Annotated in this window: 54 protein-coding genes, 1 tRNA gene and 1 riboswitch (1 of these 56 cut by a window edge); of the genes, 29 read left to right on the top strand and 26 right to left on the bottom strand. The window is 71.8% G+C overall.

What is annotated here, in order from left to right:
- Positions 1–133: 133 nt before the first annotated feature.
- On the bottom strand, positions 134–1501 hold the full coding sequence (locus ACIPSE_RS36565; RefSeq protein WP_401671543.1) for an MFS transporter: 1368 nt from the start codon (positions 1499–1501) through the stop codon (positions 134–136).
- Between the two features lie 260 nt (positions 1502–1761).
- Between ACIPSE_RS36565 and ACIPSE_RS36570 the strand changes: the two genes are divergently transcribed.
- Positions 1762–2679, top strand: coding sequence for a LysR family transcriptional regulator (locus ACIPSE_RS36570; RefSeq protein ID WP_401671546.1), 918 nt, complete (start codon positions 1762–1764; stop codon positions 2677–2679).
- 80 nt (positions 2680–2759) lie between these two features.
- Here the strand turns inward: ACIPSE_RS36570 and ACIPSE_RS36575 are convergent, their stop codons facing one another.
- Positions 2760–2915: a hypothetical protein gene (locus tag ACIPSE_RS36575; RefSeq protein WP_401671548.1), complete on the bottom strand. Its 156-nt coding sequence runs from the start codon at positions 2913–2915 to the stop codon at positions 2760–2762.
- Positions 2916–3106: 191 nt separating this feature from the next.
- Positions 3107–3796 carry a phosphate signaling complex protein PhoU gene (gene phoU, locus ACIPSE_RS36580; RefSeq protein WP_401671551.1) on the bottom strand — a complete coding sequence of 230 codons (690 nt, stop codon included), beginning with the start codon at positions 3794–3796 and terminating at the stop codon, positions 3107–3109.
- A gap of 200 nt (positions 3797–3996) precedes the next feature.
- On the opposite strand from phoU, the gene ACIPSE_RS36585 reads away from it, so the two are divergent.
- A complete protein-coding gene (locus tag ACIPSE_RS36585; RefSeq protein ID WP_401671553.1) occupies positions 3997–5265 on the top strand; it encodes a sensor histidine kinase in 1269 nt (422 codons plus the stop codon).
- Positions 5262–5942: a response regulator transcription factor gene (locus ACIPSE_RS36590; RefSeq protein WP_015659563.1), complete on the top strand. Its 681-nt coding sequence runs from the start codon at positions 5262–5264 to the stop codon at positions 5940–5942. The genes ACIPSE_RS36585 and ACIPSE_RS36590 overlap by 4 nt, the downstream gene beginning before the upstream one ends.
- Before the next feature lie 129 nt (positions 5943–6071).
- On the opposite strand, the gene ACIPSE_RS36595 is transcribed toward ACIPSE_RS36590, so the two are convergent.
- On the bottom strand, positions 6072–6737 hold the full coding sequence (locus ACIPSE_RS36595) for a DUF461 domain-containing protein (protein ID WP_401671556.1): 666 nt from the start codon (positions 6735–6737) through the stop codon (positions 6072–6074).
- A gap of 672 nt (positions 6738–7409) precedes the next feature.
- Between ACIPSE_RS36595 and ACIPSE_RS36600 the strand changes: the two genes are divergently transcribed.
- From ACIPSE_RS36600 to ACIPSE_RS36625, 6 genes are all read left to right on the top strand, one after another.
- Positions 7410–7892, top strand: a complete 483-nt coding sequence (locus ACIPSE_RS36600; protein ID WP_003953493.1) for a CarD family transcriptional regulator — start codon at positions 7410–7412, stop codon at positions 7890–7892.
- A 370-nt stretch (positions 7893–8262) separates the two neighbouring features.
- Entirely contained in the window at positions 8263–9015 is a 753-nt protein-coding gene (gene ispD / locus ACIPSE_RS36605; RefSeq protein WP_401671557.1) for a 2-C-methyl-D-erythritol 4-phosphate cytidylyltransferase, read from the top strand.
- Complete coding sequence (gene ispF, locus ACIPSE_RS36610) at positions 9005–9523, top strand: 2-C-methyl-D-erythritol 2,4-cyclodiphosphate synthase (RefSeq protein WP_401671559.1); 519 nt, start codon at positions 9005–9007, stop codon at positions 9521–9523. The genes ispD and ispF overlap by 11 nt, the downstream gene beginning before the upstream one ends.
- A gap of 54 nt (positions 9524–9577) precedes the next feature.
- Complete coding sequence (cysS, locus tag ACIPSE_RS36615) at positions 9578–10972, top strand: cysteine--tRNA ligase (protein WP_401671561.1); 1395 nt, start codon at positions 9578–9580, stop codon at positions 10970–10972.
- Positions 10973–11084: 112 nt separating this feature from the next.
- Positions 11085–12029: a 23S rRNA (guanosine(2251)-2'-O)-methyltransferase RlmB gene (rlmB, locus tag ACIPSE_RS36620; RefSeq protein ID WP_401671563.1), complete on the top strand. Its 945-nt coding sequence runs from the start codon at positions 11085–11087 to the stop codon at positions 12027–12029.
- A 117-nt stretch (positions 12030–12146) separates the two neighbouring features.
- Positions 12147–13739 carry a DoxX family membrane protein gene (locus ACIPSE_RS36625; protein WP_401671565.1) on the top strand — a complete coding sequence of 531 codons (1593 nt, stop codon included), beginning with the start codon at positions 12147–12149 and terminating at the stop codon, positions 13737–13739.
- Between the two features lie 122 nt (positions 13740–13861).
- Here ACIPSE_RS36625 and ACIPSE_RS36630 read toward each other — a convergent pair whose 3' ends face one another.
- The 3 genes from ACIPSE_RS36630 to ACIPSE_RS36640 all read right to left on the bottom strand — a co-directional run bounded on the left by ACIPSE_RS36630 (position 13862) and on the right by ACIPSE_RS36640 (position 16423).
- Complete coding sequence (locus tag ACIPSE_RS36630; protein ID WP_401671568.1) at positions 13862–14593, bottom strand: NDP-sugar synthase; 732 nt, start codon at positions 14591–14593, stop codon at positions 13862–13864.
- A gap of 61 nt (positions 14594–14654) precedes the next feature.
- Positions 14655–15107, bottom strand: a complete 453-nt coding sequence (locus ACIPSE_RS36635; RefSeq protein ID WP_401671570.1) for a hypothetical protein — start codon at positions 15105–15107, stop codon at positions 14655–14657.
- Between the two features lie 227 nt (positions 15108–15334).
- On the bottom strand, positions 15335–16423 hold the full coding sequence (locus tag ACIPSE_RS36640; RefSeq protein WP_401671572.1) for an ABC transporter ATP-binding protein: 1089 nt from the start codon (positions 16421–16423) through the stop codon (positions 15335–15337).
- Between the two features lie 209 nt (positions 16424–16632).
- Between ACIPSE_RS36640 and ACIPSE_RS36645 the strand changes: the two genes are divergently transcribed.
- Positions 16633–16709: transfer RNA gene (locus ACIPSE_RS36645), tRNA-Thr, on the top strand.
- 62 nt (positions 16710–16771) lie between these two features.
- On the opposite strand, the gene ACIPSE_RS36650 is transcribed toward ACIPSE_RS36645, so the two are convergent.
- Together ACIPSE_RS36650 and ACIPSE_RS36655 are read right to left on the bottom strand one after the other, a co-directional pair.
- Positions 16772–17257, bottom strand: coding sequence for a GNAT family N-acetyltransferase (locus tag ACIPSE_RS36650; RefSeq protein WP_401671574.1), 486 nt, complete (start codon positions 17255–17257; stop codon positions 16772–16774).
- Entirely contained in the window at positions 17254–18210 is a 957-nt protein-coding gene (locus ACIPSE_RS36655) for an aminoglycoside phosphotransferase family protein (protein ID WP_401671576.1), read from the bottom strand. The genes ACIPSE_RS36650 and ACIPSE_RS36655 overlap by 4 nt, the downstream gene beginning before the upstream one ends.
- On the opposite strand from ACIPSE_RS36655, the gene ACIPSE_RS36660 reads away from it, so the two are divergent.
- Both ACIPSE_RS36660 and ACIPSE_RS36665 read left to right on the top strand, forming a co-directional pair.
- Positions 18209–18862, top strand: a complete 654-nt coding sequence (locus ACIPSE_RS36660; protein ID WP_401671579.1) for a rhomboid-like protein — start codon at positions 18209–18211, stop codon at positions 18860–18862. The genes ACIPSE_RS36655 and ACIPSE_RS36660 overlap by 2 nt on opposite strands.
- Positions 18863–18871: 9 nt before the next feature.
- Positions 18872–20278 carry an NAD(P)/FAD-dependent oxidoreductase gene (locus ACIPSE_RS36665; protein ID WP_401671581.1) on the top strand — a complete coding sequence of 469 codons (1407 nt, stop codon included), beginning with the start codon at positions 18872–18874 and terminating at the stop codon, positions 20276–20278.
- 723 nt (positions 20279–21001) lie between these two features.
- On the opposite strand, the gene ACIPSE_RS36670 is transcribed toward ACIPSE_RS36665, so the two are convergent.
- Positions 21002–22432 (bottom strand): MFS transporter, encoded by a 1431-nt coding sequence (locus tag ACIPSE_RS36670; protein ID WP_401671973.1) that lies wholly within the window; start codon positions 22430–22432, stop codon positions 21002–21004.
- Positions 22433–22581: 149 nt separating this feature from the next.
- Positions 22582–23562 (bottom strand): zinc-binding dehydrogenase, encoded by a 981-nt coding sequence (locus tag ACIPSE_RS36675; protein WP_401671583.1) that lies wholly within the window; start codon positions 23560–23562, stop codon positions 22582–22584.
- A gap of 105 nt (positions 23563–23667) precedes the next feature.
- Between ACIPSE_RS36675 and ACIPSE_RS36680 the strand changes: the two genes are divergently transcribed.
- Positions 23668–24363: a pentapeptide repeat-containing protein gene (locus ACIPSE_RS36680; RefSeq protein WP_401671585.1), complete on the top strand. Its 696-nt coding sequence runs from the start codon at positions 23668–23670 to the stop codon at positions 24361–24363.
- Between the two features lie 40 nt (positions 24364–24403).
- Here ACIPSE_RS36680 and ACIPSE_RS36685 read toward each other — a convergent pair whose 3' ends face one another.
- Positions 24404–24904 (bottom strand): hypothetical protein, encoded by a 501-nt coding sequence (locus ACIPSE_RS36685; RefSeq protein ID WP_401671975.1) that lies wholly within the window; start codon positions 24902–24904, stop codon positions 24404–24406.
- A 79-nt stretch (positions 24905–24983) separates the two neighbouring features.
- Between ACIPSE_RS36685 and ACIPSE_RS36690 the strand changes: the two genes are divergently transcribed.
- Positions 24984–26369: a M1 family metallopeptidase gene (locus tag ACIPSE_RS36690; RefSeq protein ID WP_401671588.1), complete on the top strand. Its 1386-nt coding sequence runs from the start codon at positions 24984–24986 to the stop codon at positions 26367–26369.
- 21 nt (positions 26370–26390) lie between these two features.
- On the opposite strand, the gene ACIPSE_RS36695 is transcribed toward ACIPSE_RS36690, so the two are convergent.
- The 3 genes from ACIPSE_RS36695 to ACIPSE_RS36705 all read right to left on the bottom strand — a co-directional run bounded on the left by ACIPSE_RS36695 (position 26391) and on the right by ACIPSE_RS36705 (position 28545).
- Entirely contained in the window at positions 26391–26864 is a 474-nt protein-coding gene (locus ACIPSE_RS36695) for a hypothetical protein (RefSeq protein WP_401671590.1), read from the bottom strand.
- On the bottom strand, positions 26864–27820 hold the full coding sequence (locus tag ACIPSE_RS36700) for a GNAT family N-acetyltransferase (RefSeq protein ID WP_401671593.1): 957 nt from the start codon (positions 27818–27820) through the stop codon (positions 26864–26866). The genes ACIPSE_RS36695 and ACIPSE_RS36700 overlap by 1 nt, the downstream gene beginning before the upstream one ends.
- A gap of 149 nt (positions 27821–27969) precedes the next feature.
- Positions 27970–28545 (bottom strand): TerD family protein, encoded by a 576-nt coding sequence (locus ACIPSE_RS36705; protein ID WP_356312977.1) that lies wholly within the window; start codon positions 28543–28545, stop codon positions 27970–27972.
- A gap of 174 nt (positions 28546–28719) precedes the next feature.
- Between ACIPSE_RS36705 and arfB the strand changes: the two genes are divergently transcribed.
- Positions 28720–29160, top strand: coding sequence for an alternative ribosome rescue aminoacyl-tRNA hydrolase ArfB (gene arfB, locus ACIPSE_RS36710; RefSeq protein ID WP_401671596.1), 441 nt, complete (start codon positions 28720–28722; stop codon positions 29158–29160).
- 78 nt (positions 29161–29238) lie between these two features.
- On the opposite strand, the gene ACIPSE_RS36715 is transcribed toward arfB, so the two are convergent.
- A complete protein-coding gene (locus ACIPSE_RS36715; RefSeq protein ID WP_401671598.1) occupies positions 29239–29748 on the bottom strand; it encodes a flavin reductase family protein in 510 nt (169 codons plus the stop codon).
- A gap of 370 nt (positions 29749–30118) precedes the next feature.
- On the opposite strand from ACIPSE_RS36715, the gene cdgB reads away from it, so the two are divergent.
- Both cdgB and ACIPSE_RS36725 read left to right on the top strand, forming a co-directional pair.
- Positions 30119–31771, top strand: coding sequence for a diguanylate cyclase CdgB (gene cdgB / locus ACIPSE_RS36720; RefSeq protein ID WP_401671600.1), 1653 nt, complete (start codon positions 30119–30121; stop codon positions 31769–31771).
- Between the two features lie 142 nt (positions 31772–31913).
- Positions 31914–32861, top strand: a complete 948-nt coding sequence (locus ACIPSE_RS36725; protein ID WP_401671603.1) for a carbohydrate-binding protein — start codon at positions 31914–31916, stop codon at positions 32859–32861.
- Positions 32862–32865: 4 nt separating this feature from the next.
- Here ACIPSE_RS36725 and ACIPSE_RS36730 read toward each other — a convergent pair whose 3' ends face one another.
- From ACIPSE_RS36730 to ACIPSE_RS36740, 3 genes are all read right to left on the bottom strand, one after another.
- Positions 32866–33795, bottom strand: coding sequence for a 1-phosphofructokinase family hexose kinase (locus tag ACIPSE_RS36730; RefSeq protein ID WP_401671606.1), 930 nt, complete (start codon positions 33793–33795; stop codon positions 32866–32868).
- 114 nt (positions 33796–33909) lie between these two features.
- Positions 33910–35055, bottom strand: coding sequence for an N-acetylglucosamine-6-phosphate deacetylase (gene nagA / locus ACIPSE_RS36735; RefSeq protein ID WP_401671608.1), 1146 nt, complete (start codon positions 35053–35055; stop codon positions 33910–33912).
- Complete coding sequence (locus ACIPSE_RS36740) at positions 35055–36047, bottom strand: ROK family protein (RefSeq protein ID WP_401671610.1); 993 nt, start codon at positions 36045–36047, stop codon at positions 35055–35057. Before ACIPSE_RS36740 ends, nagA begins: the two co-directional genes overlap by 1 nt.
- Before the next feature lie 142 nt (positions 36048–36189).
- Between ACIPSE_RS36740 and ACIPSE_RS36745 the strand changes: the two genes are divergently transcribed.
- From ACIPSE_RS36745 to otsB, 3 genes are all read left to right on the top strand, one after another.
- Positions 36190–37422, top strand: coding sequence for an ABC transporter substrate-binding protein (locus ACIPSE_RS36745; protein ID WP_401671613.1), 1233 nt, complete (start codon positions 36190–36192; stop codon positions 37420–37422).
- Positions 37423–37454: 32 nt separating this feature from the next.
- Positions 37455–37682 (top strand): DUF3263 domain-containing protein, encoded by a 228-nt coding sequence (locus tag ACIPSE_RS36750; RefSeq protein ID WP_401671615.1) that lies wholly within the window; start codon positions 37455–37457, stop codon positions 37680–37682.
- A 173-nt stretch (positions 37683–37855) separates the two neighbouring features.
- Positions 37856–38695 (top strand): trehalose-phosphatase, encoded by an 840-nt coding sequence (otsB, locus tag ACIPSE_RS36755; protein WP_401671618.1) that lies wholly within the window; start codon positions 37856–37858, stop codon positions 38693–38695.
- On the opposite strand, the gene ACIPSE_RS36760 is transcribed toward otsB, so the two are convergent.
- Complete coding sequence (locus ACIPSE_RS36760) at positions 38667–40091, bottom strand: trehalose-6-phosphate synthase (protein WP_401671620.1); 1425 nt, start codon at positions 40089–40091, stop codon at positions 38667–38669. The two genes, otsB and ACIPSE_RS36760, sit on opposite strands and share 29 nt — an antisense overlap.
- An 84-nt stretch (positions 40092–40175) precedes the next feature.
- Entirely contained in the window at positions 40176–41120 is a 945-nt protein-coding gene (locus ACIPSE_RS36765) for a glucosyl-3-phosphoglycerate synthase (protein ID WP_401671622.1), read from the bottom strand.
- Positions 41121–41330: 210 nt separating this feature from the next.
- Positions 41331–41470, top strand: a riboswitch (SAM riboswitch).
- A gap of 18 nt (positions 41471–41488) precedes the next feature.
- Here ACIPSE_RS36765 and thrC point away from each other — a divergent pair.
- The 8 genes from thrC to ACIPSE_RS36805 all read left to right on the top strand — a co-directional run bounded on the left by thrC (position 41489) and on the right by ACIPSE_RS36805 (position 50862).
- Positions 41489–42772: a threonine synthase gene (thrC, locus tag ACIPSE_RS36770; RefSeq protein WP_401671625.1), complete on the top strand. Its 1284-nt coding sequence runs from the start codon at positions 41489–41491 to the stop codon at positions 42770–42772.
- 60 nt (positions 42773–42832) lie between these two features.
- The gene (locus ACIPSE_RS36775; protein WP_401671627.1) at positions 42833–43111 is read left to right on the top strand and encodes a MoaD/ThiS family protein; all 279 of its coding nucleotides are present in this window, start codon (positions 42833–42835) and stop codon (positions 43109–43111) included.
- A 415-nt stretch (positions 43112–43526) separates the two neighbouring features.
- Positions 43527–43733 carry a cold-shock protein gene (locus ACIPSE_RS36780; protein ID WP_007493268.1) on the top strand — a complete coding sequence of 69 codons (207 nt, stop codon included), beginning with the start codon at positions 43527–43529 and terminating at the stop codon, positions 43731–43733.
- A 358-nt stretch (positions 43734–44091) separates the two neighbouring features.
- Positions 44092–45714: a chaperonin GroEL gene (gene groL / locus ACIPSE_RS36785; RefSeq protein ID WP_171146194.1), complete on the top strand. Its 1623-nt coding sequence runs from the start codon at positions 44092–44094 to the stop codon at positions 45712–45714.
- A 312-nt stretch (positions 45715–46026) separates the two neighbouring features.
- The gene (locus ACIPSE_RS36790) at positions 46027–47115 is read left to right on the top strand and encodes a tyrosine-protein phosphatase (RefSeq protein WP_401671629.1); all 1089 of its coding nucleotides are present in this window, start codon (positions 46027–46029) and stop codon (positions 47113–47115) included.
- Between the two features lie 140 nt (positions 47116–47255).
- Positions 47256–48374: an NADH:flavin oxidoreductase gene (locus tag ACIPSE_RS36795; protein WP_401671632.1), complete on the top strand. Its 1119-nt coding sequence runs from the start codon at positions 47256–47258 to the stop codon at positions 48372–48374.
- A 28-nt stretch (positions 48375–48402) separates the two neighbouring features.
- The gene (locus ACIPSE_RS36800) at positions 48403–49269 is read left to right on the top strand and encodes a metallophosphoesterase (RefSeq protein ID WP_401671635.1); all 867 of its coding nucleotides are present in this window, start codon (positions 48403–48405) and stop codon (positions 49267–49269) included.
- A 111-nt stretch (positions 49270–49380) separates the two neighbouring features.
- Positions 49381–50862 (top strand): MFS transporter, encoded by a 1482-nt coding sequence (locus ACIPSE_RS36805; protein ID WP_401671637.1) that lies wholly within the window; start codon positions 49381–49383, stop codon positions 50860–50862.
- A 28-nt stretch (positions 50863–50890) separates the two neighbouring features.
- On the opposite strand, the gene ACIPSE_RS36810 is transcribed toward ACIPSE_RS36805, so the two are convergent.
- Genes ACIPSE_RS36810 through ACIPSE_RS36820 form a run of 3 tightly spaced genes read right to left on the bottom strand, consistent with a single transcriptional unit; the run spans position 50891 to position 52536 of the window.
- Positions 50891–51457 carry a hypothetical protein gene (locus ACIPSE_RS36810; RefSeq protein WP_401671639.1) on the bottom strand — a complete coding sequence of 189 codons (567 nt, stop codon included), beginning with the start codon at positions 51455–51457 and terminating at the stop codon, positions 50891–50893.
- A gap of 49 nt (positions 51458–51506) precedes the next feature.
- Entirely contained in the window at positions 51507–51713 is a 207-nt protein-coding gene (locus tag ACIPSE_RS36815; protein WP_401671641.1) for a DUF397 domain-containing protein, read from the bottom strand.
- A complete protein-coding gene (locus ACIPSE_RS36820; RefSeq protein ID WP_401671643.1) occupies positions 51697–52536 on the bottom strand; it encodes a Scr1 family TA system antitoxin-like transcriptional regulator in 840 nt (279 codons plus the stop codon). The genes ACIPSE_RS36815 and ACIPSE_RS36820 overlap by 17 nt, the downstream gene beginning before the upstream one ends.
- 115 nt (positions 52537–52651) lie before the next feature.
- On the opposite strand from ACIPSE_RS36820, the gene ACIPSE_RS36825 reads away from it, so the two are divergent.
- A complete protein-coding gene (locus ACIPSE_RS36825) occupies positions 52652–53044 on the top strand; it encodes a hypothetical protein (RefSeq protein WP_401671645.1) in 393 nt (130 codons plus the stop codon).
- Positions 53045–53090: 46 nt separating this feature from the next.
- On the opposite strand, the gene ACIPSE_RS36830 is transcribed toward ACIPSE_RS36825, so the two are convergent.
- Both ACIPSE_RS36830 and ACIPSE_RS36835 read right to left on the bottom strand, forming a co-directional pair.
- On the bottom strand, positions 53091–53474 hold the full coding sequence (locus tag ACIPSE_RS36830; protein ID WP_401671648.1) for a hypothetical protein: 384 nt from the start codon (positions 53472–53474) through the stop codon (positions 53091–53093).
- An 81-nt stretch (positions 53475–53555) separates the two neighbouring features.
- Positions 53556–54485 carry the 3' portion of a PTS transporter subunit EIIC gene (locus ACIPSE_RS36835; protein WP_401671650.1) on the bottom strand. 435 nt of this gene lie beyond the right edge of the window, so the window shows 930 of its 1365 coding nt (coding positions 436–1365); its start codon lies beyond the right edge, outside the window; its stop codon occupies positions 53556–53558.

Genomic DNA, 54485 nt, shown 5'->3' on the forward strand with positions numbered 1-54485 from the left:
GCGCGCCGGGGGGGGGGCGCGGGTGCGGGGGGGCCCGCGCGGGGGGGGGGGGGGGGGGGGGGGGCGCCCCCCCCCCCCCCCCGGGGGGGGGGCCCCCCCCCACCCCGCGGGCCAGGACGACCGGCCCCAGGCCCTAGACGGCCGTCGCCACCCCCTCCGCCGCCCGACCGGCGGAGCCCTCCGCGCCACCGGCGTCCGAGGAGCCCGCCCGGCGCCTGGCCAGGGCCAGCACGCACACCGTGGTCAGCAGCAGGAGCGTGATGTAGTAGCCGACGACCGGCCAGTGCCCGCCGCCCACACCGAGCAGCCACTGGGCGACCAGCGGGGTGGAGCCGCCGATGACGGTGCTGCACAGCTGGTAGGCGAGGGAGATGCCGGTGTAGCGGACCCGGACGGGGAACGCCTGGGCGAGGAAGCCGGCCAGCATCGCGTAGTAGCTGGCCCCGGTGATCACGCCCAGGGCGAGGCCCAGGCCGATCAGCGTGCTGTCACGCGTGGCGATCAGCAGGAACATCGGCACGGCGACGACGATGTTGGCGATCAGGGCGCCCGCCATCACCCGCACGGTTCCCACCCGCCGGGCCAGCAGCGCGGCGAGCGGCTGCCACAGGAACTGCAGGACCGCGAGGACGAGCAGGATGTCGAGCATGGTCTGCCGGTCCACGCCCAGGTCGCTCGTGGCCCAGGACAGGACGAAGGTGTTGGTGAAGTAGGCGGACGAGATGCCCATCGCGCTGGCGCCGACGCCGAGCAGGACCAGCGGCCAGGAGGTGCGCAGTAGCTCGACCACGGGGACCTTCGCGGTGGCCCGCGCGGCCGGGCCCGCCTTCTTCTCCCGTGCCCTGGCCGTCTCGAAGTCGGTGGACTCCGAGACCTTCAGCCGGATGACCAGGCCGATGACGACCAGCACGGCGGACAGCAGGAACGGCACGCGCCAGCCCCACGACAGGAACGCCTCGTCGGACAGGTGCCCCACGGCGATGAAGACCAGCGAGGCCAGTACGGCACCGGCGGGCGAGCCCTGCTGGACCCACATCCCGGCGATTCCGCGCCGTCCGCGCTCGGTGTTCTCGGTGGCCATCAGGACGGCACCGCCCCATTCGCCGCCGACCGCGATGCCCTGGACCGCGCGGAGCAGGACGAGCAGGACGGGCGCGGCGACGCCGATGTCGGCGTAGGTGGGCAGGACGCCGATGAGGGTGGTGGCGGAGCCCATCAGGACGAGGGTGGTGACGAGGACGTTCTTGCGTCCGACCCGGTCGCCGATGTGGCCGAAGACCAGTCCGCCGATCGGCCGGGCGAGGAAGCCGACCCAGAAGGTGGCGAAGGCGGCGAGGGTGCCGGTGGCGGGGTCGGCGCCGGCGAAGAACAGCTTGCCGAAGACCAGGGCGGTGGCGGTGCCGTAGATGTAGAAGTCGTACCACTCGACCGCCGTCCCGATGAAGGAGGCGACGGTGGCCCGTCTGGCCTGGCGGCCTGCGGTGGACACGGATGGGGACATGACTGACTCCGGGGATGAGCGGCGGTGCCGGCGGATTCGACCTGTGCGCGACGCGAGGCGGGAGAGGCCGCCTGGCGCTGACCGCGACGCTGCGGGTGCCCGTTCGAACGGTGTTGTCCGGTCCGCCTCAGTTTCGTGGCGTCCCGGCCATACGGTCCAGTACCTTCTGAGCTGCACAGCCATGCCTCACAGGCATGGCGGGGTCCAGGAGGGCCACCGGCGGGTGGCGGGTGGCGGGTGGCGGTACGGCGGAGGGTGCGATGGAACTGCGGGTCCTGAGGTACTTCCTGGCGGTGGTCGACAGCGGCTCGATGACGGCCGCCGCCGCGCGCGTCCATGTGGCCCAGCCGTCCGTCTCCCGGCAGCTGAGGTCCCTGGAGCGGGAGCTGGGCGCCGAACTGCTGCGGCGCACCGGCACCGGGGTCCAGCTCACGGCGGCCGGGCGCCGCTTCGTCCCCGTCGCCAGGGACCTGACGCTGCGCGCCGCCCGGGGCACGGAACTGCTCCAAGCCGTCGCCGGGCAGAGCCCGCTGCGGTTCCGGGTGGCCTGCCCGCACTCCACCATCACGCACCTCGTGGCGCCGTTCGTGGCCGAGTCCGGAGGCCCGCTCGCCGACGCCCGCGGCTGCGAACCCGATCAGGTGTACGAGCGGCTGCTGGCCGGGGACGTCGACATCGGCATCTCCACCAGCCCGCCGCCCGGCGGCATGGCCGCGCGGCGCCTCGGCGAACGCCGGATCAGCGCCCAGATGCCCGCCGGCCATCCGCTGGCCCGGGAGGGCACCGGCGACCTGGAGCTGACGCGCCTGCTCGACCACCCGGTCATCGTCAGCAGCCGGACCAGTGCCGTACGGCGGGCCCTCGACACCACCCTGTACGAGCAGGGCACCCCGCTGCGGCCCGCCTTCGAGCCGCAGTCCGAGGCCATGTCCCAGGCCCTGGCCGCCGCCGGCCACGGCGTCTGCGTCGTCCTCGACCACCCGCAGTACGACCTGTGCGCCCGCCCTCTGACCGGCCGGGACCGTCCGCTGGCCATCTCCCTGTACGCCGGCTGGGATCGCGACCACTACGCGCACGAGGAGATCGACGCGGCCGTGCGGGACCTGTCGCGGTGGCTCACCGCCAACGACGGCGGCCGGAAGCCCGGCAGCGCCCCCCGTTCCGCCCCGGGCCCCTGAGACGGGGTGCGGCGGACACGACGAGGGGCCCCGGCGTCATGCCGGGGCCCCTCGTCGTCGTGTCGCGGGCCGACGTCGCGTCAGCCGCACTGGCAGGGATTGCCCGACTGGCACCCGCAGCCGCACCCGGAGCCGCAGCCGCAGGCGGCTATGAGCGGCAGGTTCCTGACGGCGACGGGCTGCTCGGTCTCGCGTTCCCGGGTGGGGTCGGGCGTCGTGCTGGGGGATTCGGCCACGTGGTACCTCCTGGAGGGTGAGAGGCAGGCAGGCATGGGCCTGAGCGCGCTCGGCAGGCCCCTCCCCATTGCATGCCCGCCGGGCCGGTCGCATCAACGGCGCACAGAGGCTCACGCGCGCCCCGAACACACTCCGGCAAGCCCCGTCCGAGCCGGGCGCCCCGGCCGGTGTCAGGCGCCCCGGCCGGGTGTCAGGCGCCCTCGGTGCCCGTCGCCGGCTGGATGTCCGGCTGGAGCTCGTCCGCGTGCTCGCCCGTGACCAGGTACACGACCCGCTTCGCGACCGACACCGCGTGGTCGGCGAACCGCTCGTAGTAGCGGCCCAGCAGCGTGACGTCGACGGCGGTCTCGATGCCGTGCTTCCACTTGTCGTCCAGCAGGTGCTGGAAGAGCGTGCGGTGCAGGAGGTCCATCGCGTCGTCGTCCTGTTCGAGCTGGAGCGCGAGGTCGACGTCCTTGGTGATGATGACCTCCGCCGCCTTCGCCATCAGACGCTGCGCGAGCTGGCCCATCTCCAGGATGGTGGCGTGCAGGTCGTGCGGGATGGCGCGCTGCGGGAAGCGCAGCCGCGCGAGCTTGGCGACGTGCTGGGCGAGGTCGCCCGAACGCTCCAGGTCCGCCGACATGCGCAGCGACGTCACGACGATCCGCAGGTCCGTCGCCACCGGCTGCTGCCTGGCCAGCAGGGCTATGGCCCGTGCCTCCAGGTCGTGCTGGAGGTCGTCCACCTTCTGGTCGGCCTCGATGACGCTCTCGGCGAGCTTCAGATCGGAGTCCAGGATCGCCGTCGTGGCGCGCCCGATCGCCGACCCCACCAGCCGGGCCATCTCCACCAGACCGTCGCCGATCGAGTCAAGTTCCTCGTGGTACGCGTCCCGCATCAGGGATCCCTCTCTCACTCTGCTGCATCGGGCCTCGGGGCCCTGTGAACCCCACGCTCCCACGTTCGGCCCCGTACGCGTCGAATTCCGTCACCTCACATGAACCGGTACTGGCTCCAAGGTGAACTCTGGGCGACGAGTGTTCGAGGTCGCACCCGGATGGCTGTGGCCAGGGGCGATCGCGTGCCTAACCTGGACGCATGGACGTGAACGCGGCGGTCGCCGCAGCGGCGGCGATCGCCGGAGTGCTCACCGGCGTGATCGCCGTGCTGGCGTTCCGCTGGAGCGAGCGGGAGCAGAGGCGCCCCACGCGCACCTCCCTGCACACCGACCCGGTACTGCCCCCGGGCGTCGACACGGTCCTGTCCGTGCTCCGCTCCTCGGCCGTCGTCCTCGACGAGGCCGACGCGGTCGTCAAGGCCAGCTCCGCGGCGTACGCCCTGGGCCTGGTCCGCGGCGGCAAGCTGGCCGTGGAGCCGATGCTCCAGATGGCCCGGGACACCAGACGGGACGGCGAGATACGGCAGGTCGAGCTGGATCTGCCCAGGCGCGGGACCGGCAGGGGAGAAGCCCTGGCGGTCTCGGCGCGTGTGGCGCCGCTCGGCTCCCGCCTGGTGCTCCTGCTCGTCGAGGACCTCACCGAGGCCCGCCGTATAGAGGCGGTGCGCCGCGACTTCGTCGCCAACGTCAGCCATGAGCTGAAGACCCCGGTCGGCGCGCTGTCCCTCCTCTCCGAGGCCGTCATGGACGCCAGCGAGGACCCCGAGGCCGTCGAGCGCTTCGCCGGCCGGATGCAGATCGAGGCGACCCGGCTCACCAACCTGGTGCAGGAGCTGATCGACCTCTCCCGGGTCCAGAACGACGACCCGCTGGAGGACGCCGAGCCCGTCCGGGTGGACGAGCTCGTCGCCGAGGCCGTCGACCGCTGCCGCCACCAGGCGGGCACCAAGCAGATCACCATGGCCGCCGGCGGCACCGCCGAGCTCAGGATCTGGGGCAACCGCGGCCAGCTCGCCGCCGCCCTCGGCAACCTCGTCGAGAACGCCGTGAACTACTCCCCGGCCCGCACCCGGGTGGGCATAGCCGCCCGCCGGGTGAACGCGCCCGGCGGGGACCTCATCGAGATCGCCGTGACCGACCAGGGCATCGGCATCTCCGACAAGGACAAGGAGCGCATCTTCGAGCGCTTCTACCGCGTCGACCCGGCCCGCTCCCGTGCCACCGGTGGTACGGGCCTCGGGCTGGCGATCGTCAAGCACGTGGCCGCCTCGCACAGCGGGGAGGTCACGGTGTGGAGCTCGGAGGGTCAGGGCTCCACATTCACCCTGCGGCTGCCCGAGGCGGGGGCTGCCGCCCGCGACCGCGCGCAACAGCACCCCGACCTCGACGACGAGGCCGGCAGGCCCCATGGCTCACCCCATGACCCATCCCCGTACGAATCGCTTCCCGCCCCGGAGGTCCTTCCGTGACCCGAGTGCTTGTCGTCGAGGACGAGGAGTCCTTCTCCGACGCCCTGTCGTACATGCTCCGCAAGGAGGGCTTCGAGGTCGCCGTGGCGACCACGGGCCCCGACGGACTCGACGAGTTCGAGCGCAACGGCGCCGACCTCGTCCTCCTCGACCTGATGCTGCCCGGCCTGCCGGGCACCGAGGTCTGCCGCCAGCTGCGCGGCCGTTCCAACGTCCCCGTCATCATGGTGACGGCCAAGGACAGTGAGATCGACAAGGTCGTGGGGCTCGAAATAGGAGCCGACGACTACGTCACCAAGCCCTTCTCCTCGCGTGAGCTGGTGGCGCGCATCCGCGCGGTCCTGCGCCGCCGGGGCGAGCCGGAGGAGGTCACCCCGGCCGCCCTGGAGGCGGGTCCGGTCCGCATGGACGTCGACCGCCACGTCGTCACCGTCAGCGGCTCCAAGGTCGACCTCCCGCTCAAGGAGTTCGACCTCCTGGAGATGCTCCTGCGCAACGCGGGCCGTGTCCTGACCCGTATGCAGCTCATCGACCGGGTCTGGGGCGCCGACTACGTCGGCGACACCAAGACCCTCGACGTCCACGTCAAGCGTCTGCGCGCCAAGATCGAGCCCGACCCCGGCGCCCCCCGCTACCTGGTGACGGTCCGCGGCCTCGGCTACAAGTTCGAGCCGTAGACCGGCCCGTAGGCCACGCCGTGGACAGCGGTACGTAGACGAAAGGGCGGGACCTCCTCGGAGGTCCCGCCCTTTCGTATACGACGGCGGCGGTACGGCGGCTCGTCACCGCCCGTGCCGGACGGCCCGTTACTGCGCCGCGGACTCGCTGGCCGAGGCCGCGTCGGTCGGCGTGGTGCCGTCCGACGGGGTCGCACCGTCCGCGGCGGACTCCGACTCGGACGGGGAGGCCGAGGACGAGGCGGACTCCGACGCGGAGGCACTGGCCTCCGGCGTCTCGGCCGCCGCGCTCGGGCCCCACTGCTCGTAGTAGCTCTCGGCCGGGACGACGAAGGCCTTCATCGTCACGTCACCGGTCTTGCTGAAGGTGAAGGTGACCTTCTGGGCGTCGCCGTCCTTCAGGGACTCACCGCTGCTCGGCAGGACGGCGGAGGCGTTGTTCTCGCCGCCGAGGACCAGGGAGCCGCCGGCCGGGATGGTGAGGCTGCCGCCCTTGGCGGCGCTGAGCTCCACGGAGCCGCCCGAGCCGTCCACGGCGACGGTCTGGAGCTTCTGGGCGCTGGTGCCCATGTTGAAGAGCGTCGCGGAGACCACGGCCGGACCGGTGGACTCCGCCGAGGGCTGGGTGATGACCACGGCGTTCTGGATCTTGATGTCGCCGACGGTGATGGCCGCGTTGTCCGGCTTGACCTCCAGCGTCTGGGCGTTGTTGCCGGCGCCGCACGCGGCGAGCGAGGCGATCGAGAACGCGATGGCGGCGGCGGCGAGTGCGCCGCGTCGAAGGCTGCTGCTCACGGCGGCGGCAACTCCTTGACTCGAACGGGCGGGGACTGCATAAAGCCGCCCTAAGTGTCTGTCAGCGGCCTTAGGTTACCGAGCCGTTCCCGCGTCACCGCACCCGACCCTCCCCAACGGCGCGGCTTCCCTCGTGCAGAGGTGGTGACGGGGGCGGGAATCCACCCTCTGTCACTCGCCGCACAAGTGACTCACGAGTCACATTGCACTCGTACTCGTCCGCCATTCACATAAGAGGCGGGAGACTCCGAGAGACGTCAAGAGACCGTCCCCGCAACCGCTCGCAAAACTTCCGTGAAGGAATCCGCGTTCGCCCGCGGAATTGATCACGGGCTGATCCGCTGAGGCTCCGCATGATGGCCGGTGATCAATTCCGGATTCGGCGCGGAAGCGACCGGGGGTACCGAACGGAGTAGCGGAAGTCGCACACCTGGAACCAGACATATGCGGACGTTCATCCTCTTGGGGAGGGCTCCGGATGTGTGTAACGTACGCGTTTCACCTCCCCCGAAGAGCCGCTCCGACCTGCGAATACCTTCTTCCGCTAGGCCTCCGCAGCACGTTCCTGTTGCTGTTGTCAAGCCCCGAGATATGCCCTGACCTGCGAAAACGCCATTCAGAACACGCAGTTTCCGTGTTACCCTGGATAGCCACGGAAGGGGTACCTGTCACATGACGTTCAAGGTTGGCGACACCGTGGTCTATCCCCATCACGGGGCCGCGCTGATCGAGGCTATCGAAACTCGCCAGATCAAAGGCGTGGACAAGACCTACTTGGTGCTGAAGGTCGCCCAGGGTGACCTGACGGTACGTGTGCCAGCGGACAATGCGGAGTTCGTCGGCGTGCGTGATGTGGTCGGTCAGGACGGGCTGGACCGGGTCTTCGAGGTGCTGCGCGCGCCGTACGCCGAGGAGCCCACGAACTGGTCCCGTCGCTACAAGGCAAATCTGGAGAAGCTCGCCTCCGGCGATGTCATCAAGGTCGCGGAAGTCGTGCGTGACCTGTGGCGTCGTGAGCGCGAGCGCGGACTGTCCGCCGGTGAGAAGCGCATGCTCGCCAAGGCTCGCCAGATCCTGGTGAGCGAACTCGCCCTCGCGGAGAACACCAACGAGGACAAGGCCGAGGCCCTGCTCGACGAGGTTCTCGCGTCCTGAAGCGCGCCGACTGACAAACGGCCCGGCTCAGCACACTGATAATGCCGCGGTGCCCGATGACGACGTAGGAGCTGTCGCCGGGCGCTGCGGCATGTTCATGCCCGGAAGTTGATTCCCGGATGGCCATGCTGATGTCTGCGGTGCTGATGTCTGCGGTGATGTCTGCTGATGTCGATGTTCATTGCTGACGTTCATGCCGGGGTGCCGTCGAAAAGCCCACCCCGTTCGGGGGAGTCCCCCGATACTTGGCGTGCCGGGCCCGGGCAGCTGACTCGACCGGCACGTCACGGAAGGGTCCGGTCAAGGCGTCGCGCCCGGCACGCTGAGGCCATACCCACGCCAGGCCAGCACACAAACCTGACAGGAACCGATGTCTGACGATTCGCGTCCCCCGCGTGCCGAAGCGCGTACGGCCGTCGTGATCCCGGCCGCCGGACGGGGCGTACGCCTCGGTCCGGGCGCCCCCAAAGCGCTCCGCGCGCTGAACGGGACCCCGATGCTGATCCATGCCGTCCGCGCGATGGCGGCCTCCCGCGCGGTCTCCCTGGTTGTCGTCGTGGCCCCGCCCGACGGCGCCGGCGAGGTCAAGAGCCTCCTCGACGCGCACGCCCTGCCCGAGCGCACCGACTTCGTCGTCGTCCCCGGCGGCGCCGAGCGCCAGGACTCCGTACGGCTCGGCCTCCAGGCGCTGCCGCCCGAGTACGACATCGTCCTCGTCCATGACGCCGCCCGGCCGCTGGTCCCGGTGGACACCGTCGACGCCGTCATCGAGGCCGTCCGCGACGGCGCGCCCGCCGTGGTGCCCGCGCTGCCGCTGGCCGACACCGTCAAGGAGGTCGAGCCCGCGGCCGTCACCGGCGCGCCCGAGCCCGTCGTCGCCACCCCGGAGCGCGCCCGGCTGCGCGCCGTCCAGACCCCGCAGGGCTTCGACCGCGCGACCCTGGTCCGCGCCCACGAGACGGTCACCGAGGACGTCACCGACGACGCGAGCATGGTCGAGCGGCTCGGCCCGACCGTCGTGGTCGTGCCCGGCCACGAGGAGGCCTTCAAGGTCACCCGGCCCCTCGACCTCGTCCTCGCCGAAGCGGTCCTCGCCCGTAGGAGGCTCAACGATGGCTTCTGAGACGCCCACGACACCGGTGCCGCCCGTCCTGCTGCCCCAGGTCGGCATCGGCACCGACATCCACGCCTTCGAGGACGGCCGCGACCTGTGGTGCGCCGGCCTGAAGTGGGAGGGCGAGGGACCGGGCCTGGCCGGGCACTCCGACGCCGACGTCGTCGCCCACGCGGCCTGCAACGCGCTCTTCTCCGCCGCCGGACTCGGCGACCTGGGACAGCACTTCGGCACCGGACGCCCCGAGTGGTCCGGCGCCCCCGGCGTCGTCCTGCTCGCGGAGGCCGCGCGGATCGTGCGCGAGGCCGGATTCGTCATCGGCAACGTCGCCGTCCAGGTCGTCGGCCCCCGGCCGAAGATCGGCAAGCGGCGCGAGGAGGCGCAGAAGGTGCTGACGGAGGCCGTCGGAGCGCCCGTGTCGGTGTCCGGGGCGACCACCGACGGACTGGGGTTCCCCGGCCGGGACGAAGGGCTGATGGCGGTGGCGACCGCCCTGGTGGCCCGGACCGCGGGCTGACTGTTGTCCACAACCCGTTCTGGGCACCGGGCAACGCCCACTACCCTTGGACCCGTGACTATTCGCCTGTACGACACCAGTGCCCGGCAGATCCGTGACTTCGCCCCGCTCCAGCCGGGTTGCGTCTCGATCTACCTCTGTGGTGCCACCGTGCAGGCGGCCCCGCACATCGGGCACATCCGCTCCGGTCTGAACTTCGACATCATGCGCCGCTGGTTCGAGTACCGCGGCTACGACGTCACGTTCGTGCGCAACGTCACCGACATCGACGACAAGATCATCGCCAAGGCGGCCGAGCAGGGCCGCCCCTGGTGGTCCATCGGGTACGAGAACGAGCGCGCCTTCAACGACGGCTACACCGCCCTCGGTTGCCTGCCGCCCACCTACGAGCCGCGCGCCACCGGCCATGTCACCGAGATGGTCGAGATGATGCGCACGCTCATCGAGCGCGGGCACGCCTACGAGTCGGACGGCAGCGTCTACTTCGACGTGCGGTCCTGGCCGCAGTACCTGGAGCTGTCCCGGCAGGAGCTGGACGACCTGCGCCAGCCCGACGAGGGCGTCAGCGGCAAGCGCGACCCCCGCGACTTCGCCCTGTGGAAGGCGACCAAGGCGGGCGAGCCCGACTGGGAGACCCCGTGGGGCCGCGGCCGTCCCGGCTGGCACCTGGAGTGCTCGGCGATGGCCCACAAGTACCTGGGCTCCGCCTTCGACATCCACGGCGGCGGCCTCGACCTGATCTTCCCGCACCACGAGAACGAGATCGCCCAGGCCAAGGCCTACGGCGACGATTTCGCCGCGTACTGGGTGCACAATGCCTGGGTCACCATGAGCGGCGAGAAGATGTCGAAGTCGCTCGGCAACAGCGTGCTGGTGAGCGAGATGGTCAAGGCCTGGCGCCCGATCGTCCTGCGCTACTACCTGGGCACCCCGCACTACCGCTCCACCATCGAGTACAGCGAGGAGGCCCTGCGCGAGGCCGAGTCCGCGTTCGCGCGGATCGAGGGCTTCGTGCAGCGCGTCGTCGAGAAGGCCGGCGCCGTCGAGCCGTCCGCCGAGGTGCCGCCCGCGTTCGCCGAGGCGATGGACGACGACCTGGGCGTGCCGCAGGCCCTCGCCGTCATCCACACCACGGTCCGCCAGGGCAACAGCGCGCTGGCCGCCGACGACAAGGAAGCCGCCGTGGCCCGCCTCGCCGAGGTGCGCGCCATGCTCGGCGTCCTCGGCCTCGACCCGCTGGACACCCGGTGGGCGGGCGAGGGCGACCGCGGCGAGGATCTGCACGGTGTGGTCGACAGCCTCGTCCGTCTCGTCCTCGACCAGCGCGAGGCCGCGCGCGGGCGCAAGGACTGGGCGACCGCGGACGCCATCCGGGACCAGCTCAAGCAGTCCGGTCTGAGCATCGAGGACGGCCCGCAGGGGCCGCGCTGGACGCTGGGACCGCGCTAGTCACGCGCCCCGGTCCTGAAGATCGATTGTGCCGTCCGGGCCTCCGGGCGGCACACTGCATAGACGTACGTACATACATCCGTAGCGAACACCGGTAGAGAACAGGTAGGTCATGGCCGCGAACAACCGCCGCATGTCCGGCAAGAAGGGCGCGCAGGTCGGCAGTGGCGGCCAGCGGCGCCGGGGCCTGGAGGGCAAGGGCCCGACCCCGCCCGCCGAGATGCGCAAGGGACACAAGAAGAACCGCATCGCCGCGGCGCAGACCCGGCGGAGCCAGGGCCGTCCGGCGACCCCGCGCGGGCGCGGTGGCAAGGGCACGTCCGAGATGGTCGTCGGCCGCAACCCCGTCGTCGAGGCGCTGCGCGAGGGCGTGCCCGCCTCGACGCTCTACGTCCAGCAGTTCATCGACAACGACGAGCGGGTGCGCGAGGCGCTCCAGCTCGCGGCCGAGCGCGGCGGCATCAACCTCATGGAGGCCCCGCGCCCCGAGCTGGACCGCATGACCAACGGGCTCAACCACCAGGGCCTGGTCCTCCAGGTCCCGCCGTACGAGTACGCCCACCCCGAGGACCTGGCCAACGCCGCCTACGACGACGGCGAGGACCCGCTGATCGTCGCCCTCGACGGGGTGACCGACCCGCGCAACCTCGGTGCCGTCGTCCGCTCGGTGTCGGCCTTCGGCGGCCACGGTGTCGTCGTCCCCGAGCGCCGCGCCGCCGGTATGACCGCCGGTGCCTGGAAGACGTCCGCCGGTACGGCCGCCCGGACGCCGGTGGCCCGCGCCACCAACCTGACGCGCGCCCTGGAGGCGTACCAGAAGGCCGGCATCGTCGTCGTCGGCCTCGCCGCCGACGGTGAGCACGAGATCGGTGACCTGGAGGCTCTGGGCGGCCCGGTCGTCATCGTGGTCGGCAGCGAGGGCAAGGGCCTGTCCCGTCTGGTCGGCGAGACCTGCGACTTCCGTGTCCGGATCCCGATGCCGGGTGGGGCCGAGTCGCTCAACGCGGGTGTGGCGGCGGGTGTGGTGCTGTACGAGGCGGCTCGGCGACGCGCCTGAACACGCGTGCGTCGGGTCACCCGTACGGGGCAATCTGGACGCCTAGCACAAGCTTGACGCGGTCCGGACAGATCCGGCAGGTCAAAGCAGTGTCCTAAACACACGTCACTCGGTTAGATGAGTGTGGACACCAGAACACCCCGCACACCCACGGGGGACCGCTCGTCGGGCTTCAGCTCCGGATTCGGTTCCGGGCTCGACGACGCTCCCGCGCTGAGCATGGTGAAGGTGCCGAGCGATCCGGCGCAGGTCATCGTCAATCATGCGAGTTTCCGCGTGCAGTTGGGCGCGTCGTCGGCGAGACGCGCCCAGTCTCCGCTGATCGCACGGCACTTGAGCGCCGCCGAGGACACCGCGCGGATGCCCGCCGTGGGCGCGGCCCGCCGCCGCGCGGTCGTCTGGAGCGGCCGGTCCGCCCCCGACGACACCGGCGCCCACCGTCTCCTTCAAGCCGTGCGGGGCGGTGCCGTCCGCCCGGCCGAGGAGCCGGCCGCCGACGCCGGAGCCACGCAGGTCATCCCGCGCATCGACCCGGGCTACGAGCCGGGCTACGAAGACGAGTTGACCCAGACCGTCGAGACCCCGGTCGTGGGCGCCCAGCGCACCCACGAGCCCCTGCTGCCCGGCATGCGCCCGGTCGGCAGCGTGTACGACGAGGAACTCCCGTACGAGGAGCCCGAGTCGGCCGGGCCCGACGAGGGCGCGCGCTACCGCCGCCACAGCGACGACCCCGCGCGGCACGCCTACTACCCGGGCCGCCGGCTGAACCTGGGCGTCGTCCTGCTCCCGCTGCGGATCTTCCTCGGCTTCATCTCCATCTACGCCGGCATGGGCAAGCTCTGCGACCCCGTCTACTTCGACGGCGGCGAGCGCGGGTCCATGGTGAAGTGGCTGGTCACCCTGCATCCGTGGGAAGTCGCCGAGCCGCTGCGGCAGTTCGCGCTCGCGCACCCCGTCGGCGCCGGTCTCGTCATCGCCTTCCTCCAGGTCATCGTCGGCGTCCTGACGATCCTGGGCTGCTGGCAGCGGGTCGGCGCCGTGGTCGGCGCCCTGCTCTCGGCGGCGCTCCTGGTGACGGTGAGCTGGAGGAGCGTCCCCGTCTACGACGCGCCCGACATCATCTACCTGGCCGCCTGGTCGCCGCTGATCATCGCGGGCGCCCCCGTCTACTCCATCGACGGCCGGCTCGCCGGGATGGCCTGGCGCCGTCTCGGCCCCCGCTCCGACCTGTGGGACCTGCGCCGCTACGTCCTGCGCCGGGGCGCCCTGGTGACGGCGATCGTGGTCGGCCTGACCCTGCTCGTCGGCTCGCTGCTCGGCGGCGCCGTCCGCGACGCCGACCGGGTGATCGTCCCCGGTCCCGGCGAGGCCCCGCGCAACGAACTGCCGGGCTCCCCGCTGCCGTCGGACCCCGCCAAGCGCAAGAAGAGCCCCGTGGCGTCCACCGCGCCCAGCCAGAGCGCCACGGCCGGTGCCGGTCCCTCCGAGGCGGCCACCTCGCCGGGCGCGACCCGCGACACGAGCACGACCGGCACGGCCGGTACGCCGAGCCAGACGCAGGGCACCGAGCAGGCGCCGCCGCAGCAGTCCTCCCCGGCCCAGCAGGCCCCCAGCACCAGCTCCGGTCCCACCGGCAGCGCGAGCGGCGGCTCGGAGACCGGAGGCACGTCCTCCGGTGAACCGGGCCTGGTGGGCGGTCTGTTGGGGTAGATGGGCCGGTGGGCGGAATCCTCGGGCAGTAGCCGCCCACCGGCTGACCTCCGACAACGAGCGGCGGGGGCCGGGCACTTCACCAAGTGCCCGGCCCCCGCCGCCTGCTGCGCAGGGCCCCGCTAGCGCCCGAGCGCCTCCAGTTCCCGTGCCGCCTCCGTCAGGTCCTTCACGGTGTCGATGGCCCGCCAGTACGCCCCCTGCGGCAGCGAGAACCCGGCCAGCCGCCGGTCCCGCGCCAGATGCGGGAACGTCGTGCGCTCGTGGTCGCCGCGCTCCGGGAGCATCCCGGTGAACTCGGGCGAGAAGACGTACACGCCCGCGTTGATCTCGTACGTCGTCGGCGGGGCCTCGATGAAGTCCGTGATGCGGCCGAAGCCGTCCGTGCGCACCGCGCCCCACGGGATCCGGGGCCGGGCCAGTGCCAGCGTCGCGACGGCGTCGCGCTCCGCGTGGAAGTCGGCCATCTCGCGCAGGGAGAACCGCGTCCAGATGTCGCCGTTGGTCGCGTACCAGGGCCGGTCGGGATACGGCAGATGCGCCGCCGCGTACTTCAGGCCGCCGCCGCGGCCCAGCGGCTCCTTCTCGACGACGGTCCGCACCCGGACCGGGAGATCGGCCGTCTCCAGCCACTTCTGGAGCACGTCGGCGAGGTGGCCGCAGCTGACCACCACGTCCGTGACGCCTTCCTCGGCGAGCCAGACGAGCTGATGGCCGATGATCGGAGTCCCGGTGCCGGGGATCTCGACCATCGGCTTGGGCCGGTCGTCGGTGTACGGACGCAGCCGTGACCCCTGACCACCGGCCAGGATCACGGCTTGAACGGGGCGGGACGCGACATGCGGATCGGTCATGACCGAACTGTACGAGGCGTCCCGCCGGGATCGTGGACCAGGGACCCGTGGTCCCCGCGGATCAGCGCTGGGCGGCGGCCACCCCCGTGGCGAAGGACGTGTCACAGACCGGGCGGGCGTACGACTGCGCCTGCGTCGGCCCGTAGATCCGCACCGCGGCACGGCCCAGGGCGCGCGCGATGGACGCGCAGTGCTGGGCGAGCGAGGGGCGGCCGTTCACGGCCTGCTGGAGGTGGGTCAGGACGACGCCCGGGTTCTCCTCCTGGAGCTCCGTCAGGAGCTTGTCCCGCAGGACGTCGTGCGGCGCGGGTGGTTTGGCGTCGGTCCGGCCGGCCGCCGACACGTCGGAGGCGGTGAGCACCGACCCCGAGGGGTTCCCCGTCCAGTTGACCCGGGTGACCGCGAGGGTTCCCGAGAGCACCAGGAAGACGGGCAGGACAAGGGCGAGCGTGCGGCCGATACGGCGGGCGGGGCCCCTGCCGCGTCGCGTCTGGTTGGTTGTGGAGTGCTTCACGCGTGTGAGGGTAGCGCGGGGTAGTGATATGGCGACATTTAGTCACCGGTTCGGGGGATGAAGTGGTGCCTCGAATTGGGTAAGGCGTTGACGCACACGGCTCGAAATGACCGATCTGCCGGGGTATCCGGTGTGCGGGCCGCCTTCCGTACCGACGGGAAGGGCCCCGCGGAGATCCGCGGGGCCCTTCCCGTCAGTCGGTCCGGGTGATCCACCCGGTGTGCGGCTCAGTCGGAGAGACGCGCGCCCGTCGAGGTGGAGAACACGTGGGACTCGCCCGCGCGCGGGACGACGTGCAGCGTGCTGCCCTTCTCCGGGACGTCACGGCCGCTGACGCGGACGACGAGGTCCTTGGAGTCCTCGCCGACCTTCGCGGTGCCGTAGACGTACGCGTCGGCGCCCAGCTCCTCGACCACGTTGACCGTGACCGCGAGGCCCTTGTCGGAGTCGGCGCCGGCCACGTCGAAGTGCTCGGGGCGGACACCGACGGTGACCGTCTTGTCCGTGGCCGCGCTGAGCGCCTCACGGTCGACCGGGACGACCGAGTTGCCGAACTTCACGCCGCCGTCGGCGATCGGGACCTCGACGAGGTTCATCGCCGGGGAGCCGATGAAGCCGGCGACGAAGAGGTTCGCCGGGCGGTCGTACATGTTGCGCGGGGTGTCGACCTGCTGGAGCAGACCGTCCTTGAGGACCGCCACGCGGTCGCCCATCGTCATGGCCTCGACCTGGTCGTGGGTGACGTAGACGGTGGTGATGCCCAGACGGCGCTGGAGGGACGCGATCTGCGTACGCGTCGACACACGGAGCTTGGCGTCGAGGTTCGACAGCGGCTCGTCCATGAGGAAGACCTGGGGCTCACGCACGATCGCGCGGCCCATCGCCACACGCTGGCGCTGACCGCCGGAGAGGGCCTTCGGCTTGCGGTCGAGGTACTCGGTGAGGTCGAGGATCTTCGCGGCCTCTTCGACCTTCTGCCGGATCTCCGTCTTGTTCACGCCGGCGATCTTGAGCGCGAAGCCCATGTTGTCGGCGACGGACATGTGCGGGTACAGCGCGTAGTTCTGGAACACCATGGCGATGTCCCGGTCCTTGGGCGGCAGGTGGGTGACGTCGCGGTCGCCGATGCGGATCGCGCCGCCGTTGACGTCCTCCAGCCCCGCCAGCATGCGGAGCGAGGTCGACTTGCCGCAGCCGGACGGGCCGACGAGGACCAGGAACTCCCCGTCCTCGATGTGGATGTCGAGCGCGTCCACAGCGGGCTTGTCGCTGCCCGGGTAGATCCGGGTCGCCTTGTCGAACGAAACAGTGGCCATGGTGATGGGCCCCCTTCTACCGGCAGGAACGTGCCGGACGATCCGTTGTAGGAAGGTGGTGGTGTAGTCCACACAGGTGAACTGGAGTGGACGGTACCTGGCGTTTGCCGGATCTGTCAGTACCTCGGGGACTGTGAACTTCGCGGAAATTTTCGACGGGGCGGCCCCACGGCCTGGGTACACTGCACGCACGCACCCGCACCACACCCGCCTCCTTAGCTCAGATGGCCAGAGCAACGCACTTGTAATGCGTAGGTCGTCGGTTCGAATCCGACAGGGGGCTCCATGGTGAAAACCCCAGGTCAGACCGTTCTGGCCCGGGGTTTTCCCGTGTCGGGGAGAGGGCTGTCAGGGGGACCGGGTGGTGGCTGCCCGGGTGAGGGCCTCGTCGGTGAGGCGGTAGACCGTCCACTCGTCCTGCGGGCGCGCGCCGAGGGACTCGTAGAAGGCGATCGCCGGGGCGTTCCAGTCCAGGACCGACCACTCCAGGCGCTGGTAGCCGCGCTCCACGCAGATCCGGGCCAGCTCGGTGAGCAGTGCGCGGCCGTGGCCGCCGCCCCGGGCGGTCGGGCGGACGTACAGGTCCTCCAGGTGGATGCCGTGGACGCCGCGCCAGGTGGAGAAGTTGAGGAACCAGACGGCGTAGCCGACGACCTCGCCGGTGGTGTCGTCCTCGGCGATGTGGGCGTAGGCGGCGGGGTGGTCGCCGAAGAGCGCCTCGTGGAGCTGGTCCGGGGTGGCCCTCGCCTCCTCCAGGGCCTTCTCGTACTCGGCCAGTTCGCGGATGAGGGCGTGGATGACGGGGACGTCGGCGGGGGTGGCGGTGCGGATCACGGGGTGGGGGTGCCTTTCTTCCGGAGGGCGGGGAGGGGCGGGCGGGTCAGTTGCCGGGCGATCTCCAGCTGCTGTGCGTCCAGGGGACGGCCGGCCTCGATCTCCCAGAGGGAGTTCTGCAGGACGCGGGCGAGCGACCAGGCACGCGCGCGTGCGCGGTCCAGCCCCATCACGTCGGTCAGGGCGTCCAGGCGCCAGCGGACCTCGTCGGCGTCGAAGCGGTTCCACAGGGCGGGCAGGAGGTCGAAGGCGGGGTCGCCCGCGAGGGGCTTGGGGTCGATGGCGAGCCAGGCGTCCCGGTGGGCGGCCAGGACGTTGTCGTAGTGGAGGTCCCAGTGGAGCAGGCGGTCGCCGGGTTCGCCCGCGACCTCCCGCAGGGCGGACGCGCAGGCCGCGAGCAGCGTCCGGTGCTCCGGGTCGGCCACGCGGGTGAGGGCCGCGGGGGTCCGGTCCAGCAGGGCGCGGGCCAGGTCGTCCAGCCGGCGCATTCCGACGGGGGCGGGTACGGAGGTCAGCCGGGCCAGCAGGTGTGCGATGACGAGGACGGCCTCGCGGGAGTCGGGGAGGTGTGACAGCGGCCGGCCGGCGTCGAGGCGTTCCAGGAGCAGGGTGCCGGTGGCCGGGTCGTGGTCGAGGAGCTGTACGGCGCCGTCGCCGTTCCACACCCGCAGGGCGGTCGGTTCGCCCTCGCTCTCCTCGTCGAGGAGCTGGAGCTTGAGCACCGCCCCGGTGCCGTCGGGCCGGGTGACCGGCAGGACCAGGGCCGAGACGCCGTGCATCGCCGTACCGTCCGGGCGCAGCCCCCAGCGGTCGAGGAACCCGGCGGCCAGCGCGGGCAGGGCCGCGACGAACGCGCGGCCCTTCGCCCCGTGGTACCTGGCCTGGGCCGCCGCCAGTCCGTCCGGAATGTCGATCACGGGCGGGAGCCTATCGACGTGCGTGAATCGGCTCATGTCGATTTCCCGGGGCTTCCACAGGCTGTGGACGTACGTCCGCGGCGCTCCCGGCACGTATCTGTGGCTGGCGGTGCTCTTCGTCACGACCGTGGCCCTGCACCACATGTCGCCGCAGTTCGAGGACGAGTTCCTGCGGCAGCGGTCGACGAACATCCACGAGCTGTCGAACAATCCGGTGCGGGTGCTGGTCTCCAGCGCGATGTGGATCGACGGCGGACGCTGGCTGCCGTACGCGCTGCTCTTCTCCGTCTTCCACGCGCCCGCCGAGCACTGGCTGGGCACCGGCCGCTGGCTCGCGGTGTGCGCGGCGGCGCATGTGCTGGCCTCGCTGATCAGCGAGGGGGCGCTGCTGTGGGCGGTGCGGCACGGGATGGCGCCCGGGTCGTCGGTCGACACCCTGGACATCGGGGTGAGTTACGCGCTCGCCGGGGTGATCGCCGTGCTGGCGTACCGGATTCCGCGGCCGTGGCGGTACCCGTACGCGGCGGCCGTGCTGATCGTCTACGGGGTGCCGCTGGTGACCGGCCGGAGCTTCACGGACCTGGGCCACTTCACCTCCGTGCTGATCGGATTCGGGTGTTATCCGCTGGTCAGAGGGCGTGCAAGACAACGAAATCCGAAGGAGACAGCGGGCGCGGTCGAGGGTTAACGTCCGGGTATGAGCAGCTCGGCAAGCGCTGTCGTCAACGGCGGCGTCTCGTTCTGGTTCGCGGACGACGGTCTCCCGGCGGTGCGGGAACCGCTCTCCGGTGACGCCTCGGCCGATGTCGTGATCGTCGGCGGCGGGTACACGGGGCTGTGGACCGCCTACTACCTCAAGAAGGCCGACCCAGCGCTCCGGATCACCGTCCTGGAGCAGAAGTTCTGCGGGTACGGCGCCTCCGGCCGCAACGGCGGCTGGCTCTACAACGGCATCGCCGGCCGCGACCGGTACGCGGCCCTGCACGGCCACGACGCCGCCGTACGCCTCCAGCGGGCCATGAACGACACCGTCGACGAGGTGATCCGCGTCGCCGGGGAAGAGGGCCTCGACGCTGACCTCCACAAGGGCGGGGTGCTCGAAGTCGCGCGTACGCCCGCGCAGTTGGCGCGGCTGAAGGACTTCCACGCGCACGAGCTGTCGTACGGCGAGCAGGACCGTGAGCTGTACGGCGCGGGGGAGACGGCCGAGCGGATCCGGGTCGCGGACGCCGTCGGGTCGACGTGGACGCCGCACGGGGCGCGGCTGCATCCGGTGAAGCTGGTCAAGGGGCTCGCGGCGGCGGTCGAGGCGCTCGGGGTGACCGTCCACGAGCGGACCCCGGTCACCGAGATCCGGCCCCGGCACGCGGTGACGCCGTACGGGACGGTCCGCGCGCCGTACGTCCTGCGCTGCACCGAGGGGTTCACCGCGAACCTCAAGGGGCAGCGGCGGACCTGGCTGCCGATGAACTCCTCGATGCTGGTCACCGAGCCGCTCACCGACGAGCAGTGGGCGACCGTCGGCTGGGACGGGCGCGAGGCCCTCGGCGACATGGCGCACGCCTACATGTACGCGCAGCGCACCGCGGACGGGCGGATCGCGCTCGGCGGGCGCGGGGTGCCGTACCGCTTCGGTTCGCGGACCGACAACGACGGCCGCACCCAGGAGGAGACGATCGGGGCGCTGCGGGACATCCTCGTGGGCTTCTTCCCGTCGCTGGCCGGGGTGCGCGTCGAGCACGCCTGGTCCGGGGTGCTGGGCGTGCCCCGCGACTGGTGCGCCACCGTCACCCTGGACCGGGCTACGGGGATGGGCTGGGCCGGCGGGTACGTCGGGTCCGGCGTCGCCACGACGAACCTCGCGGCGCGCACGCTCAGGGACCTGGTCGTGCGGGACTCCGGCGGGGGAGGGGAGACCGACCTGACACGGTTGCCGTGGGTCGGCCACAAGGTGCGCAAGTGGGAGCCGGAACCGCTGCGCTGGCTGGGCGTCCAGGGCATGTACGCGACGTACCGCGCCGCGGACCGCCGGGAGACCGCGACCCACCGCCCGGACTCGTCCCGCCTGGCCCGCGCGGCGGACTGGGTGGCGGGCCGCCACTGACGCCTGCGGCGGGCCGGGCGGGCGGCTGGCGTTGCTCGCGCCTGCGGCCGCCCGCCACGTGCCGTCGACGGACTCCCGTCGCCGTTGACGGCGGTCGCGGGCGCCCGCCGCCTGCGGATGGCCGCCGCCGCTGCGGGGTGGCGGTGGTCGTGGCCCGCGGAGGCTCGCGGTCGCTGTTCGTGGTCCGGCTGTGCCTGTCGGCCGTCTTCGACTGACCTCGTGCTGGTTGCTCGTGGAGGCTTGGTGCGGTCGGCTGTGGGTGCGCGTCGTTGTCGCGTCGGGCCTGTCTCCGGTTGGTTGCGGAGGGCTGCCGCCGGTTGCCGCTTGCGGAGGTTTGCTGCCGCTGACGGGGTACGCCGGTTGTGGTCCGCGGGTGCCTGCCGGCCGTCATTGAGGAGGGCTTGCGTCGGTTGCTCGTGGAGGCTTGGTGCGGTCGGCTGTGGGCGCGCGCTGTTGCCGAGGCGGGCCTGCCTCGGGTGGGGTGCGGAGGGCTCGGTGCCGCCGGCTGTGGACGCGCGCCGTTGTCGCGGTCCGGCCGTCTGCTGCTCGCGGGTGTCCGCCGCAGGTGACCGCGGATGCCCGCCACGTTCCGTCGGCGGGGTGCCGTCGCCGTTGACAGGGCGGTGCCGCTCTTCGCCCGCGGCTGCCTGCGGTCGGTTGCCGTGGTCGTCCGTCGCCCGCCGCCTGCGGCTGCCTGGCGTCGGTGGTCGTGGGAACGCCGTGTCAGATCACCGGTTCCGGGACCGGGGTCGTCGTCTCCTCGTGTTGGGGAGGCTTCGCCGTGACCATCAGGCCCGCTATCAGGCCCGCCAGGAGCATGATGCCGACGGCCCACCAGATGGCGACGGTGTAGCCGTGCACGACGCCCTCGTTGACGATCTCGGCGCGCTGGGCCGGGTTGCGCAGGTGGGCGGCGACATAGGCGGTGCTGCTCGTCGTGGCGATGGTGTTGAGCAGGGCCGTGCCGATGGAACCGCCCACCTGCTGCGAGGTGTTGACGGTCGCCGACGTCACTCCGGCGTCCTGCGGGGCCACGCCCGCCGTCGCCGTGGAGAACACCGGCATGAAGGTGAGGCCCATGCCGAAGCCCATGAGGATCAGCGCGGGCAGGATCTCGGTGGCGTAGGAGCTGTGCACCGTCATCTGGGTGAGGATCAGCATGCCGCCGGCCGCGAGGATCATGCCGGGCACCATGAGCATGCGGGGCGCGACCCGGTTCATCAGGCGGGCGGAGACCTGCGTGGAGCCGATGATGATGGCCACCGTCATGGGGAGGAAGGCGAGGCCGGTCATGACCGGGGAGTACTCCAGGATCACCTGGAGGTAGTAGGTCATGAACAGGAACAGGCCGAACATCCCGATGACCGCGAGCCCCATCGTCAGGAAGCAGCCCGCGCGGTTGCGGTCCTTGATGATGTGCAGCGGCAGCAGCGGCACCGGAGCCCTGGTCTGCCACCACACGAACGCGGCGAGCAGCACCGCGCCGCCCGTGAGCAGACCGAGGACCAGCGGGTCGGCCCAGCCCCGCGGTTCCGCCTCGCTGAAGCCGTAGACGATCGCCACCAGGCCGCCGCAGCCCAGCAGCACGCCGGGGACGTCGAGCCGGGCGCCCGCGTGGCCGGGACGGTCGTGCAGCAGCGACAGCGCGCCGAAGACGGCCAGCACCGCGATCGGCACGTTGACGTACAGGCACCAGCGCCAGTCCAGGTACTCGGTGAGCAGACCGCCGACGATGAAGCCGATCGCGGACCCGGAACCGGCGAGGGCGCCGTAGATGCCGAAGGCCTTGCCGCGTTCCTTGGGGTCGGTGAAGGTCGTCGTCAGCAGGCTCAGCGCGGACGGCGCGAGGACCGCGGCGAACACGCCTTGGAGGGCGCGCGCCCCGAAGAGCATGCCGGACGACTGCGCGGCGCCGCCGAGCGCGGAGGCGGCGGCGAAACCGATCAGGCCGATGACGAAGGTGCGTTTGCGGCCGACGAGGTCGGCGACGCGTCCGCCGAGCAGCAGCAGACCGCCGAAGGCCAGGGTGTAGGCGGTGATGACCCACTGCCGGTTCCCGTCGGACATGCCCAGGTCCTCCTGCGCGGAGGGCAGGGCGATGTTCACGATCGTCGCGTCGAGGACGACCATCAGCTGGGCCAGGGCGATGACCACCAGACCCCACCAGCGGCGGGGATCGGCGCCCGCGGCCTCACCAGTTCGGGCTATGTCAGTCACCCGGACAGAAGACCATGAATCGGGAGGTGTCGCATCCGGGTGGGGCGGGAGGCGACGGCTGCCTCGGCCGGACACGCCGGGTGTGCTCATGGTTCCAGGACGACCTTTCCCGTCGTGCCGCGTGTCTCCAGCGCCCGGTGCGCGGCGGCGGCGTCGGCGAGCGGGAAGCGCTGGACGCGGGGGGTGAGGCGGCCGGACGCGGCCTCGGCCAGGGCGCGCAGTTCCAGCGTGCGCAGGGGGTCGGGGCCGCCGGTCCGCCGGAACATGGCGGGGCCGAGGACCTGTTCGGAGACGCCGTCGACGAGGTACGGCCGTCCGTCGCGGGGGCCTTCGGCGGACCAGCCGAAGACGAGGTGCCGGCCGCCCGGGGCGAGCAGGGCGACCGCCTCGCGGGCCACCTCGCCGCCGACTCCGTCGAACACGACGGTGGCCCGCGCCCCGCCCAGGTGGGCGCGGACCTTGTCCGGCCAGGACGGGTCCCGGTAGTCGACGGCGGGATCGGCGCCGTCCGCCTCGGCCAGCGCGGCCTTCGCGGGGCCGCCCGCCAGTCCCACGACGGTGGCGCCCGCGTTCTTCGCGTACTGCACGAGAAGGGAGCCGATGCCGCCCGCGGCGGCCGGGACGAGGACGACGGAATCCGGGCCGAGGTCGGTGAACTGGACGATGCCCAGGGCCGTCCGGCCGGTCCCGATCATGGCGACGGCCTGGGCGGCGTCCAGGTTCGCGGGGATCTCGTGAACGCGCTCGACGTCGGTGACGGCGAGTTCCGCGTAGCCGCCGGGGTGGAAGCCGAGGTGGGCGACCACGCGCCGGCCGAGCCAGAGGGCGGCGACGCCTTCGCCGAGGGCGTCGACGCGGCCCGCCACCTCGCGTCCCGGGACGGTCGGCAGCGGGGGGAGTGCGGGCAGCGGGCCCCGCGCGCCCTCGCGCAGGGCGGTGTCCAGGAGGTGGACCCCGGCCGCCTCCACGGCGATCCGGACCTGGCCGGGCCCGGGGCGCGGGTCCTCGACCTGTTCGTACGTCAGGTTCTCGGCGGGGCCGAAGGCGTGCAGACGGACGGCGTGCATGGCGGGCTCCCAACGGTCGTGAGGGCTCCCAGCCTCCGACCTCAAGCATGGTCGAGGTCAAGAGCCGGCCGGTCCGTTGTCAGTGGCGGGGTGCAGCATGGGGGCATGGCGAGGAGAGCGGGCGGTGCCGGAAGTGCGGAGCGGGAGCGGGGCGTACGGGGTGCGCGGCGGCCGGAGCTGAGGCTGCCGCCGCTGGAGCCGTACGAGGGCGGGGAACTGGAGCCGGACGGGGACTACGACGGGCTGGACTTCCGCGAGCTGGACCTCGTCGGGCAGGACGGCTCCGGCGCGCGGTTCATGGACTGCGCGCTGACGGGGTGCGCGCTGGACGAGACGAGGCTGCGCAACGTCCGGGTGCTGGACTCCCGCCTCAGCGGCGCGCGGGGCGTGGGGACGAACCTGTCCGAGGCGACCCTGCGGGACGTCGAGGTGCTCGACGCGCGGCTGGGCGGCACGCAGTTGCACGGCGCGGTGCTGGAACGGGTCGTGGTCCGCGGCGGCAAGATCGACTATCTGAACCTGCGCGGGGCGCGCCTGCGGGACGTCGTCTTCGAGAACGTCGTCCTCGTCGAGCCCGACTTCGGCGGGGCCACGCTGGAGCGGGTCGAGTTCCCGGGCTGTGTCCTCAAGGGCGCGGACCTCACCCACGCGACCCTCACGGACGTCGACCTGCGGGGCGCGGCCGAGGTGGGCATCGCACGCGGCGCCGACCGCCTCTCGGGCGCGGTGATCAGCCCGGTCCAGCTGATGGACCTGGCACCGGTCCTGGCGGCGGAGATGGGACTGAGGGTGGAGGACTGATCCCGGCCCGGGGCGGAGCCGCCCCGGGCGGCGGCGGACCTCAGCGCAGGCGGGGGAAGCGGGCCTGGAGGGTCCAGATCGCCGGGTTGTCCGCGAGGTCCTCGTGCAGGTCGGTGAGGTCGGCGAGCAGGTCGTGGAGGAAGTCGCGGGCCTCGCGGCGCAGTTCGGCGTGGGAGAAGGTCAGGGGGGCCTCCTCGGCGGGCATCCAGTCGGACTCGATGTCGACCCAGCCGAAGCGGCGCTCGAAGAGCATGCGGTCGGTGGACTCGGTGAAGTCCAGTTCGGCGTGCTGCGGCCGGGAGGCGCGCGAGCCCGCCGGGTCCCGGTCCAGCCGCTCCACGATGTCGCACAGCGCCCACGCGAAGTCCAGCACCGGCACCCATCCCCAGGCTGTGGACAACTCCCGGTCCGCCTTCGTGTCCGCGAGGTACACGTCGCCGCAGAACAGGTCGTGCCGCAGCGTGTACACGTCCGCGCTCCGGTAGTCCGTCTGCGGCGGATCGGGGAAGCGGTTGGAGAGGGCGTAGCCGATGTCGAGCACGTAGGTGATGGTGTCACGCCGGGCGGGGGCGGCCGTCCCGGGACCGCCGGGGCGGGCGGCGGCCCATAGGATCGCCGGCATGTCCCGATCCGTGCGGCTCGCTCGTGCCTGTGGTGCTCTGCTGCTCGGGTGCGTGCTCGCCGGGTGCGACGGCGGGGTGCGGGGGACGCCCGGCGGGGCCGGGGTGCGGGATCCGTACTTCCCGAAGGCCGGGAACGGCGGGTACGACGTCGAGCACTACGCCCTGGACCTCGACTACGTCCCGGACGGCGGCCGGCTGTCCGGCACGGCGACCGTCACCGCGCGGGCCGCGAAGGACCTGTCGGCCTTCGACCTCGATCTGTCGGGCCTGGACGTCGAGCAGGTCACCGTCGACGGCGAGAGCGCGCGCTTCAGCCGCGCAGGCCACGAACTCGTCGTCCGCCCGCGCGACGACCTCGGCGAGGGCGAGCGGTTCGAGGTGCGGGTCCGCTACTCCGGCACGCCGCGCACCCTCACCGACCCCGACGGCTCCCAGGAGGGCTGGCTGCCCACCGGCACCGGAGCGGTCGCCCTCGGAGAGCCGGTCGGCTCGATGACCTGGTTCCCCGGCAACCACCACCCCTCGGACAAGGCGTCCTACGCCATCACCGTCACCGTCCCCGAGGGTCTCCGGGCCGTCTCCAACGGGGAGTTGGCGAGCGAGCGCACCCACGACGGCCGTACGACCTTCGTCTGGCGCACCGCCGAACCCATGGCGAGCTACGTCGCCACCCTCGCGATCGGCCGGTACGGCATCACCCGCTCCACCGCCGCCGGCCTGCCGGTGTACACGGCCGTCGAGCCCGGGCAGGCGGAGGAGAGCGCCGAGGTGCTCGCGCGGCTGCCGGAGGTCATGGAGTGGGCGGCCCACACCTTCGGTCCCTACCCGTTCTCCTCCACCGGCGTGATCGTCGGGGACGAGGACGACGCCGGGTACGCGCTGGAGACCCAGAACCGTCCCTTCTTCCCGGGCGCCCCCGACACCGCGCTGCTGGTGCACGAACTCGCCCACCAGTGGTTCGGCGACTCCGTCACCCCGCGCACCTGGCGGGACATGTGGCTCAACGAGGGCTTCGCCACGTACGCGGAGTGGCTGTGGGAGGAGGACGAGGGCGGCGACAGCGCGCAGGAGACCTTCGAGGCGCTGTACGCGGGCGACGACGACGATCTGTGGGCCTTCCCGCCCGCCGAGCCGTCCGGTCCCGCGCACATCTCCGACCGGCCGGTGTACGACCGGGGCGCCATGGTCGTCCACAAGATCCGGCAGGCGGTCGGCGACGACGCCTTCCACGACCTCGTGCAGGGCTGGACGGCGGCGCACCGGCACGGCAACGCGGACACCGGCGACTTCACGGCGTACGTGGAGGAGCGGGCCCCGGACGTGGACTTCGACGGGATCTGGGCGGCCTGGCTGTACGGGGAGGGCCGGCCGGAGTCCCCCTGAACGGGAGCGGTCGGGACGCCGTCAGGGCGTCCGCCCGAGGTCCGCGCGCATCGCGGTCCGCGCCGCCGTGACCGCCCGGTTGTGGACGCGGCGGGCCTCCCGGTACTCCGGCGAGGGCACCGCGTGACCGGAGGCGAGGACCCCGCGCAGGCTGCGCAGGGTGAGGAACGCCTCGTCGATGACGCCGGTCATGGGCTCGGGCGCGCAGATCAGGGCGGTCTCGCGGGCCTCGTTGCACCCCGACTCGCGGAACGCCTCCCGTACGGCGGCGTCGACCGCGCCGGGCCGTTCGTCCGCCCGGTCCCCGCTCGCGGCGGCCCGCATCGCCTCGTGGGCCTGCCGGAACGTCGTCAGGCAGGCCACGTATATCTCGGTGCGTTCGCGCCGGGACCGCTCCGTGGCGTCGTGACGCCGGCGGACCCGGTCGGCCAGGAGCGTCGAGCCGACACCCACGAGCGCGCCCAGACCGGTGGCGGCGAGCGTCGTCCACTCCATCAGGACCCGGCGCCCTTCTCGAACGCGTCCAGCAGGGCGGCGAGTCCGGGCGGCCACACGGTCGCGTCCGGGGCGGTCAGCTCCGCGCGGGACCACCAGCGCCACTCCAGGATGCCGTCGGCGGCGTGCGCGGCGGCGAGATGAGGGCCGGTGGGCTCGCGGCGGGGACCGCGGGCGACGTAGATGTCCTCGTGCTGGCGGACCGGGGTGGTGCCGTAGGTGTAGTCGACCTCCCAGGTGTGCAGCAGCGGGCCGGGTTCCAGGTCCGTCCAGCCGGTCTCCTCGCGCAGTTCGCGCAGGGCGCCCTCGACCGGGGTCTCGCCGGGTTCCAGACCGCCGCCGGGCAGGGACCAGTGGCCGCCGGTCTCGACATCGTCGTAGCGGAAGAGGAAGACGGCGCCGTCCGGGTCGAGGACGGCCAGCCGGGCGGCGCGGCGCGGGACGCGCAGCGTCTTGCGCAGCACCGCGCAGGGGCGGCCCAGCCGGAGGTCGGGGCGGTGGCCGATCACCTCGTAGCCGAGGGAGGTCCAGAAGGCGAGCGCCTTGGGGTTGTTGTCGAGCGCGGCCAGCCGCAGCGCGGTGCGGCCCGCCGCGCGGAAGCGGTCCTCGACGAGGGCGGCGAGCCGCCTGCCGTAGCCCTGCCGGTGCCGGGTCGCGTCGACCATCAGCAGGCCGATCCAGGGGTCGGGGTCCGCGGGGTCGGGGTGCCGGGCGAGCGTGATCGCGACGCCGACGAGCCGGCCCTCGCTGCGGGCCAGCAGCATCTCCGCGCCCGGGTCGGCCAGTTCGTCGGCCAGGGCCGCCGCCACCTGTTCCGGGCGGACGTCGTCCGGGTCGGGGAAGTCGCCGCTCAGCGCGTGGAACTCGCGGTTGGAGGTGTACAGGGCGGCGAGCTCGGTCAGGACGGGGGCCGGGATGTCACGGTCGGCGGTGAGGGGCAGCGGGGTGAGGATCACGCGGGCAACTTAGCGCGGAAGGCACCGGGCGCTCCGCGGGATTCCGGGACATGCGCGGCCCCCGCCGCGGCGGCCTGATGGTCCCGGACATGCGAGGACCCCCGCCGCGGCGGGGGCCCACGCATGGTTCAGCGACGACGGGGTGTCCGTCAGACGTTCACGCCGAAGTCCTGGGCGATGCCCACGAGGCCCGAGGCGTAGCCCTGGCCGACGGCGCGGAACTTCCACTCGGCGCCGTTGCGGTAGAGCTCGCCGAAGACCATGGCCGTCTCGGTGGCCGCGTCCTCGGAGAGGTCGTAGCGGGCGATCTCGGCGCCGCCGGCCTGGTTCACGATGCGGATGTACGCGTTGCGGACCTGGCCGAAGTTCTGCGAGCGGTTCTCCGCGTCGTAGATCGAGACCGGGAAGACGATCTTGTCGATGTCGGCGGGGAGGCCCGCCAGGTTGACGTTGATCGCCTCGTCGTCGCCCGCGCCCTCGCCCGTGCGGTTGTCGCCGGTGTGGACGATCGTGCTGTCCGGGGTCTGCTTGTTGTTGAAGAAGACGAAGTGGCCGTCGGAGTAGACCTTGCCCTGCGTGTTGACCGCGATCGCGGAGGCGTCGAGGTCGAAGTCCGTGCCGGTGGTGGTGCGGACGTCCCAGCCGAGGCCCACGGTGACGGCCGTCAGGCCCGGAGCCTCCTTGGTGAGCGAGACGTTGCCACCCTTGGACAGGCTTACAGCCATGGTTGGGATTCCTTCCCTCGTGTACACAGGCAGTACGGGCTCGAAGCTACCGCTACCCGTATGAACGCCACGAGGGGTACCGAAGGTTCCCCCTCACTTTACTTTCTTTACCCGACGGCGCCGACGGCCCGGGAGCCGTTAATCGCGTGACGTGTGCCGGTCAGACAGGTCACCATGGACGACATGTCCGGTCCTTACGTCATCAGAGGCTCCGTCCCGCTTCCCGAGGCCGAGCTCCAGTGGCGTTTCTCGCGCTCGTCCGGCCCCGGTGGGCAGCACGTGAACACCAGCGACTCCCAGGTGGAGCTGCGGTTCGACGTCGCGAAGACCGAGGCGCTGCCCGAGGTGTGGAAACAGCGTGCCCTGGAGCGGCTGGCCCCGCGGCTCGTCGACGGGGTCGTCACCGTGCGCTCCTCGGAGCACCGCTCGCAGTGGCGCAACCGGGAGACCGCCGCCGTACGGCTGGCCGCGCTCCTCGCCGAGGCGACCGCGCCGCCGCCCAAGCCCCGCAAGCCGACCCGCATCCCGCGCGGCATCAACGAACGCCGGCTGCGGGAGAAGAAGCAGCGCGCCGAGACCAAGCGGGGCCGCGGCGGCGGACGCGCCTGGGACTGACGTCCTCGAGTTCACCGGCGATGCGACCGCGAATTTCTTTTTTCGTATTCCGGCGGTGACGCCCGCGCGGAATTGCGCTCAGCCCAACTGGCGGTACCGGCCGCGGAAATAGGTCAGGGGGCCGCCGTCCGTGCTCGGGACGCGGGCGGTGAGGACGCGGCCGATGACGAGGGTGTGGTCGCCGGCCGGCACACGCTGCTCGGTGCGGCACTCCAGGGTGGCGAGGGCGCCGCCGACGAGAGGCGCCCCGCTGGCCTCGCCGCGCGCGTAGGGGATGTCGTCGAAGAGCAGGCGGTCGCTGAGGCGGCCCTTCATCGCGAAGCGCCCGGCGATGTGCCGCTGGCTCTCGGCGAGGACCGAGACGGCCCACAGCGGCTGCTCGTCCAGGAGGTCGTCCATCCGGGAGCCCTCACGCAGGCTGACCAGCACCAGAGGCGGGTCGAGGGAGACCGACAGGAAGGCCGTGGCCGTCATTCCGACGTCCTCGCCCCGGGGTCCGTCGGCTGCGAGCGGGGGCTCGAAAGCGGTCACCAGGACCACGCCCGCGGCCAGCCGTGACATGGCGGCGCGGAATTCGTCGTTGCTCACCCCCTCAGCATGCCCGTATGCGGCGGAGGCGGTGATCGGAGAAGTGTTCGGCACGTCCGGAACGCTAGTCTCCGGTGCAGGTCACGCGCATCGGACCTGCGCCCTAGCCGGGTCCTAGGACCTCGGAACCAGCCCCGGTCACGGCTCCGCGCATACCCACAAAGTTTGCGTTCAGTAAACGCACAGGGAAAACGCAGAAACCCCACTCAATTGTTCATCTTTCGCTGTGACTTGAGTCACAAGGGGCATTAATTGTTGACCCTGTGTACCGAGTGGGCAGCGCGCTGTGATTCAGTGGCGGGGAAGCTGGCAGAACGATACGCCGATGAGAACCCTTGATTCGCTGCGAGGTCTCGGGGGGAGGGCGAGCATGGAGACCGAGTCGGAACCCTACGTCCAACTGGCGGCCCTGCGGCAATTGCACCAGGTCATGGCGGACCTGAACACCGCCCGGTCCCTGGCGGACACGCTGCAGCGCGTCGCCGACGGTGTCGTCAACGGCCTCGGCTACGAACTGGCCTGTGTCAACCTCGTACGCCCCGACGGCGATCTCGTCGTCGCCGCCTTCGCCGGGAACCCCGCCGCCGAGGCGCTGATCACCGGCCGGGTCGGCTCCCGCGACTCCTGGGAGCGGCGGCTGAGCATGGGTGAGCACTGGGGGGACCTGGTCTTCATCCCGCACACCGAGGGCTGGATCCTCGACGACGACGACGTCCCGCAGTGGTACACGGACGGTCCCGCGCCCCGCTTCGAGGACGAGTGGCACCCCTCCGACCGGCTGTTCGCCCCGATGTTCACGCCCGGCGTGCAGGGCGGCTCGTGCGGCGAACTGATCGGCGTGCTCTCCGTGGACCGGCCCCGCAACGGCCGGCTGCCGGGCGCGTGGGGTCGCGAAGCGCTCCAGATGTACGCCTTCCAGGCCGCCATAGCGATCAGCAACGCACGTCTACGCGCGAATATGCAGCGGGCACTGGTCAGGCTCGAACGCGAGCAGCAGGCGCTGCGCGCGAGCGAGGAGAGTTTCCGCCAGGCGTTCGAGTACGCGCCCTCCGGCATGGCCATCGCCGAGATGGGCGGCGACCAGCACGGCCGCATCCTGCGCACCAACGACGCGCTCTGCCGGCTGCTGGGCCGTCCCGCCTCCGCGATGCGCCGCTACTCGTTCTCCGACCTCGTCCACCCCGAGGACATAGGCACCCTGCTGCGCACCTCCGCGGAGGGCGGCCGGGCGGAACTGCGCCTCGGGCGCCGCGACGGCTCCTACGTCTGGGTGTCGCTGCGCAACTCCGTGGTCGCGGACGCCGCCGACGGGCCCCGCTTCCTGCTCACCCACGTCGAGGACATAGAGGACCGCAAGCGCCGCGAGCTCCAGCTCGCCCACCGGGCCTCCCACGACTCCCTCACCGGCCTGCCGAACTCCGCCGAACTGCGGGCCCGCCTCTCCTCCCGGCTCTGCCAGCGCCCCGCCCACCCCGGCGCCCTGGAGACCGTGGACGCCGCCTACGGACACCCCGCCTTCGACGTCAACGGCCACGGCTTCGACCTCGGGCCCGGCACCGATCCGTACGACGCCTTCGACCACCATGTGCACACCGCCGCCCCCGAGAGCGAGCACGACGACGGCACCAAGGGGCTCGCGGTCCTCTTCTGCGACCTCGACGGCTTCAAGTCGATCAACGACCGGTTCGGGCACAACGCGGGCGACGCGGTCCTCATCGAGGTCGCCCGGCGGCTGTCCCGCCAGGTCCGTGACGGCGACACCGTGGCCCGGCTCGGCGGCGACGAGTTCGTGATCCTCGCCGACGGCCTCGGCCGCGCGGACGCCGCCGACCTCGCCGTACGCCTGCGCAACGAGATCATCCAGCCGATCCGCGCCGAGGGCCGGGCCGTGCGTGTGGGTGCCAGTTTCGGCATCGGCTGGGCGCACTGCGGGATGACCGCCGACGAGGTGCTCAAGTCGGCGGACGAACGGATGTACGTAGAGAAACGATCTCGTCCCAAACAGCACAGACGCGCGGGATGATCCCCAGGTCAGCGGGCAAGTAGCCGGACCGATGCGGTCCGAGTCACCCGTTTGGCTCAGCGCGAGCGGGTAGGCTCGGCACATTCATCACACGCAACGCGTCCGACCCGCATGACCCGCACCTGGTGAGGAGTACCAAGGGATGACGTCCGGCAACAACGGCGCCAGCACGCCCGAGGACGACGACCCGTTCGGCTACCTCTACGCCGACGGACAGGCCAACGGAGCCCAGCCGCCCTCCGGTGGCTACGGCTACCCGAACACCGTCAACCGGGTGCGCCCCGTCGGCCAGCGTCAGTACGGCCAGCAGCCGCAGCAGCCCCAGCAGCAGACCGCGGCCTACGGCCAGGTCCCGCAGCAGCAGGGCGCCTACGGCCAGGCGAGCCCCCACTACGCGGCCCCCGAGACGTTCCCGGGCGGCGCCACCAGCCAGCAGCCCTCGCACGGCGGCGGTGGCGGCCGGGGCCGCGGCCCGAACACCAAAGGGCTGCTGATCGGCGCCATCGCGGTGGTCGCCGCGGTCATCATCGGCATCAGCGTGGCCATGCTCGGCGGCGACGACGACAAGGACGCGGGCGACACCCCGTCCACCGCGCCCACGGCCGAGCAGAGCAGCGAGCCGAGCGAGTCGGCGAGCAGCGACGAGCAGGCCGAGAGCTACGAGAAGACCATCGACGCCAAGGCCCTGTCCCTCGGGACCGGGGTGACGACCTCCTCGGACGTCGAGGGCGCCTCCGCCGACGGCGGCATCTACGTGACCGGCCTCAACCAGGAGGGTGCCGCGGTCACCTGGACCGTCGACGGCATCCCGAAGGACGGCACCTACACCCTCTTCGCCAACTACAGCGTCCCCGGCAAGGACCAGAGCATGACGCTCACGGTCAACGGCAAGACGTTCGGCAGCAAGCTCAGCATGAAGAACTACGCTGGCGCGGACGAGGGCGACTACGCCAAGGGCTGGACGACGACGTACGCGTGGCCCACGCTCACCAAGGGCACCAACACCATCAGCATCTCCTGCCAGTCCGGCGACCAGTGCGACGCCCTGCTCTCCCAGGTGTGGCTGAAGGAAGGCCAGGTCAAGAAGTAGCCGCTCAGGCCGCGGAGGTCTCCGTGACCACCGCGACCCGTCCGAGCAGCTCCTCGTAGGCCGCGCGGTCGAACTCGCCCGCCACCGGCGCCAGCACCGTCGCCGCCGACAGGGCGACCGCGCGGGCCAGCCGGTCCGGCCAGGGCAGATGGTCCACGAGCCCCGACAGCAGGCCCGCGACCGCCGAGTCGCCGGCGCCGGTCGGGTTGCCGTGGACCCGGGCGGGCGGGACGGCACGCCAGCGGCCCTCCGGCGAGGCGGCCAGCAGCCCCTCGGTGCCCAGGGAGGCGACCACCGTCCGCGCGCCGCGCCTGCGGGCGTCCTGAACGGCCCTGAGCGGCTCGTGGGAGCCGGTCAGCTCGGCCAGCTCGTCGGCGTTGGGCTTGATGAGGTCGGGCCGGGCGGCGATCCCGCGGCGCAGCGGCTCCCCGCTCGTGTCGAGCAGCACCGGCACCCCGGCCGCGCGGGCGGTCCGCACCAGCAGCGCGTACGCGCCCACCGGCACGCCCGGCGGGAGACTGCCGCACAGGGCGACCGCGGCGGCCGACGGCAGCAGGTCCTCGTACGCCTCCTGGAAGGCGATCCACTCGGCGGGGGCGATCACCGGGCCGGGCTCGTTCAGCTGGGTCGTGTCGCCGGTGCGTCCGTCGACGACGGCGACGGTGCGGCGGGTGGAGCCCGCGACGGGGACCAGCGCGTCCCGCACACCGGGGGTGGCCGTCAGATGCTCCTGGAGCTGGCCGCCGGTGGCGCCGCCGGTGAAGCCGGTGACGGTCACTTCGTGGCCGAGGGCCGCGAGCACCCGGGCCACGTTCAGGCCCTTGCCGCCGGGGCGTTCGACGACGTCGGAGACGCGGTGCGAGGCGTGCGGGGTGAGGGACCGGACGCGATAGGTGATGTCGAGAGCGGTGTTCAGCGTGACCGTGAGGATCACCGGGCCGACCTCCCCCGAAGACGTTGCTGAGCCGTTCGGCGAGGTGATCATGCCGAACGGGCGGCGGTCGGCCCAGTCTCCCAGGACAACCGCCGCCCTCAACAGATGGACACATCACCCCAGTTGCGGACCGACCACCCATTCCCCGCGGCGCATCACGCCCCGGACCGCGAACTCCGCGTCCAGCAGCACCAGGTCGGCGTACTTGCCGGGCTCCAGCGAGCCGACGCTGTCGGCCAGGCCCAGCAGCCGGGCCGGGTTGGCGGACAGGGCGGCGACGGCGTCCTCGACGGGCAGCCGGTCCACGGTCACGGCCCGCCGGAACGCGCGGTCCAGGGTCAGCGTCGAGCCGGCGATGGATCCGCCCTCCACCAGCCGGGCCACGCCCTCGCTCACCTCGACCTCCAGCGGGCCGAGCATGTACCGGCCGTCGCCGAAGCCCGCCGCGTCCATCGCGTCGGTGATGAACGCCACCCGGTCCGCGCCCGCGTGATGGAACGCCAGCTGGAGGGAGGCCGGGTGCAGATGGGTGCCGTCGTTGATCAGCTCGACGGTGATCCGCTCGTCCTCCAGCAGCGCGGCGATCGGACCGGGGGCGCGATGGCCGAGCGGGGGCATCGCGTTGAACAGGTGGGTGGCGACCGTCGCGCCCGCGTCGATGGCCTCCACGGTCTGCTCGTACGTCGCGTCCGTGTGCCCGATCGCCGCGATGACCCCGTGCTCGGCCAGCAGCCGCACCGAGTCGATGCCACCGGGCAGTTCGGTGGCGAGGGTGACCATCCGGGCCTGCCCGCGCGCCGCGTCGACCAGCTTGCGCACGTCCGCCGGGTCCGGGTCGCGCAGCAGCTCCTCGGAGTGGGCGCCCTTGCGGCACGGCGAGATGAACGGGCCCTCGAAGTGGATGCCGGCGATGTCGCCCTGCTCGGCCAGCTCGCTGAGCAGCCCGGCCCGCTGGGCGAGGAAGTCCATGTCGCCGGTGACGGTCGAGGCGACCAGGGTCGTGGTGCCGTGCTCCCGGTGGGTGCGGATGCCGTGCAGCACCTCGTCGACCGTGCCGGAGGTGAAGGAGGCTCCGCCGCCGCCGTGGTTGTGGAGGTCGACGAACCCGGGCACGAGCCAGTGCCCGGACACGTCGACGACCTGGGCGTTCTCCGGGGCCGACCCGGCGATACGGGTGCCGTCGACGATCACCCGGCCGTCCTCGACGGTCCCGGTGGGCAGGACGACGGTGGCGCCGGAGAACACCGTGGGGGTTGCCATCAGGTGGTTTCCTCCTCGTTCGGAAGGGGGCTCGGAGTGAGGCCGGGAACGGGGCCCGCGGCGGCGCCCCCGGTGGCGGTGAGCAGGTCCCGGGCCAGCAGCCCGGCGCCCAGGCATCCGGCCGTGTCGCCCAGGGCCGCCGGCACCAGTGACGGCAGCGTCTGGAAGGTGACCCGCCGCCGGACGGCGTCCCGCAGCGGTGTGAACAAGGTTTCCCCCGCCTCGGCGAGCCCGCCACCGATGATCACGATCCGGGGGTCCAGGAGGGTGAGCGCGGTGACCAGCCCGTCGGCGAGCGCGTCGACGGCGCCCTGCCACACCTCGCGGGCCCGTCGGTCGCCGGACTCGACGGCCTTGGCGCAGTCGGCGGCGTCCGCGGCGGGGTCCCCGCTCGCCGCGGCCCACGCCTCGCTGACGGCCGCCGCGGAGGCGTACCGCTCCAGACAGCCGCTCTGGCCGCAGGGACAGGGGGCCCCGGAGGGCCGGACGACGATGTGGCCGATCTCGCCCGCGAAGCCGTGCGCGCCCGCCTCCACCCGGCCGTCGATGCCGATGGCGCCCGCGATCCCGGTGCCCAGCGGCACGAACAGGAACCGGTCCGCGCCGCGCCCGGCGCCGATCCGGCCCTCGGCGAGGCCGCCGGTGCGCACGTCGTGCCCGAGGGCGACGGGGGCGCCGTGCAGCCGTTCGGTGAGCAGCGCGCGCAGGGGCACGTCCCGCCAGCCCAGGTTGGCCGCGTAGACGGCGGTCCCGGTGGCCTCGTCGACGATGCCGGGCACGGCGACGCCGGCCGCCGCCGCGGGCTCGCCGAACTCCCGCTCGCCGTGCGCGCGCAGCTCGGCGGCGAAGTCGAGGATGCCGTCGACGACCGCCTGCGGGCCGCGCTCGCGCCCGGTGGCCCGGCGGGCCCGGTGCAGCAGCTCGCCGTCCGCCCCCACGAGGGCCGCCTTCATCCCGGTGCCGCCCACGTCGAGGGCGATGACATGTCTCACGGGGGTAGTGTGGCCCGCCGACCCATGAGAGGTCTAGTCCACTCACGTGGTGTAGACCTTATGTCTGACCTTTCGAAAGTTTTCGACAGCGAAGTTGAGGGGGCCGGCAGTGCAGCGGCGTAGGACGGCGACGATCGCGGTGATGTCCGCACTGGGCATGACAGCGGTCCTGGGGGGCTGCGGAACCGCCGCGGACGACGGGGCGGTGACCCTGAAGTTGGTCGCCGCCGACTACGGCGACAGCGCCGCGAACAGTTCGCAGAAGTACTGGGACGGACTCGCCGAGACGTACGAGTCGAAGCACCCGGGCGTCGAGGTCGACGTCAGCGTCTACTCCTGGAACGACGTGGACGCCAAGGTCAAGGACATGGTCGCGGCCGGGCACGCGCCCGACATGGCCCAGATCGGCTCCTACGCCGACTACGCCGCCGACGACCTCCTCTACAGCGCCGACGACCTGCTCTCCATCTCCACCCAGGCCGACTTCGCCTCCCAGCTCGCCGGGGCCGGCGAGGTGGACGGCACGCTGTACGGGATGCCCTTCGCGGCGTCCACGCGGCTGCTCTTCTACAACAAGACCCTCTTCAAGAAGGCCGGCCTCACCCCGCCGAAGACCTGGGACGAGCTGGCCTCGGACGCGGCGGCGCTCAAGGAGGAGGGCGTGAAGTACCCCTACGCCCTCCCGCTCGGCTCCGAGGAGGCCCAGGCCGAGACCATGCAGTGGCTGCTCAGCGGCGGGGGCGGCTACACGACCAGCATGGGCACGTACGGCATCGACTCCACCGAGAACGTCGACACCTTCACCTGGCTCAAGGACGACCTCGTCGGCGCGGGCCTGACCGGGCCGGTCGCGCCCGGCAAGCTGAACCGTGCCGCCGCCTTCTCCGCCTTCGCGGACGGCGAGGTCGGCATGCTCAACGGCCACCCCACCCTGATGCAGATGGCCGGCAAGAAGGGCGTCGACTACGGCATGGTCCCCATGCCCGGCGTCGACGGGCGCAGCACCGTCTCCATGGGCGTCGCCGACTGGATGACGGCCTTCAAGCAGAACGGCCACGCCGACGAGGTGGGCAGCTTCCTCGACTTCGTCTACAGCGAGAAGAACGTCCTCGCCTTCTCCCGCGAGTACGACCTCCTGCCGGTGACGCTGACCGCGTCCCAGACCATGAGCACCTCCGCGCGCGACAAGGATCTCCAGCCGTTCCTCGACGAGCTGCCCGCCGCGGAGCTGTACCCGGCCGGGCGCACGTCCTGGCCCCAGGTCAGCGCCGAGGTCAAGAAGGAGATAGGCAAGGCGGTGACCTCCGGCGGCAACCCGGCCACCGTCCTCGGCCGGCTCCAGACGACGGCGATGACCGCGGAGAGCGCGGAGTAGGCGCTGTCGGTGCCCGGGGCTACGGTTCCCGTATGACCGACCTCGCCCCCCGAGAGCTGGCGATCCTCGCCCTGGAGCGTCGTGGCTTCGCCGCGGCCGGTGCCAAGGAGCGGGCGATACGCGAGGAACTCGGCCTCGCGCCGGTCCGCTACTACCAGCTCCTGAACGCCCTCCTGGACGATCCCCGCGCCCTGGCCTCGGACCCGGTCACGATCAACCGCCTCCGCCGCATCCGGCAGTCCCGTCGAAGGGACCGCTGACTCCGCACCCGCCGGACGGGCTGAATTTTTACGCCAGGTCCGGCATTCCAGCCCGTCCGGCGTGTGAGGACGAGGCCCGTTCAGGGCCGATGCGGGGGTCTGGGGGCGGCAGCCCCCAGGGACGGGAAGGGAAGGGGCGGCGGGGGCGGGAGAAGGCTGGGTAGGGTCGAGGCATGGGGATCGATGACGTGGTCGTGGGGACGCGGGCGGGCAAGGCCGGGCTGGAGGCCGTGCTTCAGCGGCCGGGCAGGAGCATCGTCGCCCTCGACTTCGACGGCACCCTCGCCCCCATCGTCCCGGACCCGGAACACGCGTTCGCCCACCCGGACGCCGTAATCGCCCTCGCCGCCCTCGCCCCGAAGGTGGCCACCGTGGCGGTCGTCACCGGCCGCCCACCCGCCCTCGCCGTCCGCCTCGGCGGCTTCGCCGGCGTCCCCGGGCTGGAGCACCTCACCGTCCTCGGCCACTACGGCGCCGAACGCTGGGACGCCGCCACCGGCGAGATCACCGCACCCCCGCCCCACCCCGGAGTGGCCCGCGCACGCGAGGAACTCCCCGCCCTGCTCGACCGGGCAGGCGCCCGCGAGGGCACATGGGTCGAGGAGAAGGGGCGGGCGCTCGCCGTGCACACCCGCAGGGCCGCCGACCCCCAGGGCACCTTCGAGGCGCTCCGCGAGCCGCTCACCGGCCTCGCCACCCGCCACGGTCTGATCGTCGAGCCGGGACGCCTCGTCCTGGAGCTGCGCCCGCCGGGCATGGACAAGGGCGTGGCGCTCCTCGGGCTCGTCCGGGAGCTGGGCGCCGAGGCCGTCCTCTACGCGGGCGACGACCTCGGGGACCTCCCCGCCTACGCCGCCGTGGACGCGCTCCGCGCCGACGGCGTCCCCGGACTGCTGGTGTGCAGCGCGGGCAGCGAGGAGGTACCGGAGCTGAAGGAACGCGCCGACCTCGTCGTCGACGGCCCGGCAGGCGTCGTGGACCTGCTCAGGCGTCTCGCGGACCGGCTTCCCTGAGCGCCCGCAGCTGCTCCAGGAACCACTGGGCCGGAGGCAGCGCCGTGGCCGCCGCGGCCAGCCGCTTGGTGCGTTCGGCGCGTTCGTCCGAGGGCATCGTGAGCGCCTCGTGCAGGGCGTGCGCCGTGGCGGTCACGTCGTAGGGGTTGACCGTGATCGCGTCCTCGCCGAGCTCCTCGTACGCGCCCGCCTCCCGGGACAGCACCAGCGCGCAGCCCTCGTCGGAGACGACCGGGACCTCCTTGGCGACCAGGTTCATGCCGTCGCGGATGGGGTTGACGAGGGCGACGTCGGCGAGGCGGTAGGCGGCCAGGGAGCGGGCGAAGTCGTCCTTGACGTGCAGGACGACCGGGGTCCAGCCGGGCGTGCCGTAGCGGGAGTTGACCGAGTCGGCGACCCGCTGCACCTCGGCCGTGTAGTCGCGGTACACCGCCAGGTCCTGCCGGGAGGGGTAGGCGAACGCCACGTGGACCACCCGCTCGCGCCACTCCGGGCGGCTCTCCAGCAGGGCCGCGTAGGCGTGCAGGCCGCGGACGATGTTCTTCGACAGTTCGGTGCGGTCGACCCGGACGATCGCCTTGCGGCCCTCGCCGATCTCGGCCGCCAGCGCGGCCATGCGGTCGGTGACGTCCGGCGCGTGGGACCGCTTCCGCAGGAAGTCCGCGTCGGCGCCGAGCCCGTGCACGCCCACCCGGGTGTCCCCGAGCCCGCCGGCCAGCTCCGCCGCGCAGCGCTCGAACGCGTCGGCCCAGCGCCGGGTCAGGAAGCCCAGCCGGTCGGCGCCCAGCATGCCCCGCAGGATCTGCGCGGAGATGTCGTCGGGGAGCATCCGGAAGTAGTCCACCGGCGCCCACGGGGTGTGCGAGAAGTGGCCGATGCGCAGGTCGGGGCGGAGCTCGCGGAGCATCCCGGGGACCAGGCACAGGTGGTAGTCCTGGACCAGGACGGCCGCGCCGTCCGCCGCCTCCTCGGCCAGCGCCCGCGCGAAGGCGGCGTTGTACTCCTCGTAGCGCGCCCACTGCCGCCGGAACTCCGCGTCGAAGGACGGCTCCAGCGGGGTCTGGTAGAGCATGTGGTGGACGAACCACAGGACCGAGTTCGCGATGCCGTTGTAGGCGTCCGCGTGCACGTCCGCCGGGACGGCGAGCATCCGCACGCCGTCCTCGCCGGCCCCGCGCCGCACCGCCTCCCGGTCGCCGTCGGACAGCGCCGAGCACACCCACAGGGCGTCCGCGTCCGGGCCGATCGCCGACAGCCCGGAGACCAGCCCGCCGCCGCCCCGCCGGGCGCTGAGCGTGCCGTCGTCCCGTACCTCGTACGAGACCGGCCCGCGGTTGGAGGCCACGAGCACCCGGGCGGAGGCAGGGGCGGGGGCCGTGGGGGAGAGGGACGCCATACGCCTCAACCTAGCCCGGCGCGTAAACGCTCAAACGTACGGTCACCGCAGGTATCCAGCCGTATACGGCGGGCTCCCGGGGCGTTACGCGACCTTCCGCTCGGCGTACTCGGAGATCTCCACCATGGGCGGCCGTTCCTCGGTGTCGACCGAGTACGTGCGCGGCTCGAAGCCGTCCTCGCCCCGCTCGAACTGGGTCAGCGCGGGGCGGATCAGATGGCCGCGGGCGAGGCGGAGCTGTGCCGTGCGGTAGATCGCGGCGGACATCCGGCCGAGCGCCTGGCCGTCCTGGTGGCGGTGCTTGCGGACGCCGACGTCGACCTGGGCCAGCGCGTCGAGGCCGACCAGGTGCAGGGCGTCCACCAGCATGCCCAGCTCGACGCCGTAGCCGACCGGGAAGGGGAGCTGCTCCAGCAGGGAGCGTCTGGCCGCGTACTCGCCGCCGAGCGGCTGGACGAAACCGGCCAGCTGGGGCCAGTGCATGTTCAGCAGGGGGCGGGCCATCAGCTCCGTCACCCGGCCGCCCTGGCCCGCCGCACCGCCCAGCGGACGGTCGTACATGGCCTTCACCAGGTCGACGCCCGGGTCGGTCAGGAGCGGGCCGACGATGCCGGAGACGAAGTCGGAGGAGAACTCCTTCAGGTCGGCGTCGATGAAGCAGACGATGTCACCGGAGGTGACGAGGAGGGAGCGCCACAGGACCTCGCCCTTGCCGGGGGCCGCGGGGATGCGGGGCAGGATCTCGTCCCGGTGCACGACCCGGGCGCCCGCCGCGGCGGCCACCGCCGAGGTGCGGTCGGTGGAGCCCGAGTCGACGACGACTATCTCGTCGACGAGGGGCACCTGCTGCATGAGGTCGTGCCGGATGACCGCGACGATGTCACCGACGGTCTCCTCCTCGTTGAGCGCGGGCAGGACGACACTGACCGTCTGACCGGTGCGTTGTTTCGCGGCCATGATCCGGTGCAGAGGGCGGTCGGTCACGGACCAGGAGCGGGTGGCCAGCCAGCGCTCTGTTTCTTTCAGCACGTGGGCGACTCCTCTGCGTGGGGCGGCGGGGGGATCGTCGTGTGTGATCCATCTCGCGGTTCGGACGACTATCTCAACTGTCCTTGTTGTCGGTTACAGTCTTGAACAAGGCGGGTGACCATCGCATGTCCTGGACGGCCCCACCGAGATCCACGCGGTGATCCACGCACGGATCGACCACGGATCGACCACAGATCGACAACTTCATACCGCTCATCCAGAGGGGCAGAGGGATACGGCCCGATGAAGCCCCGGCAACCCTCCAGTCGGTTCTCGCGTACGTGAGGCTCCCGACTCGGGAAGGTGCCAAATCCGTCTCACGGCGAGATGCGTCGTGAGGAAGATGAGGAGAAAGGGCCTCGCCTCTCATGGCTGCGCAGACTGTCGCGAACACCTCCGGAACCCAGGTCGATCTCGGCCCCGCCACCGCGTTGAGCTGCCGCGAATGCGGCCACCGGGTCCCTCTCGGTCCGGTCTTCGCGTGCGAGGAGTGTTTCGGCCCGCTGGAGATCGCGTACGACTTCTCCGGGTACGACACCGAGGAACTCCGCAAGCGGATCGAAGCGGGACCCGCGAACATCTGGCGTTACGCGCCCCTGCTGCCCGTCCCGGCGAACGTGGCCGACAAGCCCAACATCAACCCGGGCTGGACCCACCTCGTCAAGGCCGACAACCTCGCCGCCGAGCTCGGCGTCACCGGCGGGCTGTACGTCAAGGACGACTCCGGCAACCCGACGCACTCCTTCAAGGACCGTGTCGTCGCCCAGGCCGTCGAGGCGGCGCGCGCCTTCGGCTACACCACGCTCTCCTGCTCCTCCACCGGCAACCTCGCCGGTGCCGTCGGCGCCGCCGCCGCCCGCGCCGGCTTCCGCTCCTGCGTGTTCATCCCGCACGACCTGGAGCAGGGCAAGGTCGTCATGGCCGCCGTCTACGGCGGTGAGCTCGTCGGCATCGAGGGCAACTACGACGACGTCAACCGCTTCTGCTCCGAGCTCATCGGCGACCCGGCCGGCGAGGGCTGGGGCTTCGTCAACGTCAATCTGCGGCCCTACTACGCGGAGGGCTCCAAGACCCTCGCGTACGAGATCTGCGAGCAGCTCGGCTGGCGGCTGCCCGACCAGCTCGTCGTCCCGATCGCGTCCGGCTCGCAGCTGACGAAGATCGACAAGGGGCTCCAGGAGCTGATCAAGCTCGGGCTCGTCGAGGACCGGCCGTACAAGATCTTCGGCGCCCAGGCCGAGGGCTGCTCGCCGGTGTCCGTCGCCTACAAGGCGGGCCACGACGTCGTCCGGCCGCAGAAGCCCGACACCATCGCCAAGTCGCTCGCCATCGGCAACCCGGCGGACGGCCCCTACGTCCTGGACATCGCCCGGCGCACCGGCGGCGCCGTGGAGGACGTGACCGACGAGCAGATCGTCGACGCGATCAAGCTGCTGGCCCGCACCGAGGGCATCTTCGCGGAGACCGCGGGCGGGGTGACCGTGGGCGTGACCCGCAAGCTGATCGAGAACGGGCTGCTGGACCCGGCGAAGACGACCGTCGTGCTGAACACCGGGGACGGACTCAAGACGCTGGACGCGGTGGCGGGCACCGGGCTCACCGCGACGATCCGTCCCAGCCTCGACTCCTTCCGCGAGGCCGGACTCGCGTAGCCGTCGAGCCCCAGTCTGGGCCGGACCCTGAAAGACCTAGTACCGACCGGAGGTTCCCTCGTGAGCGTCAACGTCCGCATTCCCACCATCCTGCGCACCTACACCGGTGGGCAGGCCGAGGTGCCCGCCGAGGGCGCCACCCTCGGCGAGGTCATCGCCGACCTGGAGAAGAACCACACGGGCATCGCCGCCCGTGTCCTGGACGACCAGGGCAAGCTGCGCCGGTTCGTCAACGTGTACGTGAACGACGACGACGTCCGGTTCGAGCAGGGCCTGGAGACCGCGACGCCCGACGGCGCCGGCGTCTCGATCATCCCGGCGGTGGCCGGCGGCTGCTGAGCCGCATCACGCACTGTTCATCGAATTGCCCCCTCCGTGAGAGAAACGGAGGGGGCAATTCTGCATGGTTGAGCGCGGTACAGTTGGGGAAGCTGCCGCACCCTTCATGCCATACGCATATGAGTTCTGGCTCCACTTGCGATGAGAAGTAGCCAAAGTGCGCGCCTCTTCTGCGTCTTTTATTCCTTTTATGGGGCCCGACTTGACCCATATTCAGCGGAATTCTCCGTACATTCCTGACTGGTCTTGCCCTGAATTCTCGTCCGATTGACCTGTTGCAGAGGGCAGTTGGACGGATACATTCGGCCGCGGTCGACGCGTTCCGGCGCACGCCCCCAATCCTGTGGGGGGTGAGGTCTGACCCGGATCCGCGAAGTGCGGGTCCGTGCAAGGGCCAGTAATAGGGGAGTTAGGCATGGCTCAGGGCACCGTCAAATGGTTCAACGCGGAGAAGGGGTACGGCTTCATCGCGGTCGACGGTGGTGCGGATGTATTCGTCCACTACAGCGCGATTCAGATGGACGGCTACCGCACCCTGGAAGAGGGTCAGCGGGTCGATTTCGAGATCTCGCAGGGCCAGAAGGGGCCGCAGGCGGACATGGTCCGACTGGCGACCGGCTGAAGCGCGCGCCGACTGAACTAGCAGCGACGTTCTTCTTCGAAGGGCCCGCACCTCATGGGGAGTCATGGGTGCGGGCCCTTCGGCGTGCCCGGAGGGCCGGGCGTGCCCGCAGGCCCCCCGCCGCCCTGTTCGCGCCTGGCGGAGCGCCCCGGTCGATCCCCGAGAGCCGCTTGCACTCGACCATGCCGAGTGCTAATCATTGGCGTTAGCACTCTGAAGGTGAGAGTGACAACGAGGACCGGGTCGGTGAGGCCCGCAGGCCGGGTGGGGCAAGGAACCACGAGGTGTGCGAGCCGTCCGTCGCGGGCGCGGGCGCGGTCCGAAGGAATCACCCCCAGTCCTGGAGGGACCACTTCACATGGCCAAGATCATCGCGTTCGACGAGGAGGCGCGGCGCGGCCTCGAGCGCGGCATGAACCAGCTCGCGGACGCCGTCAAGGTGACGCTCGGCCCCAAGGGCCGCAACGTCGTCCTCGAGAAGAAGTGGGGCGCCCCCACGATCACCAACGATGGTGTCTCCATCGCCAAGGAGATCGAGCTCGAGGACCCGTACGAGAAGATCGGCGCCGAGCTGGTCAAGGAAGTCGCCAAGAAGACGGACGACGTCGCCGGCGACGGTACGACCACCGCGACCGTTCTGGCCCAGGCCCTGGTGCGCGAGGGTCTGCGCAACGTGGCCGCCGGTGCCAACCCGATGGCTCTCAAGCGCGGTATCGAGAAGGCCGTCGAGGCCGTCTCCGGTGCCCTGCTCGAGCAGGCGAAGGATGTCGAGACCAAGGAGCAGATCGCTTCCACGGCCTCCATCTCCGCCGCCGACACCCAGATCGGCGAGCTCATCGCCGAGGCGATGGACAAGGTCGGCAAGGAAGGCGTCATCACCGTCGAGGAGTCCCAGACCTTCGGTCTGGAGCTGGAGCTCACCGAGGGTATGCGCTTCGACAAGGGCTACATCTCGGCGTACTTCGCCACCGACATGGAGCGGATGGAGGCGTCGCTCGACGACCCGTACATCCTGATCGCCAACTCCAAGATCGGCTCCGTCAAGGACCTGCTCCCGCTCCTGGAGAAGGTCATGCAGTCGGGCAAGCCGCTGCTGATCATCGCCGAGGACGTCGAGGGCGAGGCCCTGTCGACCCTGGTCGTCAACAAGATCCGCGGCACCTTCAAGTCCGTCGCCGTCAAGGCCCCGGGCTTCGGTGACCGCCGCAAGGCCATGCTCGGCGACATCGCCATCCTCACGGGCGGCGAGGTCATCTCCGAGGAGGTCGGCCTCAAGCTGGAGAACGCGACCCTGGACCTCCTGGGCCGCGCCCGCAAGGTCGTCATCACCAAGGACGAGACGACGATCGTCGACGGCTCCGGCTCGGCCGACCAGGTCGCCGGTCGCGTCAACCAGATCCGTGCCGAGATCGAGAACAGCGACTCGGACTACGACCGCGAGAAGCTCCAGGAGCGCCTGGCGAAGCTCGCCGGTGGCGTCGCCGTCATCAAGGCCGGTGCCGCGACCGAGGTCGAGCTCAAGGAGCGCAAGCACCGCATCGAGGACGCCGTGCGCAACGCCAAGGCGGCCGTCGAGGAGGGCATCGTCGCCGGTGGTGGCGTGGCCCTGCTCCAGGCTTCCGCGGTGTTCGAGAAGCTCGAGCTCACCGGTGACGAGGCGACCGGTGCCAACGCCGTGAAGCTCGCGCTGGAGGCCCCGCTCAAGCAGATCGCCGTCAACGGTGGTCTCGAGGGCGGCGTCGTGGTCGAGAAGGTCCGCAACCTGACCGTGGGCTGGGGTCTCAACGCGGCCACGGGCGACTACGTCGACATGATCGCCGAAGGCATCATCGACCCGGCGAAGGTCACGCGCTCTGCCCTGCAGAACGCCGCGTCCATCGCCGCGCTCTTCCTCACCACCGAGGCCGTCATCGCCGACAAGCCGGAGAAGGCCGCCGCGCCTGCCGGTGGCGGTATGCCGGGCGGTGACATGGACTTCTGATCGCCCTCCGGTCGATCACCGTCCTTCACCGAGGGCGGCATCCCCTGCCGAGCGCAGGGGGTGCCGCCCTCGGGCTTTTTCCGCCCCCGCCGCCCCTTCCCGTCCCGCCCCTGGGGCTGCGCCCCAGCCCCCCTTTGTCCTCAAACGCCGGACGGGCTGAATTTTCACGCCAGGTCTGATCCTTTCAGCCCGTCCGGCGGGGGCGAGAGAACCTCGCCGTGGTGGTGGGTGGCACAAACTGCCATCTCTGCACGTCGCGTCATTCGCCCGGCGTTCACCCCGATGTCGGTCGGTGCACACAGCATCCATCGCATGAAGCCCCTGACGTCCCAGAAGCCCCTCAAGGTCGCCCTCCTCGCCGCCGCCGCGCTGGCGCTGACCGCCCCGTCCGCCCTCGCCGCCCCCGCGGCCTCCCCCGCGCACCACGCGCCCGCCTCCCGCATCCCCTTCACCCGGGCGACCGTCACCGCCAACGACGACGGCACCTTCCGCCTCGTCTGGAAGGCGCCCGGCGTGAAGTCGGTCGCGATCAGGGCCGGCGGCCGGACCGTCGCGCGCGGCGGCGCCACCGGGGACGTCACGGTCACCGTCGCCGGGTCGGCGAAGGCGGACCGCCAGTGGTTCGACCTCGTCCCCGCGCAGGGCGGTTCGCTGCACCTGGCCGACCGTCTGATCAAGCTCGACGGAACCGTCAACTTCCGTGACGCGGGCGGCTACCGCACCGCCGACGGGCACTGGGTGAAGATGGGCGAGGTCTACCGCTCCGACGCGCTGAACAAGCTCACCGCCGCCGACACGGCCAAGCTCCGCCGCCTCGGCGTCCACGCCGTCTACGACCTGCGGACCGCCTCCGAGCGCACCTCCGCCCCGGACGTCGTGCCGGCCGGCGCCACCTACACCGTCGCGGACGTCCTCGCCGGGTCCGACGCGGTCACCACCATGCCGACCAGTGAGTCCGCCGCCGTGCAGATGATGGTGGACGCCGAGAAGTACATGGTCAGCGGGGCGACCGCGCAGGCCGCCTACACCTCCGTGTACGCCGGTGTCGCCGACGAGGACCGGCACGGCGTCGTCTACCACTGCACCGCGGGCAAGGACCGCACCGGCTGGTCCAGCGCCGCCCTGCTGACCGCCCTCGGCGTGCCGAGCGAGACGGTCATGGACGACTACCTCGCCAGCAACACCTACCGCGCCGCCGCCAACGCGGCGACCCTCGCGGCGCTCCCCGAGGCCCAGGCCAAGATCTACAAGCCGCTCCTCGATGTCCGCGCCGAGTACCTGAACTCGGGCTTCGACCAGGTGGCGGCCGAGTACGGCTCGATCGACGCCTACTTCGACCAGGCCCTCGGCATCGACGCCCGCGAGCTGCGCGCCCTGAAGAAGGACCTGCTGGTGGGCTGACCAGCCCCGCCGCGTGTCCGGGATCACAGGGGCGGGCGGAAACCAGGGGGCTGACGGGGAGGTTACCTGTGCGTACTGTCTATGCGTATGCACATACCGCCTGGTACCTCAGGTGACCCCCACCCCTAGGAGCCCCCCACGTGAGCGCCACCGCCACCCGCGCCGCCGAGATCCTCTCCCGGCCGGCCGTGATCAACGGTCTGACCGTCCCGAACCGCATCGCGATGGCGCCGATGACCCGTATGTTCTCCCCGGGCGGCATCCCGGGCGAGGACGTCGCGTCGTACTACGCGCGCCGGGCCGCGGCGGGCGTGGGCCTGATCGTGACGGAGGGGACGTACGTCGGTCACGACTCGGCGGGCCAGAGCAGCCGCGTCCCGCGCTTCCACGGTGACGAGCAGCTCGCGGCCTGGGCGCGGGTCGCCGCGGACGTGCACGCGGCGGGCGGCACGATCTTCCCGCAGCTGTGGCACATCGGCATGGTCCGCAAGGAGGGCCAGTCGCCGGTGAAGACGGCCCCGGCCGTCGGCCCCTCCGGCCTGCGCATCGGGGAGGAGGAGCGCACGGGCACGGCGATGACCCAGCGCGACATCGACGACGTCATCGGCGCCTTCGCCGAGGCCGCCGCCGCGGCGGAGCGCATCGGCATGGACGGCGTGGAGATCCACGGCGCGCACGGCTACCTCGTGGACCAGTTCCTCTGGAAGGGCACCAACCGGCGCACCGACGCCTACGGCGGCGACCCCGTCGCCCGCACCCGGTTCGCCGCCGAGATCGTCGCGGCCGTCCGGGAGACCGTCTCCCCGGAGTTCCCGGTCGTCTTCCGCTACTCGCAGTGGAAGCAGGACGCCTACGCCGCCCGTCTCGCCGAGACCCCGCAGGAGCTGGAGGCCGTCCTCGCCCCGCTCGCCGCGGCCGGTGTCGACGCCTTCCACGCCTCGACCCGCCGCTACTGGATCCCGGAGTTCGAGGGCGCGGACCTCAACCTCGCGGGCTGGACGAAGAAGCTCACCGGCAAGCCCACCATCACGGTCGGCTCGGTCGGCCTGGACGGCGACTTCATGGGGGCCTTCGTCGGCGAGGGCTCCCCGCTCAAGTCGATCGACGACCTGCTCGACGGCTTCGAGCGCGACGAGTACGACATGGTCGCCGTCGGCCGGGCCCTGCTCCAGGACCCGCAGTGGGCGCGGAAGGTCCTCACGGGCCGCCACGACGAGCTGAAGCCGTACGACGCCAAGGCGCTCCAGTCCCTGAGCTGAGCCCCAACTCCTGTGTAGTGTCCGGGAGATGAGGATTCTCCAGCTCTCGGACACGCATCTGCGACGCACCGACGCGCCGGACGCGCGCGGTGTCAACGCGCATGACTCCCTGCGGCTGATGCTCGCCGAGCTGCGGCATCAGCGGGGCGTCGACGCGGTCGTCGTCACCGGCGACCTCGCCGACGACGGTGCCGTGGAGGCGTACACGGCGCTGCGGGACCTGGTGGGCGCCTTCGCGCGGGACGTGCTGGGCGGGGCGCCCGTCTTCTACACCACCGGCAACCACGACGAGCGCACGGCGTTCGGCAAGGTGCTCGGCAGCGGGCACCCCGAGCCGGAGCGGGTGCTGGAGTCCGCCGACAACGAGCGGGCCGCCGTCAGCACGGTCGCCGGCTGGCGCCTGGTGACGCTCGACTCCCTGGTGCCGGGGAAGGTGTACGGCCGGCTGAGCGCCGTCCAGCTCGACTGGCTGCGCGAGGTGCTGGGCACCCCGGCCGAGCACGGCACCGTCCTCGCCTTCCACCACCCGCCCGTCACCCTCGACCACCCGGTCCAGCGGGCCTTCGGACTGCTGGACCCCGGGGAGCTGGGCGAGGCCGTGCGCGGGACGGACGTACGGGCCGTCCTCACCGGCCACTTCCACTGCCAGCTGTACGGCGTGCTGGCGGGCGTCCCGGTGTGGGTGACCCCGGGGGTCGTCAACCGGGTCGACCTGGCGACGGCGCCGGGCACCGAGCGGGCCGTGCGCGGGGCCTCCGCGACGCTGGTGGAGCTCGGCGGGCCGTCGAGCCCGCTCTTCCACACCCTCCACGCACGCGATCCCCGGGCCCACGAGACCGTCTACGAGCTGGACGAGGAGCAGGTGCGGGGCATCCTGGAGCGCGAGGGGAGCTGAGCCGGTCGGCCGGGCGGAGCGGCCCCGGCGGGCCTGACCTGCGTCTATTGTTTAAGTCAAGCAACTGACTTAAAGTTGCCCGGGTCAATCAGATTCCCTTGGAGGCCCGCCATGTCCGACGCCCTTGCCCGTCCCACCGGGGCGGGGGGTTCCGCGCCGCCGCGGACCAACGCCGTGGTGGCGGTGCTGGCCTTCGCCGGGATCGTGGTCTCGCTGATGCAGACCCTGGTGATCCCGATCGTCGCCGAGCTGCCCACGCTGCTCGACGCCCCCGCCTCGGACACCGCCTGGGCCGTCACGGCCACCCTGCTGGCCGCCGCCGTGGCCACCCCGGTCATCGGACGCCTCGGTGACATGTTCGGCAAGCGGCGCATGCTGCTGGTCAGCGTGGTGCTGCTGATCGTCGGCTCGGTCGTCTGCGCGATGGCGGACACCCTGGTCCCGATGATCATCGGCCGGGTGCTCCAGGGTCTCGCCTCCGGTGTCATCCCGCTCGGCATCAGCATCATGCGCGACGAACTGCCCGCCGAGCGTCTCGCCTCCGCCACCGCCCTGATGAGCGCCTCCCTCGGCGTCGGCGGCGCGCTCGGTCTGCCGGCCGCCGCGCTCATCGCGGACAACCTCGACTGGCACGCCCTGTTCTGGGTCTCGGCCGGCCTGGGCGTCGTCGCCCTCGCCCTCGTCCTCGCGCTGGTCCCCGAGTCACGCGTGCGCACCGGTGGCCGGTTCGACTTCGTCGGCGCGGTCGGCATGGCGGCCGGACTCGTCTCCCTGCTGCTCGCCATCTCCAAGGGCGCCGACTGGGGCTGGGGCAGCGGCACGACGATCGGGCTGTTCGCCGCGGCCGTCGTGATCCTGCTGGCCTGGGGCTGGTTCGAGCTGCGCACCACCCAGCCGCTCGTCGACCTGCGCACCACGGCCCGCCGTCAGGTGCTGGTGACCAACCTCGCCTCGATCGCCGTCGGTGTCGCCATGTTCTCGATGAGCCTGGTCATCCCGCAGCTCCTCCAGTTGCCCTCGCAGACCGGTTACGGCCTCGGCCAGTCCATGCTCACCGCCGGTCTGGTGATGGCCCCCTCGGGTCTGGTCATGATGGTCACCGCCCCGGTCTCCGCCGCCGTGTCCAAGGCCCGCGGCCCCAAGGTGACGCTGATGATCGGCGCGCTGATCGTGGCGGCCGGCTACGGCCTGAACATCCTGCTGATGTCCGAGGTCTGGCACTTCGTCCTGGTGTCCTGCGTCATCGGCGCCGGCATCGGCTTCACCTACGGCTCGATGCCCGCGCTCATCATGGGCGCCGTGCCCGCCTCGGAGACGGCCGCCGCGAACAGCCTCAACACCCTGATGCGTTCGATCGGCACGTCCAGCGCCAGCGCCATCGCCGGTGTCATCCTCGCCCAGCTCACCATCGACTTCGGCGGCATCGCCCTGCCGTCCGAGAACGGCTTCAAGGTCGTCCTCGCGGTGGGCGCGGGCGCCGCGCTGCTGGCCTTCGCGGTGGCCTCGTTCATCCCGCGCCAGCGGACGGCCGGAGACCCGGCGCCGGTCACCGGCGGTACGGCCGACCCGGCCGAGATGGCCGCCAAGTCCTAGGCCGGACCGGGCCCCTGGCGCGGCCGGACTACAGGTTGCCCAGGGGCTCGATGTCCACCTTCACCGGGGTGCCCCACACCCGCAGCACCTCGTAGTCGGTGAACTCGTGCACCAGGCGGTACGCCATCGCCGCGCGCGGGCCCCGGCGGGCCGCCGCGAGGTACTGCTCGGCCTCGCGGCGGTCCCGGCGCGGGGTGCCGCACAGCTGCCACTCCTGGCCGTTCCACAGCTCCGGCAGATACCGCTGCTGGGGCTGCGGACGGTCGGCGCGTACGCCGTACCGGGAGGGCGCGGACGCCGCCTGCGCCGGGGCGGACGGCCCGTTGATCTGCGAGCGCCGGGCCGCCCTGCGCCGTGTCTCGCACAGCAGGCACAGATCGGGCGCGTTCTCGTCGACCGGCCCGTTGGGGTGCTCGGCGCAGCGGGTCGTCGGGGCGGCCGAGGTGACGCTCTCGTCCAGCAGCTCCAGGGCACGCTTGAGGTCCGCCTTGACCTCGTGGAGCCTGGCGTCGGGGGTGTCGGAGTTCAGGGCCTCGCCGTGCTCGCCGATCAGGCGCAGGGCTCGGCCCAGAGCGGTGAGCTGGGCGTGGTTCATGGAACGGCTCCGGTCGTGGGGTCACCAGCACTGTACCCACGAGCCCGGATCAGCGGGCTTTCACTCCGTCGACGAACGCGGCCCAGGTCCGCGACGCGAAGGCGAGACGGGGGCCGTGAGGGTTCTTGCTGTCACGGACGGGGATCAGGGCGGGGTGACCGGTGGCGACTTCGAGGCAGTTGCCGCCACTTCCTCCGCTGTAGCTGGACTTGTGCCAGGTGGCTGCGTCAAGGCCGTGCTCAGGGTTGCTCCTCATGGGCGTAATCCTGCGCCATCGCCTCGATCAGAGCCAGGGAGTTCTGGGGGGAGAGAGCCGCTGCCACGAGGAGGTGGTAGGTGAAGCGCTGGTGCTTCGCGGTGGCCGGATCGTCCTCCAGCCGTCCCATGCCGACGCCCTCGAAGTAGACCAGGGGCGGGGCGTTCTCGAAGTCCATCAGCTTGATGGCACCCTCCATCGCCGGATGCGCCCCGGCATCCAACGGCAGTACTTGTACGATCACCCGGCCCCGCCGGGCCAGTTCGGCGATATGACGCAACGCCTCCGCCATCACCTGGGGTCCGCCCGCCGCCCGGCGCAGCGCCGCCTCGTCGATCACCGCCCATACCAACGGCTCTGTCGGGTCATCGAGGAGCCGCGTCCGTTCCATACGGAGCCTCACCAGCTTCTCGATCTCCTCCTCCGGTGCCGTCGGCCGGTAGACGCGGCACACGGCATGGGCGTACGCCGGGGTCTGGAGGAGACCGGGGATCAGCGAAGGCGCGTACTCCCGGATCTCGATCGCCTCCGCCTCCGCCTCCACCGCCTCCGCGAAGTGTTCCGGGTACTTCGACTTGGCCGCGGCGACGCAGTTGCGCTGGAAGAAGTCCTCCGTGCCCAGCTCCTTGTCCAGCAGGCGTGCGTACTCCGGTTGCATCCGGCGGGTCCCGGACTCCAGCTGGCCGATGAACGAGCCGCTCACGAACAGGCGTTGGCCCAGCTCCTCCTGGCTGAGCCGCGCCTTCTCCCGCGCGTGGCGCAGTTCGGCCCCCAGCAGGGCCCTCGGGGAGGACGACGGGTCGAGGTCCTTCGGTCCGGCCATGGGCGACTCCCGGTCTCACGGACAAGGGTGTTGGGCTGCCTCGTATGGCCAGGTTAGGGACGCGGGCGCCACTCTGTGTAGCGAATCGGGAACTCGGCGTGGAGGTGGAGTGTTCGTGCGGCCGACGGAGGAAGTGGTGGCGACCCTCAAGGAAGCCCTGGTGGGGGTGGGGGTGGTGCTGCCGTCCCTGTGCGTGGACCCGGTGAGCGAGGCGGGCGAGGAACCGTTCGCACTGGTGGACCTGGGGCGTTGCAACGCGCGTACGGCGGAGCGGTTGGCGTCGGTGCTGCGGGCGGAGAGGCCGCCGGTCGGGTCGTACGTCATCGACGGGCGGGACGGCCGGATCGGCGAGGTGATGGGACACCTGGCCGGGCGGGCGCAGTTGCGGCCGGTCGGGGGCGGCCGGGAGTGGGACTGTCCGCCGCACGAGACGGAGCCGGTGGCGCGGGAGGAGGTGCTGCGGGCGCGGGTGAGGCAGGTGAACCAGGAGCGGAGAATGCTGAACTGACGCCCGTGACCGGGCCGGCCGTCGTGCCTCGTCCGGTTCCGTTCCGTCAGACGAGCATCAGGTCGTTGTACCCCCAGGCCGCGCTCCCGCCGAAGGCCAGCGTGACGGCGGTGGCCGTCAGAGCGGGGCCCAGGGCCGGGTGGGCGAGGCGTCGGCGGGGCAACAGCTCGGCCGAGCAGTCGACGGCGATGGCGTAGGCCAGCGCCACCAGGACCTGCTGCATCCTGAGGTGCCAGGTCCCGTTCACGGCCATCACCAGCACGAACCCGCCGACCGCGGCGGCGGCCCCGGCGAGGAGGCGGGGGCCGCGGAACGACTCGAACTCCGGTGCCCCGCGCCGCTTCCGGGCCCAGAGGCCATGGAAGAGGACCGCGAGGAGAACGGCGTTCGCCACCATGGCGCCGACGATCGTGAAGGCGTCGAATCTCACCGGTGCGCTCTTTCCACGATGCTCGTCACGGGCGAGGTGATCAGACACCAGGAGCCTGTGGTGAGGCTGTGGCGCGGAACGCTATTCCTCGGTGACGGCCGCCATGGCCTTCACCGGCACCGGTCGCCGCCGCGTCCCCCACGCCCAGGTCGCGCCGAAGCCCACCGCGTACGCCGTCAGCAGGCCGCCGCCGTAGACGGCGGCGAGCGTCGGCCAGTTCGCGTCGCCCGCGAGGAGCGGGAACAGGGCCCAGCCCGAGGGGCCGATGGCGGTGGCGCCCACCGGGTCGCCCAGCATCGCGAAGAAGCCGACGAACGCCCCGCCCGCCGCCCCGCCGACGCACGCGGTCAGGAACGGGGTGCCGAGAGGGAGGGAGACGCCGTAGATCAGTGGCTCCCCGACGCCCAGCAGCCCCGCGGGCAGCGCCGACTTGATGGTGGCCCGCAGGGTCGTGTCGTGGCGCAGCCGCACGTACACCGCGAGGGCCGCGCCGACCTGGCCCGCACCGGCCATCGCCAGCAGCGGCAGCAGCACGGTGGAGCCCTGCTGCTCGATGAGTGTGGCGTGGATGGGGATGAGGGCCTGGTGCAGGCCGAGCATGACCAGGGGGAGGAAGAGGCCGCCGAGGACCAGGCCGGCGAAGGCGCCCGTCGTCGTGAGGAGCCAGGTCGCGGCGGTGCCGATGGCGGAGGCGGCCGTCCCGGCGGCGTACATCAGCACGTACAGGGTCGTCAGGCCCGCGACCAGGACCGTCACCGTCGGGGTGACGAGGACGTCCAGGGCCGCCGGGACCCGGCCCCGGCACCACCGCTCGACGTAGGTGCCCAGCAGCGCCGCCGCCAGGGCGCCCAGGACCCCGCCCTGGCCGGGGGAGAGGGCGACCCCGAAGGCCGTCACCTTCGCCACTCCCGGGTACACGACGATCGCGGCGACCGCCCCGCCCAGCACCGGTGTGCCGCCGAACTCCTTCGCCGTGTTGTGGCCGACGAACACCGCGATCAGCGACATGAA

Origin of the sequence: Streptomyces sp. NPDC090106 (assembly GCF_044747265.1) — a bacterium.
Taxonomy (GTDB): Bacteria; Actinomycetota; Actinomycetes; order Streptomycetales; family Streptomycetaceae; genus Streptomyces.

Excerpts from the sequence above, each read along its gene's own strand:
- ACIPSE_RS36565 (WP_401671543.1), bottom strand. The coding sequence starts at position 1,501 with ATGTCCCCATCCGTGTCCACCGCAGGCCGCCAGGCCAGACGGGCCACC.
- otsB (WP_401671618.1), top strand. The coding sequence starts at position 37,856 with ATGGGGATCGATGACGTGGTCGTGGGGACGCGGGCGGGCAAGGCCGGG.
- rlmB (WP_401671563.1), top strand. The coding sequence starts at position 11,085 with ATGGCCGCGAACAACCGCCGCATGTCCGGCAAGAAGGGCGCGCAGGTC.
- ACIPSE_RS36750 (WP_401671615.1), top strand. The coding sequence starts at position 37,455 with ATGACCGACCTCGCCCCCCGAGAGCTGGCGATCCTCGCCCTGGAGCGT.
- ACIPSE_RS36600 (WP_003953493.1), top strand. The coding sequence starts at position 7,410 with ATGACGTTCAAGGTTGGCGACACCGTGGTCTATCCCCATCACGGGGCC.
- ACIPSE_RS36585 (WP_401671553.1), top strand. The coding sequence starts at position 3,997 with ATGGACGTGAACGCGGCGGTCGCCGCAGCGGCGGCGATCGCCGGAGTG.
- ACIPSE_RS36655 (WP_401671576.1), bottom strand. The coding sequence starts at position 18,210 with ATGAGCCGATTCACGCACGTCGATAGGCTCCCGCCCGTGATCGACATT.
- ACIPSE_RS36690 (WP_401671588.1), top strand. The coding sequence starts at position 24,984 with ATGTCCCGATCCGTGCGGCTCGCTCGTGCCTGTGGTGCTCTGCTGCTC.
- groL (WP_171146194.1), top strand. The coding sequence starts at position 44,092 with ATGGCCAAGATCATCGCGTTCGACGAGGAGGCGCGGCGCGGCCTCGAG.
- thrC (WP_401671625.1), top strand. The coding sequence starts at position 41,489 with ATGGCTGCGCAGACTGTCGCGAACACCTCCGGAACCCAGGTCGATCTC.
- ACIPSE_RS36625 (WP_401671565.1), top strand. The coding sequence starts at position 12,147 with ATGAGTGTGGACACCAGAACACCCCGCACACCCACGGGGGACCGCTCG.
- ACIPSE_RS36800 (WP_401671635.1), top strand. The coding sequence starts at position 48,403 with ATGAGGATTCTCCAGCTCTCGGACACGCATCTGCGACGCACCGACGCG.
- ACIPSE_RS36780 (WP_007493268.1), top strand. The coding sequence starts at position 43,527 with ATGGCTCAGGGCACCGTCAAATGGTTCAACGCGGAGAAGGGGTACGGC.
- ACIPSE_RS36675 (WP_401671583.1), bottom strand. The coding sequence starts at position 23,562 with ATGCACGCCGTCCGTCTGCACGCCTTCGGCCCCGCCGAGAACCTGACG.
- ACIPSE_RS36725 (WP_401671603.1), top strand. The coding sequence starts at position 31,914 with ATGACGTCCGGCAACAACGGCGCCAGCACGCCCGAGGACGACGACCCG.
- ACIPSE_RS36640 (WP_401671572.1), bottom strand. The coding sequence starts at position 16,423 with ATGGCCACTGTTTCGTTCGACAAGGCGACCCGGATCTACCCGGGCAGC.
- ACIPSE_RS36695 (WP_401671590.1), bottom strand. The coding sequence starts at position 26,864 with ATGGAGTGGACGACGCTCGCCGCCACCGGTCTGGGCGCGCTCGTGGGT.
- ACIPSE_RS36805 (WP_401671637.1), top strand. The coding sequence starts at position 49,381 with ATGTCCGACGCCCTTGCCCGTCCCACCGGGGCGGGGGGTTCCGCGCCG.
- ACIPSE_RS36660 (WP_401671579.1), top strand. The coding sequence starts at position 18,209 with ATGTCGATTTCCCGGGGCTTCCACAGGCTGTGGACGTACGTCCGCGGC.
- ACIPSE_RS36665 (WP_401671581.1), top strand. The coding sequence starts at position 18,872 with ATGAGCAGCTCGGCAAGCGCTGTCGTCAACGGCGGCGTCTCGTTCTGG.
- nagA (WP_401671608.1), bottom strand. The coding sequence starts at position 35,055 with ATGGCAACCCCCACGGTGTTCTCCGGCGCCACCGTCGTCCTGCCCACC.
- ACIPSE_RS36815 (WP_401671641.1), bottom strand. The coding sequence starts at position 51,713 with ATGAGGAGCAACCCTGAGCACGGCCTTGACGCAGCCACCTGGCACAAG.
- ACIPSE_RS36760 (WP_401671620.1), bottom strand. The coding sequence starts at position 40,091 with ATGGCGTCCCTCTCCCCCACGGCCCCCGCCCCTGCCTCCGCCCGGGTG.
- ACIPSE_RS36680 (WP_401671585.1), top strand. The coding sequence starts at position 23,668 with ATGGCGAGGAGAGCGGGCGGTGCCGGAAGTGCGGAGCGGGAGCGGGGC.
- cdgB (WP_401671600.1), top strand. The coding sequence starts at position 30,119 with ATGGAGACCGAGTCGGAACCCTACGTCCAACTGGCGGCCCTGCGGCAA.
- phoU (WP_401671551.1), bottom strand. The coding sequence starts at position 3,796 with ATGCGGGACGCGTACCACGAGGAACTTGACTCGATCGGCGACGGTCTG.
- ispD (WP_401671557.1), top strand. The coding sequence starts at position 8,263 with ATGTCTGACGATTCGCGTCCCCCGCGTGCCGAAGCGCGTACGGCCGTC.
- arfB (WP_401671596.1), top strand. The coding sequence starts at position 28,720 with ATGGACGACATGTCCGGTCCTTACGTCATCAGAGGCTCCGTCCCGCTT.
- ACIPSE_RS36790 (WP_401671629.1), top strand. The coding sequence starts at position 46,027 with ATGAAGCCCCTGACGTCCCAGAAGCCCCTCAAGGTCGCCCTCCTCGCC.
- ACIPSE_RS36810 (WP_401671639.1), bottom strand. The coding sequence starts at position 51,457 with ATGAACCACGCCCAGCTCACCGCTCTGGGCCGAGCCCTGCGCCTGATC.
- ACIPSE_RS36570 (WP_401671546.1), top strand. The coding sequence starts at position 1,762 with ATGGAACTGCGGGTCCTGAGGTACTTCCTGGCGGTGGTCGACAGCGGC.
- ispF (WP_401671559.1), top strand. The coding sequence starts at position 9,005 with ATGGCTTCTGAGACGCCCACGACACCGGTGCCGCCCGTCCTGCTGCCC.
- ACIPSE_RS36705 (WP_356312977.1), bottom strand. The coding sequence starts at position 28,545 with ATGGCTGTAAGCCTGTCCAAGGGTGGCAACGTCTCGCTCACCAAGGAG.
- ACIPSE_RS36745 (WP_401671613.1), top strand. The coding sequence starts at position 36,190 with ATGTCCGCACTGGGCATGACAGCGGTCCTGGGGGGCTGCGGAACCGCC.
- ACIPSE_RS36820 (WP_401671643.1), bottom strand. The coding sequence starts at position 52,536 with ATGGCCGGACCGAAGGACCTCGACCCGTCGTCCTCCCCGAGGGCCCTG.
- ACIPSE_RS36630 (WP_401671568.1), bottom strand. The coding sequence starts at position 14,593 with ATGACCGATCCGCATGTCGCGTCCCGCCCCGTTCAAGCCGTGATCCTG.